General features: G+C 70.4%; 53 protein-coding genes and 1 pseudogene (1 of these 54 running past the window's edge). 39 read left to right on the forward strand and 15 right to left on the reverse strand.

Annotated elements, in window-relative coordinates; all coding sequences use genetic code 11:
- The 6 genes from M3U25_RS16430 to M3U25_RS16455 form a co-directional block, all read left to right on the forward strand.
- A protein-coding gene (locus tag M3U25_RS16430) for a phospholipase D family protein (protein ID WP_355502309.1) crosses the window boundary here: on the forward strand, positions 1–916 show its 3' end. Its footprint begins 1,079 nt before the window's first position; only the last 916 of its 1,995 coding nucleotides appear in the window; its start codon lies beyond the left edge, outside the window; it ends in the stop codon at positions 914–916.
- A 145-nt stretch (positions 917–1,061) separates the two neighbouring features.
- Positions 1,062–1,481, forward strand: coding sequence for a hotdog fold thioesterase (locus M3U25_RS16435; protein WP_355502154.1), 420 nt, complete (start codon positions 1,062–1,064; stop codon positions 1,479–1,481).
- Positions 1,482–1,585: 104 nt separating this feature from the next.
- Complete coding sequence (locus M3U25_RS16440; RefSeq protein ID WP_355502157.1) at positions 1,586–2,380, forward strand: lysophospholipid acyltransferase family protein; 795 nt, start codon at positions 1,586–1,588, stop codon at positions 2,378–2,380.
- 67 nt (positions 2,381–2,447) lie between these two features.
- Positions 2,448–3,440: an alpha/beta fold hydrolase gene (locus M3U25_RS16445; RefSeq protein ID WP_355502160.1), complete on the forward strand. Its 993-nt coding sequence runs from the start codon at positions 2,448–2,450 to the stop codon at positions 3,438–3,440.
- Between the two features lie 333 nt (positions 3,441–3,773).
- Positions 3,774–5,849, forward strand: a complete 2,076-nt coding sequence (locus M3U25_RS16450) for a tetratricopeptide repeat protein (protein ID WP_355502162.1) — start codon at positions 3,774–3,776, stop codon at positions 5,847–5,849.
- A gap of 20 nt (positions 5,850–5,869) precedes the next feature.
- Entirely contained in the window at positions 5,870–6,481 is a 612-nt protein-coding gene (locus tag M3U25_RS16455) for a YbhB/YbcL family Raf kinase inhibitor-like protein (protein ID WP_355502165.1), read from the forward strand.
- 361 nt (positions 6,482–6,842) lie between these two features.
- On the opposite strand, the gene M3U25_RS16460 is transcribed toward M3U25_RS16455, so the two are convergent.
- Positions 6,843–7,634: an undecaprenyl-diphosphate phosphatase gene (locus M3U25_RS16460; RefSeq protein WP_010341074.1), complete on the reverse strand. Its 792-nt coding sequence runs from the start codon at positions 7,632–7,634 to the stop codon at positions 6,843–6,845.
- 226 nt (positions 7,635–7,860) lie between these two features.
- On the opposite strand from M3U25_RS16460, the gene glnA reads away from it, so the two are divergent.
- From glnA to M3U25_RS16495, 7 genes are all read left to right on the forward strand, one after another.
- Positions 7,861–9,270, forward strand: a complete 1,410-nt coding sequence (gene glnA / locus M3U25_RS16465; protein ID WP_242159101.1) for a type I glutamate--ammonia ligase — start codon at positions 7,861–7,863, stop codon at positions 9,268–9,270.
- Positions 9,271–9,595: 325 nt separating this feature from the next.
- A complete protein-coding gene (locus tag M3U25_RS16470) occupies positions 9,596–9,934 on the forward strand; it encodes a P-II family nitrogen regulator (RefSeq protein WP_010341076.1) in 339 nt (112 codons plus the stop codon).
- 19 nt (positions 9,935–9,953) lie between these two features.
- Positions 9,954–11,393, forward strand: a complete 1,440-nt coding sequence (gene amt, locus M3U25_RS16475) for an ammonium transporter (protein ID WP_242159102.1) — start codon at positions 9,954–9,956, stop codon at positions 11,391–11,393.
- A 328-nt stretch (positions 11,394–11,721) separates the two neighbouring features.
- Entirely contained in the window at positions 11,722–12,759 is a 1,038-nt protein-coding gene (locus tag M3U25_RS16480; protein WP_355502171.1) for an ATP-binding protein, read from the forward strand.
- Positions 12,760–12,769: 10 nt separating this feature from the next.
- Positions 12,770–14,200 (forward strand): nitrogen regulation protein NR(I), encoded by a 1,431-nt coding sequence (gene ntrC, locus M3U25_RS16485; protein ID WP_355502174.1) that lies wholly within the window; start codon positions 12,770–12,772, stop codon positions 14,198–14,200.
- Between the two features lie 328 nt (positions 14,201–14,528).
- The gene (locus M3U25_RS16490; protein ID WP_355502177.1) at positions 14,529–15,104 is read left to right on the forward strand and encodes a superoxide dismutase family protein; all 576 of its coding nucleotides are present in this window, start codon (positions 14,529–14,531) and stop codon (positions 15,102–15,104) included.
- A gap of 78 nt (positions 15,105–15,182) precedes the next feature.
- Positions 15,183–15,809, forward strand: coding sequence for a superoxide dismutase family protein (locus M3U25_RS16495; RefSeq protein ID WP_242159105.1), 627 nt, complete (start codon positions 15,183–15,185; stop codon positions 15,807–15,809).
- A 164-nt stretch (positions 15,810–15,973) separates the two neighbouring features.
- Here M3U25_RS16495 and M3U25_RS16500 read toward each other — a convergent pair whose 3' ends face one another.
- On the reverse strand, positions 15,974–16,540 hold the full coding sequence (locus M3U25_RS16500; protein ID WP_355502181.1) for an NADAR family protein: 567 nt from the start codon (positions 16,538–16,540) through the stop codon (positions 15,974–15,976).
- A gap of 212 nt (positions 16,541–16,752) precedes the next feature.
- Entirely contained in the window at positions 16,753–17,640 is an 888-nt protein-coding gene (locus tag M3U25_RS16505) for a hypothetical protein (protein ID WP_355502184.1), read from the reverse strand.
- Positions 17,641–17,745: 105 nt separating this feature from the next.
- Between M3U25_RS16505 and M3U25_RS16510 the strand changes: the two genes are divergently transcribed.
- Both M3U25_RS16510 and M3U25_RS16515 read left to right on the forward strand, forming a co-directional pair.
- The gene (locus M3U25_RS16510; RefSeq protein ID WP_355502187.1) at positions 17,746–19,026 is read left to right on the forward strand and encodes an acetyl-CoA C-acetyltransferase; all 1,281 of its coding nucleotides are present in this window, start codon (positions 17,746–17,748) and stop codon (positions 19,024–19,026) included.
- Positions 19,027–19,196: 170 nt separating this feature from the next.
- Positions 19,197–19,907 (forward strand): hypothetical protein, encoded by a 711-nt coding sequence (locus tag M3U25_RS16515; RefSeq protein WP_355502190.1) that lies wholly within the window; start codon positions 19,197–19,199, stop codon positions 19,905–19,907.
- A gap of 299 nt (positions 19,908–20,206) precedes the next feature.
- Here the strand turns inward: M3U25_RS16515 and M3U25_RS16520 are convergent, their stop codons facing one another.
- The 3 genes from M3U25_RS16520 to M3U25_RS16530 form a co-directional block, all read right to left on the reverse strand.
- Positions 20,207–21,475: a heme biosynthesis HemY N-terminal domain-containing protein gene (locus tag M3U25_RS16520; protein WP_355502193.1), complete on the reverse strand. Its 1,269-nt coding sequence runs from the start codon at positions 21,473–21,475 to the stop codon at positions 20,207–20,209.
- Positions 21,472–22,452, reverse strand: coding sequence for a uroporphyrinogen-III C-methyltransferase (locus M3U25_RS16525; protein WP_355502197.1), 981 nt, complete (start codon positions 22,450–22,452; stop codon positions 21,472–21,474). The genes M3U25_RS16520 and M3U25_RS16525 overlap by 4 nt, the downstream gene beginning before the upstream one ends.
- 113 nt (positions 22,453–22,565) lie before the next feature.
- Entirely contained in the window at positions 22,566–23,348 is a 783-nt protein-coding gene (locus tag M3U25_RS16530) for a uroporphyrinogen-III synthase (protein ID WP_355502200.1), read from the reverse strand.
- A 33-nt stretch (positions 23,349–23,381) separates the two neighbouring features.
- Here M3U25_RS16530 and M3U25_RS16535 point away from each other — a divergent pair, with 33 nt between their 5' ends.
- The 5 genes from M3U25_RS16535 (at position 23,382) to M3U25_RS16555 (ending at position 26,456) form a co-directional block, all read left to right on the forward strand.
- Positions 23,382–23,852, forward strand: a complete 471-nt coding sequence (locus tag M3U25_RS16535; RefSeq protein WP_242159112.1) for a YiiD C-terminal domain-containing protein — start codon at positions 23,382–23,384, stop codon at positions 23,850–23,852.
- Positions 23,853–23,897: 45 nt separating this feature from the next.
- A complete protein-coding gene (locus M3U25_RS16540; protein WP_242159113.1) occupies positions 23,898–24,317 on the forward strand; it encodes a hypothetical protein in 420 nt (139 codons plus the stop codon).
- A gap of 53 nt (positions 24,318–24,370) precedes the next feature.
- Positions 24,371–24,805, forward strand: a complete 435-nt coding sequence (locus tag M3U25_RS16545; RefSeq protein WP_019797227.1) for a rhodanese-like domain-containing protein — start codon at positions 24,371–24,373, stop codon at positions 24,803–24,805.
- An 88-nt stretch (positions 24,806–24,893) separates the two neighbouring features.
- Complete coding sequence (gene secB, locus M3U25_RS16550; protein ID WP_160947900.1) at positions 24,894–25,412, forward strand: protein-export chaperone SecB; 519 nt, start codon at positions 24,894–24,896, stop codon at positions 25,410–25,412.
- Positions 25,413–25,430: 18 nt separating this feature from the next.
- A complete protein-coding gene (locus tag M3U25_RS16555) occupies positions 25,431–26,456 on the forward strand; it encodes an NAD(P)H-dependent glycerol-3-phosphate dehydrogenase (protein ID WP_242159114.1) in 1,026 nt (341 codons plus the stop codon).
- Between the two features lie 176 nt (positions 26,457–26,632).
- Here the strand turns inward: M3U25_RS16555 and M3U25_RS16560 are convergent, their stop codons facing one another.
- Both M3U25_RS16560 and M3U25_RS16565 read right to left on the reverse strand, forming a co-directional pair.
- The gene (locus M3U25_RS16560; RefSeq protein ID WP_010340063.1) at positions 26,633–27,205 is read right to left on the reverse strand and encodes an Ax21 family protein; all 573 of its coding nucleotides are present in this window, start codon (positions 27,203–27,205) and stop codon (positions 26,633–26,635) included.
- A 376-nt stretch (positions 27,206–27,581) separates the two neighbouring features.
- Positions 27,582–28,229, reverse strand: a complete 648-nt coding sequence (locus M3U25_RS16565) for a TetR family transcriptional regulator (protein ID WP_355502207.1) — start codon at positions 28,227–28,229, stop codon at positions 27,582–27,584.
- A 44-nt stretch (positions 28,230–28,273) separates the two neighbouring features.
- Here M3U25_RS16565 and M3U25_RS16570 point away from each other — a divergent pair, with 44 nt between their 5' ends.
- Positions 28,274–28,978 carry a DUF1349 domain-containing protein gene (locus M3U25_RS16570; RefSeq protein WP_355502210.1) on the forward strand — a complete coding sequence of 235 codons (705 nt, stop codon included), beginning with the start codon at positions 28,274–28,276 and terminating at the stop codon, positions 28,976–28,978.
- Positions 28,979–29,026: 48 nt separating this feature from the next.
- Here the strand turns inward: M3U25_RS16570 and trmL are convergent, their stop codons facing one another.
- Both trmL and M3U25_RS16580 read right to left on the reverse strand, forming a co-directional pair.
- Positions 29,027–29,506 carry a tRNA (uridine(34)/cytosine(34)/5-carboxymethylaminomethyluridine(34)-2'-O)-methyltransferase TrmL gene (gene trmL / locus M3U25_RS16575; RefSeq protein ID WP_355502212.1) on the reverse strand — a complete coding sequence of 160 codons (480 nt, stop codon included), beginning with the start codon at positions 29,504–29,506 and terminating at the stop codon, positions 29,027–29,029.
- 41 nt (positions 29,507–29,547) lie between these two features.
- Entirely contained in the window at positions 29,548–30,024 is a 477-nt protein-coding gene (locus M3U25_RS16580) for a hypothetical protein (protein ID WP_355502215.1), read from the reverse strand.
- A gap of 414 nt (positions 30,025–30,438) precedes the next feature.
- On the opposite strand from M3U25_RS16580, the gene M3U25_RS16585 reads away from it, so the two are divergent.
- The 6 genes from M3U25_RS16585 (at position 30,439) to M3U25_RS16610 (ending at position 37,894) form a co-directional block, all read left to right on the forward strand.
- Positions 30,439–33,315: a pitrilysin family protein gene (locus M3U25_RS16585; RefSeq protein WP_355502218.1), complete on the forward strand. Its 2,877-nt coding sequence runs from the start codon at positions 30,439–30,441 to the stop codon at positions 33,313–33,315.
- A gap of 125 nt (positions 33,316–33,440) precedes the next feature.
- Positions 33,441–33,758, forward strand: coding sequence for a DUF4156 domain-containing protein (locus tag M3U25_RS16590; protein WP_017907737.1), 318 nt, complete (start codon positions 33,441–33,443; stop codon positions 33,756–33,758).
- 102 nt (positions 33,759–33,860) lie between these two features.
- A complete protein-coding gene (locus M3U25_RS16595; protein ID WP_242159273.1) occupies positions 33,861–34,877 on the forward strand; it encodes a 3-oxoacyl-ACP synthase III in 1,017 nt (338 codons plus the stop codon).
- A gap of 120 nt (positions 34,878–34,997) precedes the next feature.
- Complete coding sequence (locus tag M3U25_RS16600; protein WP_355502222.1) at positions 34,998–36,170, forward strand: Fic family protein; 1,173 nt, start codon at positions 34,998–35,000, stop codon at positions 36,168–36,170.
- 88 nt (positions 36,171–36,258) lie between these two features.
- Positions 36,259–37,164, forward strand: coding sequence for an alpha/beta fold hydrolase (locus M3U25_RS16605; protein ID WP_355502225.1), 906 nt, complete (start codon positions 36,259–36,261; stop codon positions 37,162–37,164).
- Positions 37,165–37,414: 250 nt separating this feature from the next.
- Complete coding sequence (locus M3U25_RS16610; RefSeq protein WP_355502312.1) at positions 37,415–37,894, forward strand: hypothetical protein; 480 nt, start codon at positions 37,415–37,417, stop codon at positions 37,892–37,894.
- A gap of 187 nt (positions 37,895–38,081) precedes the next feature.
- Here M3U25_RS16610 and M3U25_RS16615 read toward each other — a convergent pair whose 3' ends face one another.
- Entirely contained in the window at positions 38,082–38,456 is a 375-nt protein-coding gene (locus tag M3U25_RS16615; RefSeq protein WP_043095431.1) for a YkgJ family cysteine cluster protein, read from the reverse strand.
- A gap of 146 nt (positions 38,457–38,602) precedes the next feature.
- On the opposite strand from M3U25_RS16615, the gene oleC reads away from it, so the two are divergent.
- The 8 genes from oleC to M3U25_RS16655 all read left to right on the forward strand — a co-directional run bounded on the left by oleC (position 38,603) and on the right by M3U25_RS16655 (position 46,213).
- Positions 38,603–40,264: an olefin beta-lactone synthetase gene (gene oleC / locus M3U25_RS16620; RefSeq protein WP_355502230.1), complete on the forward strand. Its 1,662-nt coding sequence runs from the start codon at positions 38,603–38,605 to the stop codon at positions 40,262–40,264.
- Positions 40,265–40,364: 100 nt separating this feature from the next.
- Positions 40,365–41,375, forward strand: a complete 1,011-nt coding sequence (gene oleD / locus M3U25_RS16625) for a 2-alkyl-3-oxoalkanoate reductase (protein ID WP_355502232.1) — start codon at positions 40,365–40,367, stop codon at positions 41,373–41,375.
- A gap of 62 nt (positions 41,376–41,437) precedes the next feature.
- On the forward strand, positions 41,438–41,596 hold the full coding sequence (locus M3U25_RS16630; RefSeq protein ID WP_003468167.1) for a DUF1328 domain-containing protein: 159 nt from the start codon (positions 41,438–41,440) through the stop codon (positions 41,594–41,596).
- Positions 41,597–41,864: 268 nt separating this feature from the next.
- Positions 41,865–42,506, forward strand: coding sequence for an SCP2 sterol-binding domain-containing protein (locus M3U25_RS16635; protein WP_160947889.1), 642 nt, complete (start codon positions 41,865–41,867; stop codon positions 42,504–42,506).
- Positions 42,503–44,161, forward strand: coding sequence for a ubiquinone biosynthesis regulatory protein kinase UbiB (gene ubiB, locus M3U25_RS16640; protein ID WP_242159124.1), 1,659 nt, complete (start codon positions 42,503–42,505; stop codon positions 44,159–44,161). The genes M3U25_RS16635 and ubiB overlap by 4 nt, the downstream gene beginning before the upstream one ends.
- On the forward strand, positions 44,146–44,763 hold the full coding sequence (locus M3U25_RS16645) for a class I SAM-dependent methyltransferase (RefSeq protein WP_355502273.1): 618 nt from the start codon (positions 44,146–44,148) through the stop codon (positions 44,761–44,763). Before ubiB ends, M3U25_RS16645 begins: the two co-directional genes overlap by 16 nt.
- 207 nt (positions 44,764–44,970) lie before the next feature.
- Positions 44,971–45,714 (forward strand): pseudouridine synthase, encoded by a 744-nt coding sequence (locus tag M3U25_RS16650; protein WP_355502276.1) that lies wholly within the window; start codon positions 44,971–44,973, stop codon positions 45,712–45,714.
- Between the two features lie 169 nt (positions 45,715–45,883).
- Positions 45,884–46,213 carry a hypothetical protein gene (locus M3U25_RS16655; RefSeq protein ID WP_242159127.1) on the forward strand — a complete coding sequence of 110 codons (330 nt, stop codon included), beginning with the start codon at positions 45,884–45,886 and terminating at the stop codon, positions 46,211–46,213.
- 184 nt (positions 46,214–46,397) lie between these two features.
- On the opposite strand, the gene M3U25_RS16660 is transcribed toward M3U25_RS16655, so the two are convergent.
- A complete protein-coding gene (locus tag M3U25_RS16660) occupies positions 46,398–46,922 on the reverse strand; it encodes a DUF2059 domain-containing protein (RefSeq protein WP_242159128.1) in 525 nt (174 codons plus the stop codon).
- Between the two features lie 162 nt (positions 46,923–47,084).
- On the opposite strand from M3U25_RS16660, the gene arfB reads away from it, so the two are divergent.
- Together arfB and M3U25_RS16670 are read left to right on the forward strand one after the other, a co-directional pair.
- Positions 47,085–47,516 carry an alternative ribosome rescue aminoacyl-tRNA hydrolase ArfB gene (arfB, locus tag M3U25_RS16665; RefSeq protein ID WP_010340085.1) on the forward strand — a complete coding sequence of 144 codons (432 nt, stop codon included), beginning with the start codon at positions 47,085–47,087 and terminating at the stop codon, positions 47,514–47,516.
- A 51-nt stretch (positions 47,517–47,567) separates the two neighbouring features.
- Positions 47,568–48,122: a lysophospholipid acyltransferase family protein gene (locus tag M3U25_RS16670; RefSeq protein ID WP_355502314.1), complete on the forward strand. Its 555-nt coding sequence runs from the start codon at positions 47,568–47,570 to the stop codon at positions 48,120–48,122.
- 363 nt (positions 48,123–48,485) lie between these two features.
- On the opposite strand, the gene M3U25_RS16675 is transcribed toward M3U25_RS16670, so the two are convergent.
- From M3U25_RS16675 to M3U25_RS16685, 3 genes are all read right to left on the reverse strand, one after another.
- Positions 48,486–51,521 (reverse strand): TonB-dependent receptor, encoded by a 3,036-nt coding sequence (locus M3U25_RS16675; RefSeq protein ID WP_355502282.1) that lies wholly within the window; start codon positions 51,519–51,521, stop codon positions 48,486–48,488.
- 113 nt (positions 51,522–51,634) lie between these two features.
- Positions 51,635–52,690: a FecR domain-containing protein gene (locus M3U25_RS16680; protein ID WP_355502286.1), complete on the reverse strand. Its 1,056-nt coding sequence runs from the start codon at positions 52,688–52,690 to the stop codon at positions 51,635–51,637.
- Positions 52,671–53,243, reverse strand: coding sequence for a sigma-70 family RNA polymerase sigma factor (locus M3U25_RS16685; RefSeq protein WP_355502289.1), 573 nt, complete (start codon positions 53,241–53,243; stop codon positions 52,671–52,673). Before M3U25_RS16685 ends, M3U25_RS16680 begins: the two co-directional genes overlap by 20 nt.
- A 310-nt stretch (positions 53,244–53,553) precedes the next feature.
- On the opposite strand from M3U25_RS16685, the pseudogene M3U25_RS16690 reads away from it, so the two are divergent.
- Both M3U25_RS16690 and M3U25_RS16695 read left to right on the forward strand, forming a co-directional pair.
- Positions 53,554–54,165: pseudogene (locus tag M3U25_RS16690) on the forward strand (cyanophycinase); the annotation flags it as partial.
- Positions 54,166–54,381: 216 nt separating this feature from the next.
- Positions 54,382–55,347, forward strand: coding sequence for an isoaspartyl peptidase/L-asparaginase (locus M3U25_RS16695; protein WP_355502317.1), 966 nt, complete (start codon positions 54,382–54,384; stop codon positions 55,345–55,347).
- The last annotated feature ends 208 nt before the right edge of the window (positions 55,348–55,555 follow it).

A 55,555-nucleotide genomic window follows, 5' to 3' on the forward strand; every position in this document is an offset into this window, starting at 1 on the left:
CCTGCGCAAGCGCACCCCGCCGCCGCGCGTGGTGGTGGCCACCAACAGTCTGGCGGCCACCGACAACCCGGTGGTGTACGCGCTGTCCTACAAGTACAAGCGCCGCAACCTGCGCGAGCTCGGCTTCGACATCTACGAGTACAAGCCATTCCCGCTGGACGCGCCGGTGGACTACGCCAACCTGCTGCCGGCACCGCTGCAGGGCGAGCTGCCGTCCGCGCCGGCCAGCGGCGAAAGCGGCGGCGATACGCGCAGCGGGCGCAACACGCTGCTGGGCGGCAGCGCCGCCGGGCGCAGTTCGCTGCTCGGCAGCGGCAGTGGTGGGCCATCCGGCGGCCGCGGCGACGGCAGCCAGGTCGAGCGTCGCGTGCTGCGCACCGAGACCCGCCCGTCCTACTTGAGCCGGCGCATCGCCAACCGGCCGTTGCCGGTGACCCGCGAGGGCGCGCGCATGGGCCTGCACGCCAAGTCGCTGGTGGTGGACCGCCGCGTCGGCGTGATCGGCACCCACAACTTCGACCCGCGCAGCGAGACCTACAACACCGAAGGCGCGGTGATCGTCGACGATCCGGCGTTCGCGCAGGCGCTGGCGGCCAGCATCGGCCGCGACATCGAGCCGGAGAATTCCTGGGTGGTGGCGCCGCGGGTCAAGCCGCCGGTGCTGTCGGGCCTGAACTACAGCATGGGCAAGGTCTCCGAGGCGCTGCCGGTGCTGGACTTCTGGCCATGGCGCTACGCCACCGACTACGATTTCCAGCCCGGCCCCGACTGCCCGGCGCCGCTGACCCGGCGCGATCCCGGCTTCCACCGCTGCTACAAGGCGGTCGGCGATTTCCCCGAGGTCAACGTCGGCCCCAAGTGGCTGCTGGTGCGCATGTTGACCGCGTTCGGCTCGGGGCTGGTGCCGATTCTTTGAGTCGCCGGGAGTGGGGATTCGGGATTGGGGATTCGTAAAAGCAGATCCCCCGCGACCGGATGCCCCGTGCAGGCGCGATAATGTCAGTGCAGGGGATGCCGCTGTTGCCCATCCCCACTCCCGAATCCCCAATCCCGGCCTCCCAATGTCCTTTCGCGCACCTGCCGATCTTGCCGCCCTCAACGCCGATTGCCGCGACACCCTGATCGCGCACCTGGGCATCGTCTTTACCGAGGCCGGGCCGGACTGGCTGCGGGCGACGATGCCGGTGGACGCGCGCACGCGGCAGCCGTACGGGCTGCTGCACGGCGGTGCGTCGGTGGTGCTGGCCGAGAGCCTGGGCAGCACCGCCGGCAACCTGTGCGTGGAGCCGGGGCGCATCTGCGTGGGCCTGGAGATCAACGCCAACCACCTGCGCGCCGCGCGCAGCGGCGTGGTCACCGGCACCGCGCGGCCGCTGCACGTGGGCCGCAGCACCCAGGTGTGGGAAATCCACATCGAGGACGCGGCAGGCAAGCCGGTGTGCGTGTCGCGGTTGACCCTGGCGGTGGTCAATCGCGGCTGAGCCCGGTCGATGGCTGAACCCCGCCGTGGCGCGCGCTGCCGCGGCGGCGTCTTCGGGCTGACACAATTCTCCGCTAGGCCCTCGCTTCCGGTACCCTTATCCGAATGAGCGAGTTCTCCCCACCCGCCATGCGCCAATACGGTGGGGCGCTGCGCTGGGTTCGTTACGGCTACCGCGTGCCGCTGCTGGCGTTGCATGTGCTGTTGTCGCTGCCGTTCCTGCTGGTGTGCATGGCGCTGTCGCCCGGCCGTGCCGGCACCGAGTCCTTCGGCGACCGCATGGTCTGCTGGTGGTCGACCTGGTTGCTGCGCATCTTCGGCCTGCGCGTGCGCCGCATCGGCGCGCCGCTGCCCAATCCGGTGCTGTTCGTCGCCAACCACGTCAGCTGGATCGACATCGTGATGCTGCACAGTCAGCGCATGATGGGCTTCGTCGCCAAGCGCGAGATCGCCGGCTGGCCGCTGGTCGGCTGGCTGGCCGCACGCGGGCAGACCATCTTCCACCAGCGCGGCAGCACCGAGTCGCTGGGCGGGGTGCTGCAGGCGATGCTGGAGCGGCTGCGCTCCGGGTGCTCGGTCGGCGTGTTCCCGGAAGGGCGCACCCGCGGTGGCCAGGACGTCGGGCCGTTCCACGCGCGCATCTTCCAGGCCGCGGTCGAGGCCGAGGTGGCGGTGCAGCCGGTGGCCCTGCGCTACGGCGCCGGCGGCTCCGCGCAGCAGATCGTCGCCTTCGGCCCGCACGAGAGTTTCTTCGCCAACTTCCTGCGCCTGCTCGGCGAGCCGGGGCGGGTGGCCGAGGTGCATTTCCTGGAGCCGATCCGGCTGCAGGACGTGGAGGGGCGTCGGCGCATCGCCGAGACCTCGCGCGCGCGCATCGTCACGGCGATGGCACAACCCTGAACACCGGGACACCGATCCTGACGCGCTTGACCGATTACTCCAATCGGCGGGTGCAAGCTGGCGGCCCATGAACGCGACCGATTACTCCCCCCCACGCTGGCTGCGCAACCCGCACGTCCAATCGGTACTGGGTTCCAGCCTGCTGCGCGTGCGCCGTGGCGAACAGCTGCTCGCCGCCAGCGGCGCCACCACCACCTCGCACATCCTCGACGGCGGCGATGGCGTGCGCCTGCAGGGCTGGCTCAGCGTGCCGGCCGGCGCCCCGCCGCGCGGCACCGTGCTGCTGCTGCACGGCTGGGAAGGCAGCGCCGACTCCAGCTACATGCGCCTGACCGCGGCGAAGATGCTGGCGCTGGGCTACCAGGTGTTCCGGCTGAACTTCCGTGACCACGGCGGCACCCATCATCTCAACGTGGATCTGTTCCACTCCGAGCGCCTGGACGAAGTGGTCAACGCCGCCTGCGACCTGTGGCAGCGCTTCCCCGCGCCGACCCTGCTGGCGGCCGGCTATTCGCTGGGCGGCAACTTCGCCCTGCGCCTGGCCCTGCGCGCGCCGGCCGCGGGCCTGCCGCTGCGCCACGTCGCCGCGGTGTGCCCGTTGCTGGACCCGGCCACCACCATGCAGCGGATCGAGAACGGCCCGCAGTTCTACGACTGGTACTTCCGCCGAAAGTGGCGCGAGTCGCTGTTGCGCAAGCGCGAACTATTCCCCGACCGCCACGGCTACGACGACGCCACCCTGGCGCTGGACATGCGCGGGCTGATGGCCTGGCTGGCCGAGCGCCATGCCGGCTTCGCCAGCCTGGACGCCTACTTCGACAGCTACTGCATCGCCGGCGAGCGCCTGCTCGGGCTGAGCGTGCCGGCCGACATCCTGATGGCCGAGGACGACCCGGTGATCCCGCTGGACGACTTCCGCAACTGGCGCCTGCCCGAGGTGGCCCGGCTGGAGATCGCGCACTGGGGCGGCCATTGCGGCTTCATCGAGAATGCGCGCGGCGACGGCTTCGCCGAACGCTGGGTGGCCGAACGGCTGACCGAGGGGTTGGTGGAAGCCTAGCCGGCCAGCGGGCGACCTCGCCCGCGCCGGCGTGCGACAGGTGCTCGGCAGGGTGGGCGCACCCGCGCCCCCGCGAGCGCGACACGTGTCGACGCGCCTTCCGTCGTTCCTGCATCACCGTCGTCACCGCGTCGCGCGCCTCGGCACACCGGCTCGTCTGCGCAGCCGGGCATGCGCGGCGCGCCTTGCCGACCACATCGCTTCCGCCCCGCGCAGGATCGGCACAGCGGCTTCCAGCGGGGCCCGCCGCGCCCGCCGCGTGGCCGCTGACGCCCGCGCAGGGCAGGCCGACGCTCCCGCTACAATGCCGGTTTGCCCCAACGCCGGACCCACATGCACCAGCCCATTCTCGACGCCCTGCGCCGCCAGGACACCGCCGACGCGCTGCGTCTCGCCCAGACCTGGGCCGCCGAGGCGGCCGACGACCCGCAGGCCTTCCGCTGGCTGGCGCTGGCGCAACAGCAGCACGGCGACACCGCCGCCGCCCTGGACAGCATCGGCCGCGCGATCGCGCTGGCGCCGGAAGACGCCAGCCTGCACCTGCTGCACGCCGGCATGTTGGTCAGCGCCAACGACCTGGCCCAGGCCGAGGATGCGTTGGCGCAGACCGCGGCGCTGGATCCCAACGAATTCCTCGCCTACGTGATGCGCGCGCACCTGGCGCTGGGCCGCGGCGACCTGGACGAAGTGGAGCGGCTGAGCCGCACCGCCGCGCGCCTGCGGCCGGAGCATCCGCAGTTGCTCGGCGTGGACGGCATGCTGGCGCTGCGCCGCGGCGACGCCGACCGCGCGCTGGCGCTGCTGGCGCGCGCCAGCAATGCCCTGCCGGACGACCCTCGCCTGCTCTACGCGCTGGGTTTCGCCTACCTGGACAAGCAGCACTTCGCCTTCGCCGAGACCGCGTTCCGCCGCGTCGCCGCGCTGACCCCGGGCACCGGCGCGGCGATGATGGCGCTGGTCGCGCAGCTGGCCTACCGCCAGGGCCGCCTGGACGACGCCATCACCGCGCTGGAAACGGTGCTGGCCGATCCGGCCGGCGACACCGCCAACATGCGCCGGCTGGCCGGCGAGTACGCCCTGCAGGCCGATCGTCCGGCCGAGGCGCTGGACCACCTGCGCCGCACCCTGGCGGTGGCCCCGGCCGACCGCCGCACCCTGCACGCGGCGCTGATCGCCTGGCAGCGCCTGGGCACGATCGACGACGCCCGCGCCACCCTGGAAGCGGCGCTGGCCACCACCACCGACGCCCACGACCTGTGGCTGGCGCGGCTGGCGCTGGAGCCGGTGGGCGGCCCCGAGGCGCGCGCGCTGATCGCGCGCTGGCAGGCGGCGATGCCGGCGCACGTGCCGGCGCTGGAAGCGCAGCTGCGCGTGCACGACATGGCCGGCGAGCGCGACCAGGGCGAGGCCGTGGCGCAGCGCATCGTGGCGCTGGAACCGGGCCGGCTCAGCGGCGAGGAACGCCTGGTCGAGGCGCTGCTGGAGCGCGGCGAGCACGATGCCGCCATCGCCCACGTGCGCGGCCTGATGCAGCGCATGCCCGAACACGACCGCACCGTGGTGCGGCCGTGGCTGGCGGCGGTGCAGGATGCGGCCGGGCGCCCGGAAGACGCGTTGGCGACCTGGGTGGCCTTCCAGCAGGAACAGTTGCCGCACCGCCTGCCGCTGCCGCCGCTGGGCCAGGCCCCGGCGCAGTGGCCGCCGCTGGGCACGGTCGACCCGCAGAACCAGGCGCGCCCGCTGTTCGTCTGGGGTCCCCCGGGCAGCGGCGTGGAGCGGGTGATTGCGGTGATCGACGCGGCCAGCCCGGTGCTGCGCGGTGACCGCTTCGGCCCGCAGCCGCCGACCGACGGGCTGCAGCGCTTCCGCAGCGTCGAGGAACTGGACAGCGGCGCCCTGGACGGTGCGGCGCTGGTCGCCGAGTGGCGTGCGCAGCTGCCGTCGCGCGGCGTCGGCGACGGCAACATCGTCGACTGGCTGCTGTGGTGGGACAACGCGCTGCTGCGCGCGCTGCGCCCGCACCTGCCGGAAGGGCGGTTGCTGGTGGTGCTGCGCGACCCGCGCGACATGTTGCTGGACTGGCTGGCCAACGGCGCCCCGGCGCCGCTGGGCCTGGCCTCGCCGGAGACCGGCGCGCAGTGGCTGGCCGCGGTACTGGCGCAGGTCGCCGACCTGCACGAGCAGGACCTGTATCCGCACCACCTGGTGCGCCTGGACGGGACCGAGCACGATCCGGCTGGCGTGGCGGCGGCGCTGGAGCAGGCGTTCGGCATGCCGTTCCCGACTATCGCCACGGTCGGCCCGCCGCGCCTGGCCGCCGGCCACTGGCGCGCCTACGCCGCCCCGCTGTCCGCCGCCTTCGCGCTGCTGACGCCGGTGGCGGTCCGCCTTGGCTACCCTGAAACCTGATCCCCCAAGGAGATTCACGCATGCGTCTTCGCAGTGACAGCATCCAGCCGGGTCAGCCCATCGCCGCGACCTACGCGATGGGCCAGGCCGACGGCTTCGGCGGCAACCGCAACCCCCACCTGGCCTGGGACGCGGTGCCGGCCGGTACTCAATCCTTCGTGCTGTTGTGCGTCGATCCGGACGTGCCGACCGTGGCCGAGATGGTCGGCCGCGACGACGTGCAGATCCCGGTCGAACAACCGCGCACCGAATTCGTGCATTGGGTGGCGGTGGACCTGCCGGCCGACCTGCGCGAGATCGCCGAGGGCAGCGCCAGCGACGGCGTGGTGCCCAAGGGCAAGCGGCAACCGCCCGGCCTGGCGGGCGCGCGGCAGGGATTGAACAGCTACACCGACTGGTTTGCCGGCGACGCGGCGATGGGCGGCGACTACCACGGCTACGACGGCCCGTATCCGCCGGCCAACGACCTGCGCGTGCACCGCTATTTCTTCCGCCTGTTCGCCCTGGACGTGGCGCGGCTGGACGTCCCGGCACGCTTCACCGCCGCCGACGCCCTGCGCGCAATGCAAGGCCACGTGCTGGCCGAAGCCAGCCTGCATGGCACCTACAGCCTCAATCCAGCGGCGAAGTGAGCCATAAAGCCCCTCTCCCACCGGGAGAGGGGTTGGGGTGAGGGTCCGGCGCGCGCAGCGCCTCGCCAAACTGTCATTGCGCGGCTTCGCCCGTACCCTCATCCGCCCCTGCGGGGCACCTTCTCCCGGCGGGGAGAAGGGAGAAGCCAAAGCCCCTCTCCCACCGGGAGAGGGGTTGGGGTGAGGGTCCGGGGCGCGCAGCGCCTCGCAAACTGTCATTGCGCGGCTTCGCCCGCACCCTCATCCGCCCCTGCGGGGCACCTTCTCCTGGCGGGAGAAGGGAGAAGCTAGAGCCCCTCTCCCACCGGGAGAGGGGTGGGGGTGAGGGTCGGCGCGCGCAGCGCCTAGCGGACTCGACCCCTCACGCCGCCGGCAGCCACAGCAGCAGCGCCGCGCCCAGCACGATGCGGTACACCGCGAAGGCGGTGAAACGGTGCGACTTGATGTAGCCCAGCAGCCACTTCACCACCACGAAGCCGGTGACCATCGAGGCGACGAAGGCCAGCGCCACGTCGCCCCAGTTCTCGCTGCCCAGGCCGCCGTCCTTGTACAGCTCCAGGAACGAGTAGGCGCTGGCCGCGAACATGGTCGGGATGCCGACCAGGAAGGCGAACTCGGCCGCGGCCGAGCGCTTGCTCAGGCCCAGCAGCATCGCCAGGAAAATCGTCGCCGCCGACCGCGAGGTGCCGGGGAACACGCCCGCCACCACCTGCGCCAGGCCGACCGCGATGGCCACCGTCCAGGTCACCGTCTCGCGTTCCGGCAGGCGCGCGGCGAAGTACTCGGCCACCAGCATCCACACGCCGCCGATCACCAGCGCCCAGGCCACCGGCTGCACGCTGTCGGGCAACTGCCAGCCGGCCTTGCGCACCACCAGGCCGACCACCGCGGTCACCAGGAAGGCGGCGCCCAGCTTGAACGCATAGTCGCGGTTGGCGCGGTCGCCCAGGCCGGTGGCCAGGTCCCACAGGCGCTGCCGGAACACGAGGGTGGTGGCCAGGATCGCGCCGGCCTGGATCACGATGTTGAAGAAGTCCGAACGGTGGCCGAGCCAGCGCTCGGCGATCAACAGGTGCCCGGTGCTGGAGATGGGCAGGAATTCGGTCAGGCCTTCGATGATGCCCAGCAGCAGGGCCGACAACAGATCGCTCATGGAGGAGAGGGTCGCGTTTTGGGGGAGGGGGAAGCTGGGCAAGGATAGAGCATCCGCCTTGTGCACAGATTTGGTGCGTTCATCTGCAAATGCACCACTTAAGTGCAGTGCATTTGCATCGTTTGCGTGCACGCTTCAGCAGAATCAAGGGCTTGTGAGTGCCACACGCTTGGCATGGCGATTGCTGATACTCGCCCACGCCCTTCACAACCCGAGGTTGCATCGAATGTCTGCGGAAACTATTGAGAAGCTGGTCAAGGACAACAAGATCGAGTTCGTCGACCTGCGCTTCGTCGACATGCGCGGCGTGCAGCAGCACGTCACCTTCCCGGTCAGCATCATCGAGCCGGCGCTGTTCGAGGAAGGCAAGATGTTCGACGGCAGCTCGATCGCCGGCTGGAAGGGCATTAACGAGTCGGACATGGTCCTGCTGCCGGACGCCGACACCGCCTTCGTCGATCCGTTCATGGCCGATCCGACCCTGGTGCTGACCTGCGACATCCTCGACCCGGCCACCATGCAGAGCTACGGCCGCGACCCGCGCGGCGTGGCCAAGCGCGCCGAGGCCTACCTCAAGTCCAGCGGCATCGCCGACCAGGCGTTCTTCGGCCCGGAGCCGGAATTCTTCATCTTCGACGGCGTGCGCTTCGGCAACGAGATGGGCCACACCTTCTTCAAGATCGATTCGGAAGAAGCGGCCTGGAGCAGCGGCAGCAAGTTCGAAGGCGGCAACAGCGGCTACCGTCCGGCGGTCAAGGGCGGCTACTTCCCGGTGCCGCCGACCGACTCGCTGCAGGACCTGCGCGCCGAGATGTGCAAGACCCTGGAGCAGGTCGGCATCGAAGTCGAAGTGCACCACCACGAAGTGGCCACCGCCGGCCAGTGCGAGATCGGCACCAAGTTCAACTCGCTGGTGAAGAAGGCCGACGAGCTGATGATGCTGAAGTACATCATCAAGAACGTCGCCTACCGCAACGGCAAGACCGCGACCTTCATGCCCAAGCCGATCGTCGGCGACAACGGCTCGGGCATGCACGTGCACCAGTCGCTGGCCAAGGGCGGCACCAACCTGTTCTCCGGCGACGGCTACGGCGGCCTGTCGCAGATGGCGCTGTGGTACATCGGCGGCATCTTCAAGCACGCCAAGGCGATCAACGCCTTCACCAACTCCGGCACCAACAGCTACAAGCGCCTGGTCCCGGGCTTCGAGGCGCCGGTGATGCTGGCCTACTCGGCGCGCAACCGTTCGGCCTCGTGCCGCATTCCGTGGGTGTCCAACCCGAAGGCGCGCCGCATCGAGATCCGTTTCCCGGATCCGCTGCAGTCCGGCTACCTGACCTTCGCCGCGCTGATGATGGCCGGCCTGGACGGCATCAAGAACCAGATCGACCCGGGCGCGCCCAGCGACAAGGATCTGTACGACCTGCCGCCGGAAGAGGAGAAGCAGATCCCGCAGGTGTGTTCCAGCCTCGACCAGGCGCTGGAAGCGCTGGATGCCGACCGCGAGTTCCTCAAGGCCGGCGGCGTGTTCACCGACGACTTCATCGACGGCTACATCGCGCTGAAGATGCAGGAAGTGACCAAGTTCCGCGCAGCCACGCACCCGCTGGAATACCAGCTGTACTACGCCAACTGAGTTCCACGCGCGGCGATGGCGAAGGCTTCCCCTCCCTCCTTCGCCATCGCCGCCACCTGCCCGGCTGGGGAGCCGCGCAGGTGGTCCGCGCCGCAGGTCGCGTCATCGATTGTCCAGGGGATGTACCGCGCAACAGAGCGCTTGCGTGCCGTGGGCCACGTTCCCTCCCACGTCGCCGTCGCCGCCGCACCTCGGGTGCGGTGGGCCACGGCGTGATCCACGGAACGCATCGCGCAGCAGTACCCGCACCGTTCGCGGCGCGGGCGATGGGTCCAGTGCCGGTCGGCCTTCGGCGGCCGGTTCCTTCCACCAACGGGGTATGCGCATGAAACTGATCACCGCCATCATCCGGCCATTCAAGCTCGACGAGGTCCGCGAGGCCTTGTCGCAGGCTGGGGTGTCCGGCATCACCGTCACCGAGGTCAAGGGCTTCGGTCGGCAGAAGGGCCACACCGAGTTGTATCGCGGTGCCGAATACGTCGTCGACTTCCTGCCCAAGATCAAGATCGAGACCGTGGTGACCGACGAACGTCTGGACGCCGTGGTCGAGGCGATCCAGGGCGCGGCCGGCACCGGCAAGATCGGCGACGGCAAGATCTTCGTCACCGCCATCGAGCAGGTCGTCCGCATCCGTACCGGCGAAATCGGCGCCGATGCGCTCTAACCCCACCTTGGAGCCCTTCATGAAGACAGGTCTGTTTGCCGGGTGGAAGGCCCGGTTCTACGCGGTATGCATGCTGATGCTGGTCAGCGCGATGGCGGTCGGCGTGCCCGGCAATGCCTTCGCCCAGGCCGAGGTCACCCCGGCGCCGACGCCGGACGTGGTCACCGAACAACTGACGCCGCCGCCCGCACCGGCGGCCGCGCCGGCCGCGGCCACGCCCGCGCCGGTGGTGGACAAGGGCGACGTCGCCTGGATGCTCACCTCCACGCTGCTGGTGCTGCTGATGGTGGTGCCCGGCCTGGCACTGTTCTACGGCGGCATGGTGCGCGCCAAGAACGTGCTGTCGGTGCTGATCCAGGTCGGCGTGGTGTTCTCGCTGATCGCGGTGCTGTGGGTGGTGTACGGCTACAGCCTGGCCTTCGCCGACGGCGGCCCGTTCATCGGCACGCTGCACAAGGCGCTGCTGGCCGGGGTCGACACCACCACGCTGGCCGACACCTTCTCCAAGGGCTTCAAGCTGCCGGAGTACGTGTTCGTCGCCTTCCAGCTGACCTTCGCCGGCATCACCGGCGCGCTGATCGTCGGCGCCTTCGCCGAGCGGGTGAAGTTCGCCGCGGTGCTGCTGTTCGTGGTCATCTGGTTCACCTTCGGCTACCTGCCGCTGGCGCACATGGTGTGGTCGGCCCCGGGCTTCCTGTTCGGCAAGGGCGCGCTGGACTTCGCCGGCGGCACCGTGGTCCACATCAACGCCGGCGTGGCCGGCCTGGTCGGTTCCTACTTCGTCGGCAAGCGCCTGGGCTTCGGCCACACCGCGCTGAAACCGCACAACGTGACCCTGACCTTCGTCGGCGCCTCGCTGCTGTGGGTGGGCTGGTTCGGCTTCAACGCCGGCTCGGCGCTGGAAGCCAATGCCACCGCGGCGCTGGCCTTCCTCAACACCCTGCTGGCCACCGCCGCGGCGGTGCTGGCCTGGTCGCTGACCGAGAAGGTGGTCAAGGGCAAGTCCTCGGCGCTGGGCGTGGCCTCGGGCATGGTCGCCGGCCTGGTCGGCATCACCCCGGCTGCCGGCACCGTGGGGCCGTTCGGCGCCATCGCGATCGGCGTGGCCGCCGGCGTGATCTGCGTGTGGGGCGTGACCGGGCTGAAGAAGCTGCTCAATGCCGACGACACCCTGGACGTGTTCGGCGTGCACGGCGTCGGCGGCATCGTCGGTGCGATCCTCACCGGCGTGTTCACCGACAAGGCGCTGGGCGGCATGGGCTACGCCGAGGGCGTGACCATGGGCCACCAGGTGCTGGTGCAGGCCGAAGGCGTGCTGATCACCGTCGGCTGGATCGGCGTGGTCTCGGTGGTCGGCTTCCTGATCGCCAAGCTGGTGGTCGGCCTGCGCGTGCCGGAAGACGCCGAGCGCGAGGGTCTGGACATCACCTCGCATGGCGAATCCGCCTACGAGTCCTGAGGTTCGCCGGCCCGCGGCGGCGGTCGCGGGCCTTGTCGCAGCGCGTGTGGCCGGTGCTGGTGGCCGGCCCTCGCGACCGCGGCCTTCGCCGGCGCTTCCTGGGGGGAAGCGCCGGCCATTCTCAAAAGATCGAGGTATTCCGCGTGGCCATTCGCCTCGCCACACCCCCGGCTTTCCGCAAGAGTCCTGGCTGCGTCGTGATGCAAGGCCGGGGAGTAGTGCCCACCGGTCCGCAGGCGGGCGCCCGCCGCGCCGCCCGCAAGGGCAGGGGCCGCGCCATACGCCGCTCGCCCGTGCCGCCTGCCTGGCTTTGCACTACATTGGTGCAATGGCCATGAACACCACGCCGCCCCCTCTTTCCGCCCTCGGCACCCCGGTGGTCTGGGCCGATGCCGACGGCCGCCTGCGTGGCGCCAACCCCGCCTTCGCGCGCTGGCTCGGGGTCAGCGTGCGGCGCCTGCTCGACCAGCCGCTGGCCTCGCTGGAAGTGCAGGGCGATGCGCTGGCGCGGTTCCTGCGCAACGACGAGCGCGACGTGCTGCGCCTGCACCGCATGGCCCTGGCCGTGCCCGGCGAGCCCCCGCGCTTCGCCGAGGGCTGGCTGTCGCGGCTGGACGACGGCGGCTGGCTGCTGGAAGCGCATCCGGTCGACGAATTCCCCACGCTGGACCCGGCGCAGGCCCTGCCGAACGCGCTCAGCGCGGCGCTGAAGGGCCTGGCCCATGAATTGCGCAATCCGCTGGCCGGGCTCAAGGGCGCGGCCCAGCTGCTGGCGCGCCGCGCCCAGCACCGCGACGAGGACGAGCGCGAACTGATCGAACTGATCGGCGCGGAGATCGAGCGCCTCAACAGCCTGCTCGACCAGTTGCTGTCGCCGGCGCCGGCGCGCCCGCACGCCATGCTCAACATCCACGCGGTGCTGGAGCGGGTGTTGCGCCTGGCCGAGAACGAAGGCGGCTGGTCGGTGCGCCTGCAGCGCGACTACGACCCCAGCATCCCCGAATTCCTCGGCGATGCCGACCGCCTCACCCAGGCGGTGTGGAACCTGGTGCGCAACGCGATCCAGGCCGGCGCCGCGCAGGTCACCCTGCGCACCCGCGTCGAGCACGGCCAGCGCGTCGGCGACCGCGTGCACGTGCGCGGCCTGCGCCTGGAGATCGTCGACGACGGCCGTGGCGTGCCCGAGGAACTGGCCGAGCACCTGTTCCTGCCGCTGGTCAGCGGTCGCGCCGAGGGCAGCGGCCTGGGCCTGGCGCTGGCCCAGCAGGTGGCGCGCGAGCATGCCGGCTCGCTGACCTACCGCTCCCGCCCCGGCCACACCGTGTTCACCCTGCTGCTGCCGCAGCGCGCAGCGGACACCGATTAGGAGCACTGCGATGACCGATTCCCTGCAAGGAATGCAACGTATCTGGGTGGTCGACGATGACCGTTCGGTGCGCTTCGTGCTGTCCACCGCGCTGCGCGACGCCGGCTACAGCGTGGACGGCTTCGACAGTGCCGCCGCCGCGCTGCAGGCACTGGCGCAGCGGCCCATGCCCGACCTGCTGTTCACCGACGTGCGCATGCCCGGCGACGACGGCCTGGTGCTGCTGGACAAGCTCAAGGCCGCGCATCCGCAACTGCCGGTGATCGTGATGTCGGCCTACACCGACGTGGCCAGCACCGCCGGCGCTTTCCGCGGCGGCGCCCACGAGTTCCTGTCCAAGCCGTTCGACCTGGACGACGCGGTGGCGTTGGCCGCGCGCGCGCTGCCCGATGCCGGCAGCGCCATCGCCGCGACGCCGGCAGTGGCGTCGGCCGGGCAGGGCAGTACCGAACTGATCGGCGACACCCCGGCGATGCGCGCGCTGTTCCGCGCCATCGGCCGGCTGGCGCAGGCGCCGCTGTCGGTGCTGATCAACGGCGAGACCGGCACCGGCAAGGAACTGGTCGCGCACGCGCTGCACACCGAGTCGCCGCGCGCGCGCAAACCGTTCGTCGCGCTCAACACCGCCGCCATCCCGGCCGAACTGCTGGAGAGCGAACTGTTCGGCCACGAGGCCGGCGCGTTCACCGGCGCCCAGCGCCGCCACATCGGCCGCTTCGAACAGGCCGACGGCGGCACCCTGTTCCTCGACGAGATCGGCGACATGCCGCTGCCGCTGCAGACCCGGCTGCTGCGCGTGCTGGCCGAGAACGAATTCTTCCGCGTCGGCGGGCGCGAACTGATCCGGGTCGACGTGCGGGTGATCGCCGCCACCCACCAGGACCTGGAAGCGCTGGTCGAACAGGGCCGCTTCCGCGCCGACCTGCTGCACCGGCTGGACGTGGTGCGGCTGCAGTTGCCGCCGCTGCGCGAGCGCCGCGCCGACGTGCCGCAACTGGCCGAGAACTTCCTGGCGATGGCCGCGCGCAAGCTCGACACCCCGCCCAAGCGGCTGGCGCCGGCGGCGCTGGACGCACTGCGCGCCTATCCGTGGCCGGGCAACGTGCGCGAGCTGGAGAACGTGTGCTGGCGCCTGGCGGCGCTGGCGCCGGCGGAGATCATCGACGCCGGCGACGTCGAGGCCGCCCTGCTGCGCGGCGGCCGCCGCGAGCGCAGCGGCGACGGCGGCGAGTGGGACGCGCAGCTGTCGGCCTGGGCGCAGCAGCGCCTGTCCGACGGCGCCGAAGGCCTGCACGCCGAGGCCCGCGAGCGCTTCGACAAGGCACTGCTGGAAGTGGCGCTGCGCTTCACCCAGGGCCGCCGCGCCGAGGCCGCCGCCCGCCTGGGCGTGGGCCGCAACACCGTCACCCGCAAGCTGGGGCCCGGGCGCCGGCGGCGCTGAAGTTCGTGATTCGGGATGGCCAGCCTGCGGCTGTCGAGAGCCGGGATTGGGGATTCGCAAAAGCGTAGCGCTATGAGATTGGGCGCAATGCCCTGTGATGTCATGCCCTTTCACACATCCATGCAGCGGGCGACATCTGCCCGCGCATGGGAAATCGCCGCTCCAAATCCCCAATCCCGACTCCCGAATCCCGGCTCTCGACAGCCGCAGGCTGGTCATCCCGACTCCCGACTCCCAAATCCCGGCCGGTTAGACTGCGCGCCGTGCGCCTTCATGAGGTCTGCACGGCTGCCCCTCTAGTTTCGCCCTGCCACAGGAGTCGATGTCGATGCGTTATGGATTGCCCCTCGCCGCGAGCGCCTTGTTGATGCTGGCCGCGTGCAGCAGCGCGCCGCCCAAGGCCCCGCCGCCGCCGCCCAAGGCCCCGCCGTTGCCGAGCGCCAGCACCGTGCAGCAGGCGCAGGCCGTATTGGCACCGGCCTCCGGCAGCCTGGTCAGCGGCAAGCTGTCGCTGGTCGCCGCGCCCGGCGGCGTGCGCATCACCGGCACGCTCGGCGGCCTGCAGCCCAACCGCAGCTTCGCCTTCCATGTACACGAGCGCGGCGACTGCAGCGCGGCCGACGCCAGCAGCGCCGGCGGCCACTTCAACCCGCTCGGTGCCCCGCACGGCCGCGCCGGCAACGGCCCGCACCACGCCGGCGACATGGACAACCTCAACGCCAATGCCGACGGCACCGCGCAGATCGACGTGCTGCTGCACGGCGTGGTGCTCGGCGGCGGCGCGGCCAACGACATCGTCGGCCGCGCGCTGGTGGCGCATGCCGATCCGGACGACTACCGCAGCCAACCGGCCGGCAATGCCGGCGCGCGCGTGGCCTGCGGCGTGATCCGCCCGCTGCGCTGACCCCGCATCGCTACTTCCGCCCGGGTCCGCCTGGGAGGTCCGTCCGCATTCCGCGGCTCTGCAACGAAGGAGAACCCCATGCGTCGTACCCTTCCCAGTCTGCTGTTCCTGGCCACCACCCTGGCGCTGAGCGCCTGCAAGCGCGAGGAACCGGCGGCCACGCCGGCGCCGACCCCGGAACCTGCCGCCGCTCCCGCGGCCAGCGCGCCACCGGCCGCCGCCAATGCCACCGGCAGCGCCAGCGCCTCGCTCAGCCCGACCCAGGGCAACGAAGTGGCCGGCGAGGTCAAGTTCACCACCGTCGACGGCGCCGTGCACGTCACCGGCACCATCACCGGGCTCAAGCCCAACAGCGAGCACGGCTTCCACATCCATGAGTTCGGCGACTGCAGCGCGCCCGACGGCAGCAGCGCCGGCGGCCATTTCAACCCGGCCAAGACCGAGCACGGCCAGGTCGGCAGCGATCCGCACCACGGCGGCGACATGCCCAACCTCAAGGCCGATGCCGAGGGCAAGGCGACCATCGATGCGGCGGTGTCCAACAACGTCAACATCGGCAAGGGCGACGGCTTCGACATCCTCAACCACGCGGTGATCGTCCACGCCGACCCGGACGACTACAAGAGCCAGCCCACCGGCAACGCCGGCGGCCGTCTGGCGTGCGGCGTGATCAAGGGCGACGCGGCGGCCGCGCCGGCGCAGTAAGCGCCCGCCGTATGACGTTCTCATGGCGGCGTCCGCGTTGCGGGCGCCGCCATGTCTTCCGCTCCATGGATGTGGACGTGCCTGATCGGCGCTGATATCCGGCGAACGGCTCCAGTCGCGCCGGGTCGCGGCTGGATGCCGCAGAGCGGCGGCGTGCGTCGGGGTCAGCGATGCTGTGATTCCGCCAGTTGCCGACGGACCTGCATCAGGGCGAAGCCCAGCAGATTCTCGCCCTGCCACGTCGTGGGATCGGCGGCGCGCGGGTCGTCCGCCGCCAGGCCGATGCCCCAGATCCGGTCGACCGGACTGGCTTCGACCAGCACCCTGTCGTCGGTCCCGAGCAGGAAGGTTTTCAGCGCCGCGTGCTGGCCGAACTTGCCCAGGTTGCCCGCGATGACCAACTGCATGCGGGCGTCGCGCCAGGTGGATTCATCGAAACCCTGGATCTCCCGCCCGATCGCCTTGACCTCGCCCGGGTGCGCTGCGGCCAGAATGCGGACGCAGGCGGCGTGATCGCCAAATAGCCGCGCCTTGCCGGCCATCATGTAATGCTCGGCGGTGGGGTAAGTCACCGAATCGAGCACGAAGGGCGCCTCGAACCATTGGCTGAAGCAACTGCGGTCGATGGCGCCGGGCTGTTTCGGCGTATGCCCCCAGAAGTGGACGAACTTGAGGTGTTCGCCCGCTTGCTGACGTGCGCACAGCGCTTCCACGGTCAACACGGTGTGCATGGATGTCCCCGCTGGAAATCAAGTTCGTCTGCACTGCTGCAATCCCGCGGTGCCAGGGCAGCGCCGCGGATGCTGCGACATGCCGTTGCGGCCGCCTGTTGCCGCGTCACCCGGCATCGCATTCTCTCTGCAACGCGCGTGCGCCCGGAGGCCATCGCTGGCGCGCTTGCTCCGGTCGGGCGGTGACCAGCCAGTGGAGGTGCCGACGCGGCTCAGGCCGCCAGCAACGCCTGCTTGGCGTCCTGCCCGCTTTCGCAGTGCACGTACAGCACCGGCAGGCCGTGGGCCTCCAGCACCGCGGCCAGTTGCCGCTGCCGGGCCAGGTACTGCTCGTAGACCCGCTGCAGGCGCTCGCAGTCCTGGCGGTCGTAGGCGTAGTGCGCGCACCAGCTGGCCGGGTCGAACAGGGCCATGCGCACCTCGCCGTCGCGGTAACGCAGCAGTGGCTCGGGCGGGGATTGCAGCCATTCCTCCTGGTCCGGCGCCAGCAGTGCCGTCTCGATCAGCGGCCACAGCGGCGCCAGGCCCTGGTTGTCGTACTGCATCGACATCATCGCCGCCAGGTCGTTGCCGGTCAGGTAGCGGGCGTGTTCGATCTCCGCGCCGAAGCCCTGCTGCGCCAGCAGCGCGGTGTCGGCCTGGGCCATGCCCTGCGCCAGCAGCACTTCTTCCAGCGCCGCAGCTACCGCCTGCACGGTGTCGTCGGGGCCGCTGAGCAGGAACGGCACGATCCGCAGCGCGCCGCCGCGCAGGCCGCTATCGGCCTGGAACGGCAGCGGCACGCTGCCGTCCGCATCGGTGCCGAAGGCCAGCAGCCGCGGGCCGTCATTGCGGCCGGGCGCGCGGGCCGCGAGTTCCTCCAGGCGCCGGTGCAGCGGCCAGCCCGGGCGCAGCGCTTCGGCCGGGTCGAAATGCGCGCCGGCCAGGCTCAGCTCCAGCTCGCGCACCGCCGGTACCAGCTGCGCCAGGTCGCGGCCGACCTTCTCGGCCAGCTCGGCGGCCTGCGTGTGCGGCAGCGCCGGATGCACCGGTTCGCGCCCGGAGGACAGTTCCAGGGCGATCACCCCGCGGGCGTGGCTGTTGGCGAAGGCTTGGGTCATGGGATTGGCGGTTGGCCCGTCGCGGGCGCATAGCTACACTCGCTTCATTATGCCTGCGCTAACGTGCAGGCCATGTCCCCGACTCCCCTCGCGCGAGGTAATCCCATGCCAGCAGCCCGTCCCGTCGCCATTCTCGGCGGCGTCCGCATTCCGTTTTGCCGGCAGAACACGGCGTATGCGGATGTCGGGAACCTCGGCATGTCGGTGCGCACGCTGGGCGCGCTGGTCGAGCGTTACGGGCTGCACGGGCAGCAGCTGGGCGAAGTGGCCATGGGCGCGGTGATCAAGCATTCCAGCGACTGGAACCTGGGCCGCGAGGCCGCGCTGTCCTCCGGGCTGTCGCCGCTGACCCCGGGCATCACCCTGCAGCGCGCCTGCGGCACCAGCCTGGACAGCATCATCACCGTGGCCAACAAGATCGCGCTGGGGCAGATCGAGTCGGGCATCGGCGGCGGCTCGGACACCACCTCCGAGGTGCCGATCGTCTACGGCAAGAAGCTGCGCGCCCGGCTGCTGGCGGCCAACCGCGCCAAGAGCGCCGGCGACAAGCTGCGCGCGCTGACCCGCGGCTTCAAGTTCGCCGAACTCAAGCCCGAATTCCCCGGCGTGGCCGAGCCGCGCACCGGCAAGAGCATGGGCGACCACTGCGAGGACATGGCCAAGCAGTGGAACATCTCGCGCGATTCGCAGGACGCCTGGGCGGTGTCCTCGCACAAGAAGCTGGCCGCCGCCTACGAGCGCGGCTTCTTCGCCGACCTGATCGCGCCGTTCCGCGGCGTGGAGCGCGACAACATCCTGCGCGCGGACACCTCGCTGGAGAAGCTGGCCACGCTGAAGCCGGCGTTCGACAAGGTCAGCGGCCGCGGCACCCTGACCGCGGCCAACTCGACCCCGCTGACCGACGGCGCCGCCGCCGTGCTGCTGGCCTCGGAGGAATGGGCGCAGGCGCATGGCCACGTGCCGATGGCCTACCTGCGCGATGCGCAGGTGTCGGCGGTGGATTTCGTGCACGGCGAAGGCCTGCTGATGGCACCGACCATCGCGGTGCCGGAGATGCTCAAGCGCCACGGCCTGCGCCTGCAGGACTTCGATATCTACGAGATCCACGAGGCCTTCGCCGCGCAGGTGCTGTGCACGCTGCGCGCCTGGGAGAGCGAGGACTACTGCCGCACCCGCTTGGGCCTGGACGCGCCGCTGGGGCAGATCGATCCGGCCAAGATCAATCCACTGGGCTCGTCGCTGGCCACCGGCCATCCGTTCGCCGCCACCGGCGCGCGCATCGTCGCCACCGTCGCCAAGCAGCTGGTCGAACGCGGCGGCGGCCGCGCGCTGATCTCGATCTGCACCGCCGGCGGCATGGGCGTGGTGGCGATCGTCGAACGCTGAGCGTGTCCGCGGGCGGCGCGCGGGCATGCGCCCACGCGCCGGCCTCGGCCGCAGTCCCACTGCTTGCGCCGTCTGATCGAAGGCGCTCGTGGCGCCCGTCTGCCGCGCTACCATGCCTGCCGATTCGCCCCGCACCACGCGGGCGACACGGCGCGCAGGGGGCGCAGGCCATGACCGAGCAGGGCAGTTTCAATCCGTACCAGGCGCCCAGCGTCGCCACCGCGTCCGGCCTGCCGCCGCCACTGCCTGGCGAGACGCTCTGGCGCGACGGCAACGAGGTGCTGTGCCTGCGCGACGCGCCGTTCCCGCCGCATTGCGTGAAGTGCGGAGCGGCACTGCGTGCCGACGAACTGAAGAAGCGCACGTTCTACTGGCACGCCCCGGGCTGGTACCTGCTGATCCTGGTGAGCATCCTGATCTATGCGATCGCGGCACTGGTCGCGCGCAAGCGCAGCAGCCACGTGCTCGGGATGTGCGCGACGCATCGCCGCCGGCGCAACCGCTTCATCCTGCTGAGCGCCGGTGCCTTCCTGGTGGGTCCGCTGCTGGGTTTGGCCGTCGGAGGCGAGGGCGGGTTCTGGTTGGGAGGCGCCGTGTTTCTGGTCATGCTGATCTGGGGCATGTTCGGTGCGCGCATCCTGGTGCCGCGGCGCATGGACGAGCGCCATGCGCGCTACAAGGGCCTGGCGCCAGAGTTCCTGTCGCGCCTGCCGGCGCTGAGCGGGTGGACAGGTCAGTGGTACCGTCGGATCGGTGAGCGCCGCGCGGCTGGCACGGCCACACGACGATCATCGCTGAATCCCGCCGGGCTTTCGGGATCTCGCCGGCCGCGCAGCGGTCCCGGCGCGATGCGCGCGTGCTCTTGCGTCGGTGATGCCTGAGACGCGCTTCGCCGCGGATCAGCGCCAGGTAACCTTGTCTCGTGGGCAGGCTCTGAGCGTCTCCCTGACAACGACAGGAAGCATCCTGTAGGAGCGGCTTCAGCCGCGACCGGGGGTTCCTGGGAATGCCCGGTCGCGGCTGAAGCCGCTCCTACGGGGCAAACGGCATTCTGCGCAACGTGGCAAAAGCCGGCGATCGGCGCTGCCGGTTAGCCACGTGGGGCAGTCGCGATCGCGCGTCGCGGCCGAGCCCAAACAGGGGCCACCAAGCCGCGCCTACTCCCGCGTTCGTCCCGGACTCAGTCCTCCAGTCTTGGAAACCCATGCGCGTCGCGGCGCTCGGTGCCATCCGGATCCGGCGCGATCGGGGTGACCGGGGCGACCGGTTCGGGCAGCGGCTGCGCCGGTTCGCCACGCCGCACGCGCAGCGCATTGGCGTAGCAGCGCTGCGCCGCGAGCATGTCGCCAGCGTCGGCATGGCCGTCGCCGAACACTTCCCAGGCCTCGGCACCGGCGCCGAGCGCCAGCGCGCGATGCAGGAATTCCTCGGCCTGCGGCCACTGCTGCTGGTGCCGGGCCAGGCGCGCCAGGGTTAGCAGCAGCGCCGGGCTGTCCGGGTGCGCCTGCAGCCAGCGCTGTGCACTGGCGCGACGCGAATCGTACTTCTCCACCGGCAGGCGTCCGTACAGCGCGGCCAGGCCTTCGTCCCAGCGCGTGTCCAGCGCCTGCTCCAGGCTGCGCAGCGCCGCATCGTCCCAGCGCAGCGCCGCCGCGCGCACCGCATAGGCGGCCACGACGGCCGGCTCGCTGCGCAGCGACTTGGGCAGGCTTTCCCAGCGCTCGGCCAGGGCATTGGCATCGCCGGCCTGGTCCAGCGAGGCCGCGGCCAGGCGTGTCTCCAGCGTGGCGATCGCCTCCAGCGGCAAGGCCTGCTGCTGGCGGATCGCGCCGAGCTGGCCGTAAGCCTCGCCGGCGCGGCCGATGCGGGCCAGCGCCTCGGTGCGCAGCAACAGCCCGCGCGGCGGCAGCGGCTGCGCCGCGGCCACGTCCAGCGCGTTGATCGCATCGACCGGGCGCTGCTGCTCCAGGTGCAGTTCGGCCTGCAGCAGCGCGTGCGCGGCAGCATCGCGTTCGGCCAGGCGCCGCAGGTGGCGCTCGGTCGATTCGCGGTCGCCGCGCGCATCGGCCGCGCGCACCGCGGCGATCAGCGCGATGGCGCTGACCTCGGGATCTTCGGCGGCGGCGTTGAGTTGCTTCTCGGCCCGCGTCCACTGGCCGGCGTGGGCGGCAGCCAGGCCGTCGAGCAGGCGCGCGCGCGACTGCTTGCGGCGGCGCCGGCCCCAGGCGCGGAACGGGAAACTGAGCACGTTCCACACCAGCCACAGCGCCAGGAACGCGATCACCAGCAGCAGCGAGGCCTGCGGCAGCGAGGCGATGTAGTCGGTGCCGCCGACGCGCACGATCACCTCGCCCAGTTGGCGGACCTGGTCCTGCCCCAGCCATTGCGCACCGATCACGCCCAGCGCGATGACGATCAACAGCACGATCAGGGAACGAAGCGATTTCATGACGGGCTCCTTGCGTCGCGCATCGCGCGCAACTGCTGCAGGGTGGTTCCGAGTTCGGGAATGGTCGGGCGCAGATCGGCGTTGGCCAGGGTGCGCAGCGCGGCGCGGCGTTCGCGCAACTGCGGCGATTCCGGCCACAGCCGCGACAGCCAGCGCCCGGCGCCGGCCAGTGCGCTGCGATAGCCGCGCGTGTCGCCGCGCTCCAGCGCCGCGCGCGCCAGGGTCAGGTCGAGCTGCAGCGCATCGTGGGCGGCCACGCGCTCCGATCCGGCGGCCAGCACGCCGCCCTGCGAGGGACGGATCTTCACCAGCGGCGCCAGCAGGCGCTGCCACAGCGGCTGTTGCGCGTTCTCCGGCAATTGCGTCGGCAGGGCGGCGAGGCTGGCGGAAAACGCATCCAGTTGCGCCGCCAGGCGCGCCTGCGGGCCGTCGCCCAGCGCATCCAGGGCGGTGCGTTCCTGCAGCAGCGCCTGGCGCAGGTTGAGGAACTGCGGATCGTCGATGCCGTCCAGCACGCCGCTGGCCAGGGCGTAGGCGCGGCGCGCGCCGACCGCGTCGCCAGCCAGCAGCAAGCGCTGCTGGCCCTGGTTGAGCAGCAGCTCGACCTCGTCCAGGCGCAGCGCCTGCGCGCCGTGGCGGTTGGAATCGGCGAGCTTGGCGACATTGGCTTCCAGCAGCGCGCTGCGCTGGCTCAGGCCGAGCATTTCGTCGCGCAGCACGCGGTTGGTGCTGGCCGCGTCCTGCAGCCGCTGCGCGGTGGCGCGCTGGTCGCGACGCAGGCTGTCCTGGGCCTGCTGCAACGCTTGCAACTGCTGCTGCAGGTCCGATTGCTGGGCCAGCTCGCGCGCGCTGTGCGCCTGCCACCAGTCCCAGCCACGCCAGCCGGCGAACGCCAACGCGGCCAGCGTGGCGAGTACCAGCAGCAACCAGATCCAGCGTGTGGAACGGCGAGGCGTGATCGGGATTTCGTCGGTCATCGGCAGCGTCCTGGGGGGCCGTCGCCCGTCGCGAGCAAGGCGGCGGGTGGCGCGGCACCGCCGGAGCATGGCGTGAGCGGCACTGCGGCCGCAACCCGGGCGCTGGCCCGCGTTCAGCGAGGTGGCGAGCGCGTCACGATCGCGACCGCGGTGGCCACCAGTTGTTGCGGCATTGGTCCGGCCGCCTGCACCACCTCGGTAAATCCCAGGTCTCTCGCCAGCGCCGCCAGACGCGCGCTGGCGGCGACGACGGGGCGCATGCGCCAGGCCTGTGCCAATTCGTCGGGCAACTGCGCCAGCAGCTGGTGCAGCGCCTCGCCGCTGCTCAAGGCCAGCACCCCGGGCGGCGCTGCACGCAGGCGGGCGAGGTCGGCCGGGCGCAACGGCACCGGTTCGCGGACATACACGTCGGCGCGCAGCAGCGGGGTGCCGCGTGCCTGCAGGTGCGCGGCGATCAGGCCGCGGCCACCGGGCGCGGTGACCAGGCCCACCGGCAGGTCCGGTGCGGCCAGTTCCGGCAGCGCCAGCAGGCCGTCGCTGTCCATCCGCGCCGGCGTCGCCACCTCGGCGATGCCGTGCTCGCGCAATGCGTGGGCTGTGCCCGCGCCCACCGCCAGCCAGCACTGCCCAGGGCGTGCCGCCAGTGGCTGCAGCGCCGCCGCCGCGCGCACCGCCGCCGGGCTGCTGACGATGACCCGCGGTGCGGCCAATGCCGCGGCCAGGGCCGCACGCGTGGCGGGATCGGCACGCGACCGCAGCCGCCACGGCGACACCGCCAGCACGCGCCCGCCGCAGCGCGCCGCGGCCCGCCGCAGCGGTGCGTGCTCGCCCTGCGGGCGCAGCGAGATCAGGGTCCAGGCCGGGGCGGCGGTTGCATGCGCGCTCATGCCAGGCATTATGCAAGCCCCCACCGGCAGCACAATCGCACCATGGCAGCGGATCTTTCCTTCGAGGCGTTCCTGCAGCAGCTGCAACGCCAGTTCCAGGCCATGCCGCCGGTGGCGGCGCTGCAGGTCGCCGTGCACGCCTATGCCGACCGGCGCCTGCATGTGGTCGCGCCGCTGGCGGCCAACATCAACGACAAGGGCAATGCCTTCGGCGGCAGCCTGGGATCGGTGATGACCCTGGCCGGCTGGGGGCTGGTCAACTGCGAGCTGCACCGCGCCGGGCTGCAGGCCGATGTCTACGTCGCCGACAGTCAGGTGCGCTACCTGGCGCCGCTCTACGCCGATCTGCACGCCCAGGCCAATGCCGACACGGAAGGCGACTGGGACGTGTTCGTGCACACCTTCCGTCAGCGCGGCCGCGCCCGCATCGGCATCCAGGCCCAGGTCGGCGCGCCCGGTGCGGCGGCGGCAGCGACCCTGGGCGGTCGCTTCGTGGCCATCGCCAAAGGGTAGGATGCGCGGATCGCGCGCCCCGCGCGCCGCCACCTGGACGCCGCCATGCCTTCGATGTTCCGCGCGCTCGCGCTGCTGTTGCTGCTGGGCTGGACCGGCGCGGCCGTGGCCGGCAGCCGCGCGCAACAGCGCAAGCTCGACGACCTGCAGACCGCCTACGCCGCCGCGGTGCGCTGGAGCGAGTTCGAAACCGCCTGGCAGGCGGTGGATCCGGCCTACCGCCAGGCGCACCCGCTGACCGATCTGCAGCTGGAGCGCTACCGGCAGATCCAGGTCTCCTCCTACAAGGTCGGCGGCGGCGCGGTCGGCGAGGGCGAGGCGCTGCGCGAGATCGAGCTGGGCGTGATCAACCGCAATACCCAGGCTGAGCGCATCGTCCGCTACCGCGAGCGCTGGCGCTGGGATCCCGAGGCCAAGACCTGGTGGCTGCAGGACGGCCTGCCGGACCTGTGGAACGGCCAGTAGCGCGGTCGCCGAGCTGTGCGACAATCGGCGCCCGCTTCCCGCCCCCGAGTCCCGTGAACTTCGAAGAACTGCTGGCCTTCGCCGGCCGCAACCCGATGCTGGCCCTGGCCCTGGTGGGCCTCACCATCGCCCTGATCGTCACCGAAGTGGCGCGCCTGTTCCGTGGCTACAAGAGCCTGCGGCCGGCCGAGCTGACCCGCCTGATCAACGCCGGCAATGCGGTGCTGGTCGACCTGTCGGCCTCGGCCGATTTCGAGAAGGGCCACATCGCCGGCAGCCGCAACGCCACCGCCAGCCAGTTCGGCCCCGAGCACAAGCTGGTGGCCAACGCCAAGGCGCAGCCGGTGGTGCTGGTCTGCCGTACCGGCACCACCGCCGACGGCGCCGCCAAGCAGTTGAAGAAGGCCGGCTTCGAGCAGGTCTACGTGCTGGAGGGCGGCATCGCCGCCTGGCAGCAGGCCGAGCTGCCGCTGGTCAAGGGCCGCTGAGACACCGCGCCCGGCCGGCCCCCGAGGGGCGCGGCCGGCGTGTGATAATCCCGTTTCTTTCTGTTACCGAATCCACCGGAGTCAAGCAATGTCCGACGTCACCAACAACGGCGCCGCGGCGCCGGCCGAAGCCGCGGCCGGTCCCGCTTTCACCATCGAGAAGATCTACGTCAAGGACGTGTCCTTCGAGTCCCCCAACGCGCCGTCGGTGTTCAACGACAACGCGCAGCCGGAACTGCAGCTCAACCTCAACCAGCGCGTGCAGCAGCTCAACGAGCAGGCCTTCGAAGTGGTGCTGGCCGTGACCCTGACCTGCACCGCCGGCGGCAAGACCGCCTACGTGGCCGAAGTGCAGCAGGCCGGCGTGTTCGGCCTGGTCGGCCTGGACCCGCAGGCGGTGGACGTGCTGCTCGGCACCCAGTGCCCGAGCATCCTGTTCCCGTACGTGCGTTCGCTGGTCAGCGACCTGATCCAGGCTGGCGGCTTCCCGCCGTTCTTCCTGCAGCCGATCAACTTCGAGGCCCTGTACGCCGAGACCCTGCGCCAGCGCGCGCAGCAGGGCGAGGGCCAGTCGCTGGCCGATTCGGAGCCGGCCGGCAACGCCTGAGCGCGTCCGCCGTTGCGCATGCGCGATAACGCCAAGAAGAAGATCGCCGTTCTCGGCGCCGGCTCCTGGGGCACGGCGCTGGCGTCACTGACCGCACGGCACGGGTATCCGACCGTGCTGTGGGGGCGCGATGCCGTGGTCGCCGAGGCCATCGGGCAGCGTCACGAAAACCCGCGCTACCTGCCGGGGATCGCGCTGCCGGAGGGCCTGCAGGCCACCACCGACCTGGCCGCGGCCATCGACGGTGCCGACTGGATCCTGGTGGTGGTGCCGTCGCATGCGTTCACCGACACCCTGCGCCAGCTGGCGCCGCTGCGCCCGGCGCAGGCCGGCGTGGCCTGGGCGACCAAGGGCTTCGAGCCCGGGTCGGGGCGTTTCCTGCACGAAGTGGCACAGGAGATCCTGGGCGAGGACGTCCCGCTGGCGGTGGTGACCGGCCCGTCCTTCGCCAAGGAAGTGGCCCTGGACCTGCCCACCGCGGTGACCGTGCACGGCGATGCCGCCTTCGCGCAGCAGGTCGCCGACGCGATGCACGGCCCGACCTTCCGCGCCTACACCGGCGACGACATGGTCGGCGCCGAACTGGGCGGGGCGATGAAGAACGTGCTGGCGGTGGCCACCGGCGTGGCCGACGGCATGGAGCTGGGCCTCAACGCCCGCGCCGGCCTGATCACCCGTGGCCTCAACGAGATGCTGCGGCTGGCCGCGGCGATCGGCGCCAAGCCGGAAACCCTGATGGGCCTGGCCGGGCTGGGCGACCTGGTGCTGACCTGTACCGGCGACCTGTCGCGCAACCGCCGGCTGGGCCTGGCGCTGGGCCGTGGGCAGCCATTGCAGGAGGCGGTCCGCGCGATCGGCCAGGTGGTCGAGTCGGTGCAGACCGCCGACGAGGTGATGCGCCAGGCCGAGCGCCACGGCATCGACCTGCCGATCTCCAACGCGGTGCGCGCGGTCCTGCACGGCGAACTGACCCCGGCGGTCGGCCTGCAGCAGTTGCTGGCGCGCGAGCAGAAGCCCGAGTACCCGACCACCCTGTTCAGTTGATCCGGCCAGCTGCCGGAAACGCGAACGCCCGGCCTGGCCGGGCGTTTTCGTTTCCGACGCCGGCGCGCCATTGGTATCCGGCGCGGCCAGGCAAAAAAAAGCCCGGTCGTTGGACCGGGCCTTCCGAGCCGCGCGCGGCGGGAGAGAGAGACGACGCGCGCGGCGCTAGGCAACGCTTACCAGCTGAAGCGCGGGCCGACGAACCATTCCTTGTCGCCGTGGCGGTCCATCTTCAGGTCGGCGCTCAGGCCCCAGTTCTGGTTCAGCTTGGCCTGGGCGCCCAGACGGCCGTAGAACTGGCCTTCCGGATTGATGCCGTCCTTCTTCGCGTAGTCTTCGTAGCCGCCCAGTGCATAGACTTCCAGGTACGGGTTGAACGCGGTGCGGATACCCGCTTCGGCGCTCCAGCCGTTGAACTTGGTGCCGTATTCCGGGTCGAAACGGTTGTAGGCCACGCGGGTCACCAGGTCGGTGCTGGTCGCGATCTCGTGGTTGTAACCGGCGCCGATGCGCCACTGGTCAACGCGCACGTCGCCGAAATCGGTCTTCTGGCGGTTGAAGTCGCCGAACACGCTGAAGTTCGGGTGGAACGCGTAGGAACCCTTGACAGCCCAGCCGTCGGCATCGCCGCCGCTGGCGTCGGTCTTGACGTAGCCGCCCTCGACATAGTTGTAGGAAAGGCCTTCGGCAGCCGAAGCGGCGAACGGCAGGGTGGCCAGGAGGCCGAGAGCAAGCAGAGAGGTCTTCATAATCGGGTACCTTCGTTATTAGGTTTTGTCGGCGCTGAGGCGTGGGGCCGTTCGCTGCCGATATGTAAATTATCCGTTAGCGACCCGAACTCGCCCTGAATCCCGAACTGACTAGTACATAAATAAAACGCCCTGTTCAGGAACGGCGGCGCGCTGCCGGGATGCAGTTCACACCGCTCTGCGAGCGCTGCCGGCAGGCAGTTGATGATCCTCATCCACAGCGTGGTTCTGCACGTGGTCCAGGTGCGCCGGATCAGCGCGGCCTGGCTGGGGCACGCCACGGTGCGGCAAGATCCGGCCCTGAAGGCCCGGGGTCACCGGAGCTGTGCCTCGCGTTGTCGGGGGAGCGCGGATGCCCTCGTGCCTCCGTCGTCCTCTACAACGCGGCGAGTTTCTCGATCGCATCGCGTACGCGCTGCCTGTCCATGGGCACGACCGAGCGGTGGATCGTCGCGCCTTCGATGAAGGCGTCGATGGCGGCGGACGCCACGGTGGAAAAATGCGTTTCCAGCGCCGCCCGGCTCCTGGCCATCCACTGCTGCATGATCGCGGTCATCTCCGGATGCCGGCGGGCGAAGGCATACAGCTCGTAGCTCAGCAGCAGCACCCGCGGCGAGGCCGTTGCCTCGGCGAAGATGATGTTCACCACCGCGTCCAAGGCCTGCGCGTGGCTCTGCGCGGCGCGGATTTCGGCGGCGAAGTCGGTGGATACCTCCTGGGAAAACCGGGTGAACGCGGCCACCAGCAACGCGTGCATGGAGCTGAAGTAGTAGGTGGTGGCGCTGAGCGGAACGCCGGCTTCCTCGGCGACCTTGCGGAAGGTGGTGCCCGCGACGCCGTGGTCCAGGACCACCCGCAGGGCGGCCTGCTCGATCGCGTCCTTCCGGTGCGGATCCTGCCGCCAGGTCCTGCCGCTCATGCCTGCCCAACGCTGTTTTCGACGAGCGCCGATGATCGCAGTTCGCGGTTGACACCTCAATTGGTACGGATGTACAAATTCGCCGATGAGGTCGACCAAGGCCATCGCCGCGATGGCGCCTCCGAAACAGCGACGCGAGGAGCAGGGCGATGGCCAATACCGGGGAGCGGGACGTGGATACCGGTCGCCGCGCGACCCTGGGCGGGCTCGCCGCCGGCGGAGTCGTGCTGGCCACCGGGGCGCCTGCCGTCGGCGCGCGCGCTGCGCCAGCGTCCGGTTGGGAGGCCGGCACCTGGCTCAACGCGCCCAAGGTCCATCGGCTCCTGCGCGGCGGCGTGCTCGAGGTCGTCACCGACAAGGGCGGCGATTTCTGGCGCGAAACCCACTACGGGTTCACCCGTGACAGCGGACATTTCCTCGGCATCGCCGCGCCCGCGCGCTTCACTTGCCAGGTGCGCATCCGTGGGAACTTCGAACAGCTCTACGATCAGGCCGGCCTCATGGTCCGGATCGACGCGCGCCGTTGGGTCAAGGCCGGCATCGAACTGAGCGACGGCCGGACGATGCTCAGCAGCGTGTTGACCGATGGCCGCTCGGACTGGGCCACCGGCCCGTACGAAGCCGACGCCTCGGATTTCTGGATGCGTGCCACCGTGGACAAGGGCGTGTTGCGCCTGCAGGTCTCGCGCGACGGCAAGTACTGGCCGCTGGTGCGGCTGTGCCCGTTTCCGGTGGCGTCCTCCTACCTCGTGGGCCCGATGACGTGCACGCCGGAACGCGAGGGATTGAAGGTCCGCTTCTCCGATTGGAGCCTGGGGCCGGTGCTCGGCAAGGACCTGCACGACCTGTCCTGACCCGCGCTAACGCCCTCGCGTTCGCGTCTCGGCGCGCGCCGCTGGTGCTCAGTCGGCGCCGGGGAATCCCAGTTGCCGCCAGGCCTCGAACACGACCACCGCCACCGCGTTGGACAGGTTGAGGCTGCGGTTGTGTGGCTGCATCGGCAGGCGCAGGCGCTGCGCGTCGGACACCTGCTCCAGCACGGCGTCCGGCAGGCCGCGGGTTTCCGGGCCAAACAGGAAGGCGTCGCCGTCGGCGAAGGCGGGCGTATCGTAGCGGGTGCTGCTGCGGGTGCTGAGGGCGAACAGGCGGCGGGGGGCGATGGCCTGCAGGGCCGCTTCCAGCGATGCGTGGACCTGCAGTCGGGCGTATTCGTGGTAGTCCAGGCCGGCGCGCTTGAGCTGGCGGTCGCCGAGGTCGAAGCCCAGCGGCTCGATCAGGTGCAATTGCGCGCCGGTATTGGCGCAGAGGCGGATGACGTTGCCCGTGTTGGGTGGAATCTCGGGCTGGTACAGCAGAACGTGCAGCGTTGGGGTGGCGATCATCGGCGCAGTGTACGCGCCGGCGCGGCGGGCTTGGGGCGGGTTCAGCGCACCAGGCCGACCGCCAGGTCCTGGCCCAGCTTCTGCAGGCTCGGCTGCAGCTGCAGCATCGCGGTGTCCAGCGTCTCGCCGACCACGTCGCCGATCGCCAGCATGCTGCCCATGTCCGCGTCCGGACGCACCTGCACGGTGGCCAGGGTCACCACGTGCTGGCCGGCGGCCTGTTCCATGTCGCGTTCGGCCAGCTGCTCGGCCGACGGGCGCACCTGCACCGCGGCCAGAGTTGCGATGTGGCTGGACAGTTCGGCCTCTCGCTGGGCGATCTGCTCGGCGGAGGGACGCACCTGCACGGCGGCGAGGGTGGCGATGCCGCTGGTCTGCTCGACATTGCGCTGGGCGATCTGTTCGGCCGACGGACGCACCTGCACGGTGTCCAGGGTGGCGATCTGCGTGGCGGCGAAGGACGGGGCGGCGAACAGGGCGGCGATGGCGGCGGTCAGGAGCAGGGTGGTGGTTTTCATGGCGGGCCTCGTTGGTGTTGTTGATCAGTGGTGTGGTAGTAATGTAGTACACCTAATCAGGGGCTGCAAGAACTTTTTCGTGTTGCGTTGTTTCATTAAGCTTGCATTCACTAATGCGGCGTCGGCTTTCGCGCTTGAGGGTGTTCAAGCAGGCTGCGTGCCAACTCCAAGTATCTGTATTTGAAGAGGAATTGATCTCTCTGGAGTGTCCGCGGGCGGACACCCGGGCGCTCGCGTACGCCGGACACGGACACCGCGGCGCCCGTCGTGGCGGCCGTCGACCCGCTGGCGGCGCGGTCGCGACGCCGTCGAAGCAGGACCTCAGCGACAACGGCGGAATACGCGCCGTGCGGGACGCCCGGTACGATCGGCGTTCACCGGCTGTTTCATCGGCCCCAAGGAAGAAGGATCCGCATGACCGTCTCGACCCGCCCGCGTGGCACCCTGCTGGCCCTCGCCCTGTCCGCCGCGCTCGGCGCACTGAGCTATGCGCCGCCCTCGACGGCGGCCAGGCCCGCCGCCGCCACGTCGGTGGATATCGCCTATGCGCAATTCACCCTGCCCAACGGACTGCGGGTGGTGGTGCACACCGATCGCAAGGCGCCGATCGTGGCGGTCAACCTCTGGTACCACGTCGGTGCCAAGGACGAGCCGGCCGGGCGCACCGGGTTCGCGCATCTGTTCGAGCACCTGATGTTCCAGGGCAGCGAGAACCACCACGGCGAGTTCTTCGAGCCGTTCAAGCAGGTCGGCGTCACCGACCAGAACGGCACCACCAACAGCGACCGCACCAATTACTTCGAGAACGTGCCGACCACTGCGCTGGACATGGCGCTGTGGATGGAATCGGACCGCATGGGCCACCTGCTCGGCGCCATCGACCAGGCCGCGCTGGACGAACAGCGCGGGGTGGTCCAGAACGAGAAGCGCCAGGGCGAGAACCAGCCATACGGGCAGGCCTGGAGCCGGCTGAGCCGCGCGCTGTACCCGGCCGGCCACCCGTACCACCACACCGTCATCGGCTCGATGAACGACCTCAACGCGGCCTCGCTGGCCGACGTGAAGCAATGGTTCCGCACCTGGTACGGGCCCAACAACGCGGTGCTGGTGCTGGCCGGCGACATCGACGTGGCCACCGCCAAGGAGACGGTGGCGCGCTACTTCGGCGACATTCCTGCCGGCCCGACCATGGCCCAGCCCAAGGTCGACGTGGCCCAGCGCAGCCAGTCCACCCGCGAGACCATGACCGACAAGGTGCCGCAGACGCGGATCTACCGGGTCTGGAACGTGGCCCAGACCGGCACCGAGGATGTCGACCGCCTGCAGTTGCTGGCGCAGGTGCTGGGCGGCGCCAAGTCCTCGCGGCTGGATCGGCGCCTGGTCCACGAGGACAAGCTGGTCGACCAGATCAGTGCCTCGGTGTGGCCGTCGCAGCTCGGCTCCGGCTTCGGCATCATCGCCATGGTCAAGCAGGGCGTGGACCCGGCCAGGGTCGAGGCGGCGATCGACGAGGAAGTGCGCAGGCTGCTGGACAAGGGCCCGGACAAGGCGGAACTGGCGCGCGCCAAGACCGCGTTCCGCGCCGGCTTCATCCGTGGCGTCGAACGCATCGGCGGCTTCGGCGGCAAGGCCGACGTGCTGGCCGAGTGCGCGGTGTACACCGGCGACCCCGGCTGCTTCCGCACCTCGCTGGCGACCATCGCCTCCACCCGCCCGCGCGATCTCACCGCGGTCGGCCGCAAATGGCTGGGCAAGGGCGACTACACCTTGCTGATCCAGCCGGGCGAACGCGTGGCCCTGGCCGAGGAACCGACGGTGCAACCGGCGCCGCTGAACCCGCCGCCGGTCGATCCCCAATACCGCGTCCTGCCCAGCGTGGTCGATCGCAGCGCCGGCCCGCCCAAGACCACCCAGTTCCCGCAGCTGAAGTTCCCGGCGCTGCAGCGCGCCACGCTGAAGAACGGCAGCACGGTGATCCTGGCCGAGCGCCACGACGTGCCGGTGGTGCAGTTCAGCTACGAGTTCCGCGGCGGCTACAGCGCCGACCAGGGGCGCAAGCCGGGCACGGCCAGTTTCGCCATGGGCATGCTCGACGAGGGTGCCGGCGAGCGCGATGCGCTGGCGTTCGCCGATGCGGCCGATGCCCTGGGCGCGTCGCTGTCCGCCGGCGCTTCGCTGGACGGCAGCAATGCCTATCTGTCGGCGCTGAAGGAGAACCTGGCGCCGTCGCTGGCGCTGTATGCGGACATGCTGCGGCGGCCGCGTTTTGCGCCGAACGAGATCGAGCGGATCCGCGCCAGTTGGATCGCCGGCATCCGCCAGGAGAAGGCGCAGCCCAACGGCGTGGCGATGCGGGTACTGCCGCCGCTGCTGTACGGCGCCGGCCATCCGTATGCGATCCCGTTCAGCGGCACCGGCACCGAGGCGGCGATCGCGGCGCTGCAGCGCGAGGACCTGGTCGACTTCCACCGCGACTGGGTACGCCCGGAGAACGCCACCCTGATCGTGGTCGGCGACACCACCCTGGGCGAGATCGTGCCGCTGCTCGACGCGCAGTTCGGCGACTGGAAGGGCGAGGGCCAGGCGCCGTCGGTGCCGGCCGCGGCCAGCGTGGCGCGGCCGGCCAAGCCGCGCGTGTACCTGATCGACCAGCCCGGCGCGGTGCAGGCCAACCTGTTCGCCTCGGAACTGGTGCCGCCGACCACCGATGCGGCGTCGGTCCGCTTCGACATGGCCAACGGCGTGATCGGCGGCGATTTCACCTCGCGCCTGAACATGAATCTGCGCGAGAACAAGCATTGGTCCTACGGCGCGCGCAGCGGCGCGGCCAGCGCGCTCGGCCAGCGGCCGTGGACCGCCTCGGCGCCGGTGCAGATCGACAAGACCGCGCCCGCGTTGCAGGAAATGGCCAAGGAGATCAGCGCCTTCGCCAACGGCAAGGCGCCGCCGACGGCGGAGGAGGTGGCGCGCATCCGCAACATCCAGACCCTGAGCCTGCCCGGCGCCTACGAGACCGCCAGTTCGGTGATGGGCGCGATCGGTGGCATCGTCCGCTATGGCCGTCCCGACGACTACGTGTTCAAGCGCAAGGCGGAGATCGAGGCGATGACCCCGGCGCAGGTGCGCGAGGCGGCGTCGATGCTCGATCCGAACAGCCTGACCTGGGTGGTGGTGGGCGACCTGAAGCAGATCGAGGCGCCGGTGCGCGCGCTGAAGTTGGGCGAGGTCACGGTGATCGATGCCGATGGCGTGCCGCAGGGCGGTGCAGCGGCGGCCCCCGCGCCGCGCTGATCGGGCGACGCGCGTCGGCACTCGCCGGCGCGCGCTGTGGCAGGGCGGGCGACCGCGCCGGCCGTGTCATGGCGGATTCAGCGTTTTGCGGCACAATCCGGATTCACCTGCCACCGGGCCCCTCCATGCGTCTACCGATCGCCTTCGTCCTGCTCGCCACGCTCGCCGGCTGCACCTGGGTGCCGATGGCGCCGGAAGGCAAAGGGGTGCGGGTGCTGCCGCCCGGGCAGGCCGCCAGCGGTTGCGAGAAGCGCGGCGAGGTGGTGGTGTCGGTGAAGAGCAGCGTCGGCTTCTACCAGCGCAACCCGCTGCGGGTCCGCGAAGAGCTGGAGACCCTGGCCCGCAACGAGGCGCCCGGCGTGGGCGCCAACACCGTGCAGGCGATGGGCGACCCGGTCGACGGCGACCAGCGCTTCACCGCCTACCAGTGCGGCGGTCGCTGAACCGCTCAGACCATACGCTTTCCGGGGATTTGTTAAAGATGCGGTAAAACGGTGTAACCGCTAGAATTGGCGCCCCCTCGCCTGACCCTGGCGTACACCTCGATGCTCTTCACCAACGTCTCGATCGCGGGACTGGCGCATATCGACGCGCCGCACACGCTGACCTCCAAGCAGATCAACGCGCGCCTGCAGCCTACCTTGGACCGGCTGCGGATCCGTGCCGACGTGCTCGGCGACATCGCCGGCGTCCACGCGCGGCGCATGTGGGACCAGGACCTGCAGGCTTCCGACGTGGCGACGCTGGCGGCGCGCAAGGCGATGAGCGATGCGGGCATCGAGGCTGGACAGGTCGGGCTGCTGGTCAACACCTCGGTCAGCCGCGATTACCTGGAGCCGTCCACCGCCAGCATCGTCGCCGGCAACCTGGGCGTGAGCGAGCAGTGCATGACCTTCGACGTCGCCAATGCCTGCCTGGCCTTCATCAACGGCATGGACATCGCGGCGCGGATGATCGAGCGTGGCGAGATCGACTACGCGATGGTGGTCGATGGCGAGACCGCCAACCTGGTGTACGAGAAGACCCTGGAGCGGATGGCCTCGCAGGACCTGACCGCTGACGCCTTCCGCGACGAGATGGCGACCCTGACCCTGGGTTGCGGTGCCGTGGCGATGGTGATGGCGCGTACCGACCTGGCACCGGATGCGCCGCGCTACCGCGGTGGCGTGACCCGCTCGGCCACGCAGTGGAACTCCCTGTGCCGGGGCAACATGGACCGCATGGTCACCGACACCCGCATGCTGCTGATCGAAGGCCTCAAGCTGGGCCAGAAGACCTTCGCCGCTGCCCGGCAGGCGCTGGGTTGGGCCGTGGACGAACTGGACCAGTTCGTCATCCACCAGGTCAGCCTTCCGCACACCAAGGCCTTCATGAAGAGCTTCGGGATCGACCAGAAGAAGGTCATGACCATCTTCGGCGAATACGGCAACATCGGCCCGGCCAGCGTGCCGATCGTGCTCAGCAAGCTGCGCGAGCTGGGCCGCCTGAAGAAGGGCGACCGGATCGCGCTGATGGGCATCGGCTCGGGCCTGAACTGCTCGATGGCCGAGGTGGTTTGGTAAGCGACAGGGCGCAGGGCAGGCGCGCGGATTTTCCTTGCGCGCCTCAAGTTGGGTGTTTAGAAAGAAATTTGTTAGATTTCTTTCCTAAGAGCCTTCCCCAGCCACGGCAAGGATTGCCCGATGTCGCTTCGACGCTGTACCGGACACTACGTCCCCGGATCGCTGGCCGGCAGCCGTTATCAGGCATTCGTTCCTGACCCGCTGCCGCCCGAGCCGCCGCTGCAGTTGGCGGCGCCGCCGCTGATCGCGCGCAAGGAACAGGCTGACCAGGCGTTGGGTCGCCTGGATGGCATCACCCTGATGCTGCCGGACCCGGAGCTGTTCCTCTACCACTACGTGCGCAAGGAAGCGGTGCTGTCCTCGCAGATCGAGGGCACGCAGTCGTCGCTGTCCGACCTGCTGCTGTTCGAGCTGGACGAGGCGCCGGGTGTTCCCCAGGACGACGTGGAGGAGGTCTCCAATTACGTCGCCGCGTTGAACCACGGGTTGCGACGCTTGCGCCAGGACGACTTCCCGCTGTCGCTGCGCCTGATCCGCGAGATGCACGCCCTGCTGCTGCAAGGTGGGCGTGGTGCCGGCAAACGTCCGGGCGAGTTCCGTTCGGGCCAGGTCTGGATCGGCGGTGCCTCGCCGGCGTTGGCGCATTTCGTGCCGCCGCCGCCGGAGGCACTGGATGCGGCGCTGACTGCCTTCGAGCGTTTCCTGCACGCGCCGGACCGCGATGTCTCGCCGCTGGTCAAGGCGGCTCTGGCGCATGTGCAGTTCGAAACCATCCACCCCTTCAGCGACGGCAACGGCAGGTTGGGCCGGCTGCTGATCGCGTTGATCCTGTGCAACGAAGGTGTGCTGCGCGCACCCAGCCTGTATCTGAGCCTGTTCTTCAAGCGTCATCGCGCGCGCTATTACGAGCGCCTCAATGCGGTGCGCACCGAGGGCGACTGGGAAGGTTGGCTGGATTTTTTTCTCGAGGGCGTGGCGGACACGGCGCAACAGGCGGTCACCACCGCGCAGCGCCTGCTGGCCCTGCTGGCGGCCGACCGTGCCCGTATCGCCGGGTTGGGAACGCGCGCCGGCAACGTCGGCCTGGTGTTCGAGCAGTTCGCCCGTCGCGTGTTGCTCGGCGTGCCGCAGGTCCAGCCGCATTTGCCGCTCAGCGCACCGACGATCCGTGCCGCCATCCGCACCCTGCAGGATCTGGATATCGTCAACGAACTCACCGGACAGCAGCGGCACCGCGTGTTCGCCTATCAGGCCTATCTGGACATCCTCAGCGAGGGTGCGCAGCCACTATGAGCCCTCCGGTGCCGCACGCCGACGGCGATGCGCCACGCGCCGCGGCGCCGCCGTTCTCATTCCTCTCCACATCGCATCGGTCCCCCGCATGAACTACCCCGGTTACCCCTTCACCCCGCAGCGCTTCCAGGTTCGCCCGGGGCTGCACATGTCCTATCTCGACGAGGGCCCGCGCGATGGCGAGGTGGTGGTGATGCTGCACGGCAATCCGTCGTGGAGCTATCTGTGGCGCACGCTGGTGAGCGGATTGTCGGATCGCTACCGCTGCATCGTGCCCGACCACATCGGCATGGGCCTGTCGGACAAGCCGGACGATGCGCCGGGCGCGCGGCCGGGCTACGACTACACCCTGCAATCGCGCGTGGACGACCTCGACGCGCTGCTGCGGCACCTGCGCATCGACGGGCCGGTGGCGCTGGCGGTGCACGACTGGGGCGGCATGATCGGCTTCGGCTGGGCGCTGTCGCACCATGCGCAGGTGCGGCGCCTGGTCATCACCAATACCGCGGCGTTCCCGCTGCCGGCGGCCAAGCCGATGCCGTGGCAGATCGCGATGGGCCGGCATTGGCGCATGGGCGAATGGTTCATCCGCACCTTCAATGCGTTCTCCTCGGGCGCGTCGTGGCTGGGCGTGTCGCGGCGCATGCCCGCCGACGTGCGTCGCGCCTACGTGGCGCCGTACGACAGCTGGGCCAACCGCATCTCCACCATCCGCTTCATGCAGGACATCCCGCTGTCGCCGGCGGACAAGGCCTGGTCGCTGCTGGCGCGGGCCGAGCAGGCGTTGCCCTCGTTCGCCGATCGACCGGCCTTCATCGGCTGGGGCCTGCGCGACATCTGCTTCGACCATCATTTCTTGGAGGGCTTCCGCTGCGCGCTGCCGCAGGCCGAGGTGATGGCCTTCGAGGACGCCAACCACTACGTGCTGGAAGACAAGCACGAGGTGCTGGTGCCGGCGATCCGCCGCTTCCTGGACGCGCATCCGCTGGCGTGAGCACGCTACGCGGCGGGTGCCGGCGTGCAGCCGTGCGCCGCAGTGGCGTGCAGCAGATGCGGAGAGCATTGCCGCGACATGCGCCGCGATGACGGCGCCGCTGCGCCGTGGATCGTCTACACGGGCGCATGCAAACTGCTACCGGTTGCCGTGCTGCAACATGTGCGGCTGTGTACAGTCGCCGCCGACGTGCACGTTGCGCCGAAGCGGACGATGCACGCAATCCGACCGGAGACCGAGAGTGAAAGCGATGGCAATGGCGATGCTGCTGATGGCGATGAGCGTGCCGGGCGTGCATGCGGAGGACCTGACGACGTCCGCTGACGGCAAGACGCTGACGGTGGGATTCGGCCAACCCACCTGGAAGCAGGTGCTGCACTATCGCAAGCTGTACGACAAGAAGCCGTTCCCCGATGCGGAGATCTATTACTACAGCAACGGCATGTACAAGATCATTTCGCAGGGCGAGAACCACTACGGCGTGTACGTGCTGCAGGGCAGTTTCGACGAGCAGACCTATACGATCCGCTTCATCTCGTTGCCGTCCGAGGACTGGGGCAACAAGACCGCCTTCCACCAATTGACCTTCATCCGCGGCGAGGACAAGAACGTCTTCATCCAGAATGCGATCGTCGACACCGGCGAGGCCATCGCCCAGCAGAACGGCACCTACACCCTGGAAAAGAACACGGTGACCAATCCGGTACCGACTGCCTGGAAACATCGCTGAGCCGAGGCGGCGCGCGGGTGCCGCGTGCGTCGCGCCGCTCGCCGGATGCTGCCAGGGGCTCGTCGTCTCGTAGGAGCGGCTTCCGCCGCGACCTGACTTTCCGGGTAACGCCGCTCGCCGCCGATCCCACAGACGGGGACAAGAGCCGCTTCTACGGCCTCCCCGCCTTCCTGGCGGCTGCCGCCGCTCAGGCGTCCGGCAGATTGCGTTCGACCACGCCGTCCCAGTCGGCCGGGGTCAGCAGCGGCAGGCCGTGCGCCAGCCGCGATTTGTCGCACTGCGCGCTGCGTTCGCCGAATTCCAGCGAGGCCGGCACCGCCGCGCACACCGATGGCCGCCGCTCGTGAATGCTGCAGCGGCTGTAGCGGCCGATGTCCGCGTCCAGGGCGATGCAGCGCGGCTGCGCCTGCGAGGTGCCGCGCATCACCCGCTCATGGGTGCGCAACGGCTCGGTGAGCTCGAACGGGACCCTGCCGCCCAGCGCGGGATCGGCTTCGCTCCAGTGGAAACTGACGCGGAAGTAGGCGCAGCAGGCGCCGCAGGTGAGGCAGGGATGGGACATGGCAGCCGGGCCTTGCGCGGCGAACAGCGGTGGGGGGCGCGGCATTCTGACCGAACCGGCGCGCGCTGCAAGCACTGCGGCATTCAGCCGTGGCCGTCACGGGCGCGCTGTCGGCTGCGGCCCGGCGCATCGGCGATAATCGGCGCATGACCACGACCTGCAACATCGCGGCCACGCTGCCGCGGCTGGCGCGCGAGCGCCCGGACCAGATCGCCATGCGCTGCCCCGGCCGGCCCGGCCCCGGCGGCATGGCGGCCTACGACGTGACCCTGAGCTATGCGCAGCTGGATGCGCGCAGCGATGCCATCGCTGCCGGCCTGGGCGCTTACGGCATCGGCCGCGGCACCCGCACGGTGGTGATGGTGCGGCCGTCGCCCGAGTTCTTCCTGCTGATGTTCGCGCTGTTCAAGGCCGGCGCGGTGCCGGTGCTGGTGGACCCCGGCATCGACCGGCGCGCGCTCAAGCAATGCCTGGACGAGGCGCAGCCGGAGGCCTTCATCGGCATTCCGCTGGCGCAGCTGGCGCGGCGCCTGCTCGGCTGGGCGCGCTCGGCGAAACGGATCGTCACCGTCGGCCGGCGCTGGGCCTGGGGCGGCACCACGCTGGCGCGGATCGAGCGCGCCGGCCAGGGCGCCGGCAGCCAGCTGGCCGACACGGCCGCCGACGACGTCGCCGCGATCCTGTTCACCAGCGGCTCCACCGGCGTGCCCAAGGGCGTGGTCTACCGGCACCGGCATTTCGTCGGCCAGATCGAGCTGATGCGCAATGCCTTCGACATGCAACCCGGCGGGATCGACCTGCCGACCTTCCCGCCCTTCGCGCTGTTCGACCCGGCGCTGGGACTGACCTCGGTGATCCCGGACATGGACCCGACGCGTCCGGCCAAGGTCGATCCGCGCAAGCTGCACGATGCGATGCAGCGCTTCGGCGTGACCCAACTGTTCGGGTCGCCCGCGTTGATGCGGGTGCTGGCCGACTACGGCAAGCCGTTGATCAACGTGCGCTGCGCCACCTCGGCCGGCGCGCCGGTGCCGCCGGACGTGGTGGCGCGGATCCGCAGCCTGCTGCCGGAGGATGGACGGTTCTGGACGCCCTACGGCGCCACCGAGTGCCTGCCGGTGGCGGTGATCGAGGGTCGCGAGCTGCAGGACACGCGCGCGGCCACCGAGAACGGCGCCGGCACCTGCATCGGCACCGTGGTGCCGCCCAACGAGGTGCGCATCATCGCCATCGACGATGCCGCCATTCCCGAGTGGAGCGGCGTGCGCGAAGTTCCGGTGGGCACGGTCGGCGAGATCACCGTGGCCGGCCCGACCGCCACCGACACCTATTTCAACCGCGACGCGGCCACGCGCCTGGCCAAGATCCGCGAGCGCCTGGACGACGGCAGCGAGCGCGTCGTGCACCGCATGGGCGACGTCGGCTATTTCGATGCGCAGGGCCGTCTGTGGTTCTGCGGGCGCAAGACCCAGCGCGTGGAAACCGCGCAGGGGCCGCTGTACACCGAACAGGTGGAGCCGATCTTCAACGCGCTGCCGGGCATCGGCCGCACCGCCCTGGTCGGCATCGGCGAGCCGGGGCGGCAGCGTCCGGTGCTGTGCTACGAGCTCGAAGTGAACGCCATGCTGTCGAGCGGCCCGGAACTGCAGGCGCTGCAGCAGCAACTGCGCGACACCGCCGCCGCGCATGCGCACACGGCCGGCATCGTCGACTTCCTGAGCCACCCGGGGTTCCCGGTGGACATCCGCCACAACGCCAAGATCGGGCGCGAAAAGCTGGCGCTGTGGGCGGCGGAACAGCGTAAATGAGTGCACGCGGCAGCTGGCCTGGCGTGCCTGTGCTGCTGGGCGACGTTGGCGTGAAGCAAGGCCGGCCCCAGAATGGCCGCCCTGACAATGGAGTGTGGCGATGAAGATCGTGGTGACCGGTGGCGGTGGATTCCTGGGCCAGGCGCTGTGCCGCGGGCTGGTCGCGCGCGGGCACCAGGTGGTCAGCTTCAACCGCGGCCACTACCCGGAACTGCAGGCGCTGGGCGTGGCCCAGGTGCGTGGCGACCTGGCCGACGCGCAGGCGCTGCAGCATGCGCTGGCCGGCGCCGATGCGGTGTTCCACAACGCCGCCAAGGCCGGCGCCTGGGGCAGCTACGACAGCTACTACCAGCCCAACGTGGTCGGCACCGAGAACGTGCTGGCGGCCTGCCGTGCGCATGGCGTGGGGCGCCTGGTCTACACCTCCACGCCGAGCGTGACCCACCGCGCCACCCATCCGGTCGAAGGCCTGGGCGCGGACCAGGTGCCCTACGGCGAGGAGTTCCAGGCGCCGTACGCGGCGACCAAGGCGATCGCCGAGCGCATGGTGCTGGCCGCCAACGACGCGCAACTGGCCGTGGTGGCGCTGCGTCCGCGGCTGATCTGGGGGCCGGGCGACAACCAGATCCTGCCCAAGCTGGTCGCACGCGCGCAGGCGGGGCGCGTGCGCCTGGTCGGCGGCGGCGACAACAAGGTCGATTCCACCTACATCGACAACGCCGCGCAGGCGCATTTCGACGCCTTCGAGCACCTGGCGGTGGGGGCGCCCTGCGCCGGCAAGGCCTACTTCATTTCCAACGGCGAGCCATTGCCGATGCGCGAACTGCTCAACAAGCTGCTCGTCGCGGTCGGTGCACCGACCGTGACCAAGACGCTCTCGTTCAAGGCCGCCTACCGCATCGGCGCCACCTGCGAGACGCTGTGGCCGCTGCTGCGCCTGCGCGGCGAGCCGCCGCTGACGCGCTTTCTGGCCGAGCAGCTGTGCACCCCGCACTGGTACAGCATGGAACCGGCGCGGCGCGACTTCGGCTACGTGCCGCAGGTGACGATCGAGCAGGGCCTGCAGCGGCTGGCGTCCTCATGGCGCCACGACACGTCCGTCACCCGCTGACGACCGCTGTTTGCCGAAGATGATGCCGCGCCGATTCGGCACGACAACTTCTGGATATTGCCATGCTGCATTACGCCATCATCTTCTTCGTGATCGCCATCATCGCCGCCGTGCTCGGCTTCAGCGGCATCGCCGGTGCGGCGACCAACATCGCCTGGATCCTGTTCGTGGTGTTCCTGATCCTGGCGGTGATCTCGATGTTCCGCCGCGGCAAGGTGTAGTCCTTCCGCGACGATCGCACGTCGATTTCTTGCCCGCGGCGCCCTGCGTCGCGGGCAAGTCGTTTCCGGGGATAGGTGCTGCGGCGTGCCGGCCCGGCCGGCGTGGCCGCCGTAGAGCGCATCGGCGCGCCGACGACGCAGTTGCCGGCATTCCTGAGCAGGTACGTGGGCGGTGCGCAGGCGCAGTAGCGGCGAGCGGTGGCACGGGCGGGGCATCTGTCTCGCCCTGCGCACGGCCTTGCGACGTGTCTGCCGCTAGAATGCGGGCATGTCTGGATCCCCCTTCGATGCTCTCAAGCCCCTGGCCGGCCGCGCGCTGGAAGCGGCGCTCAATCGCGCGCTGGCGCTGGACCCGGAAACCGGCGATGCCCTGCGCGACCTCGATGGCCAGCGCGTGGCGCTGACCCTGGAGGCGCCCGCGCTGGCCCTGCAGATCCGCGTCGACGGCACGCAGCTGCGGGTCGGACCGGTGGATCCGGCGCAGGAGCCGGAACTGGCGGTGCGCAGCACGCTCGGCGGCCTGCTCGCGCAATTGCCGTTCCTGGCGCAGGCGCGGCGCACCGGCGGCCCCGGCGGGCGGGTGCGGGTCTCCGGCGACGCCGAACTGGCGCGGCGCCTGCAGCACCTGGCCACGCGCTTCGATCCGGACTGGCAGCGGCCATTCGTGCAGGTGTTCGGCGAGGTGCTCGGCGTGCAGGTGGCCAACACCGCGCGTTCGGCCCTGCAGCAGGCCCGGCGCAGCGCGCAGGACCTGGCGCAGAGCGCGGCCGAGTACGTCACCGAGGAGTCGCGCGACGTGGTCGCGCGCGCCGAGCTGGAGGCCTTCTACGACGACGTCGACGTGCTGCGCGACGACATCGAACGCCTGGCCGCGCGGGTGGCGCGGTTGCAGCCGGAGCGTGGCGCATGAAGGCGATGTTCCGCGCCAGCCGCATCGGCCGGGTGATCCTGCGCTACCGCCTGGACGACCTGCTCGACGGCACCCCGGCCGAACGCTGGTTGCGCCTGGCCAAGCCGTTCGTGCCGCGCGCCAGCCCCGACATCGCCGCGCAGTCGCGCGGGGCGCGCCTGCGCTTGGCGCTGCAGGACCTGGGGCCGATCTTCGTCAAGTTCGGGCAGATCCTGTCCACCCGCCGCGACCTGATGCCGCCGGACGTGGCCGAGGAGCTGACCCTGCTGCAGGACCGGGTGCGCCCGTTCGACGGCGAGGCCGCGCGGCGCATCGTCGAGCAGGCGCTGGGGCGGCCGATCGCGGTGGCCTTCGCCAGCTTCGATACCGAACCGCTGGCCTCGGCCTCGATCGCGCAGGTGCATGCGGCGACGCTGCACGACGGCCGCGAAGTGGTGGTCAAGGTGCTGCGCCCGGACATCGAGCGGCAGATCGACGCCGACATCGCCTTGCTGAAATCGGCCGCCGCCCTGGTCGAACGCACCCATCCGCGTGCCGACAAGATCCGCCCGCGCGAGGTGGTGGCCGAGATCGAGACCACCCTGGCCGCGGAACTGGACCTGCAGCGCGAAGGCGCCAACGCCAGCGTGCTGCGCCGCTTCTGGCTGCACTCGGACGATCTGTACGTGCCGGAGGTGATCTGGACCCACACCGCCGAGCGCGCACTGACCCTGGAGCGGGTGCGCGGCATTCCCTCCGACGACATCGCCTCGCTGGACGCTGCCGGCATCGACCGCCGCGCACTGGCGGCCAAGGGCGTGCGGGTGTTCTACACCCAGGTGTTCCGCGACAACTTCTTCCATGCCGACGCGCACGCCGGCAACATCTGGGTCGACAGCGATCCGGCGCGCCGCGACAACCCGCGCTTCATCGCGCTGGACTTCGGCATCATGGGCCAGCTCTCGCAGGAAGATCAGTACTACCTGGCCGAGAACTTCATGGCCATCTTCAACAAGGACTACCGGCGCATGGCCGAGCTGCACGTGGAGGCCGGCTGGATGCCGGCGAGCGTGCGCATCGATGAACTGGAGGCGGCGGCGCGCTCGGTGTGCGAGCCGTACTTCACCCGGCCGCTGTCGCAGATCTCGCTGGCCGAGGTGCTGATCAAGCTGTTCCGCGTGGCCCAGCGCTACCAGCTGACCCTGCAGCCGCAGCTGATCCTGCTGCAGAAGACCCTGCTCAACATCGAAGGCGTCGGCCGCCAGCTCGACCCGGAGCTGGACATCTGGGCGGTGGCGCGGCCGGTGCTCGAACGCATCCTGATCGAGCGCTACAGCCCGCAGCGGGCGCTGCACGAACTGCGCAAGCGCCTGCCGGAGATCATGACCCACGCGCCGGACATGCCGCGGCTGATCCACGGCTGGCTGCGCCAGCAGGTCGAGGGCCGGCACGAGCTGTCGATGCGCTCGCGCGACCTGTTCGAACTCAACCTGCTGGTGCGGCGCATGCAGCGGCGGGTGGTCGCGGCGATCGCGGGCGTCGGCCTGCTCACCGTGGCCACGCTGCTGTACGCGCTCGACGCCGGCGGCCCGCAGTTGGGCGGGGTGTCGCTGTGGGCGTGGATCAGCGGCGGTGCCGGCGTGGCGGCCTTGCTGTCGGCATGGTGGCGGCGTTGACCGCGGCCACGCTCGACCGCACGCAACTGCAGGCGGTGCGGACCGAACTCGGCGCCGAGGGGCCGCGCCACGACGCCGGCCAGTCCGAGCGCGCGCAGCGCCTGCTCAATATCACCCCGGACACCGGCGAACTGCTGGCGGTGCTGGTGCGCGCCACGGGGGCGCGGCGGGTGCTGGAGATCGGCACCTCCAACGGCTATTCCACCCTGTGGCTGGCCGAGGCCGTGGCGGCGCTTGGCGGCGGCGTGGTCACGCTCGAATACGCCGCGCACAAGATCGCGCTGGCGCAGCGCAGTTTCGCCCGCGCCGGCGTGGAGGGCTGCGTCGAACTGGTCCACGCCGATGCCGGCGCCTGGCTGGCCGATGCGGCGTCGGCCGCGTTCGACCTGGTATTCCTGGACGCCGAGCGCACGCTGTACTGCGACTGGTGGCCGCAACTGCGCCGGGTGCTGCGGCCAGGCGGATTGCTGGTGGTGGACAACGCGCTGTCGCACGCGGCGGAGATGGCGCCGTTCGCGGCGCTGCTGCAGGCCGATGCGGTCTTCACCTGCACCACGCTGCCGGTCGGCAACGGCGAACTGTTGGCGGTCAAGGACGCGTAGGCATCGCCGCCGCGGGGCGCGGTTTCCGGTGCGCAGGGGCGACCGCCGCCGCGGCGCAGCGGCATGCCGCGCAGGCGCGCGATCGCGATCGAGCATCCGCCGCGATGCGGACGTGTCCGTGGCGTCGCGCGCCGACGCATCGCGCGCCTGGACGCCAGGCACGCCACGCGCATTGTGGCGCGCCGGTGCGGCACGGATAATCCGCAGGTGAATACCGCCGAACCTCCTTTGCAGATCCTGTACCAGGACGCGCTGCTGGCCGTGGTCGACAAGCCTGCCGGGCTGATGGTCCACGACAGCAAGCTCGCCCGCGGCGAGGACGATTTCCTCGCCGACCGCCTGCGTGCGCAGCTGGGCCGGCCGATCTTCCTGGTGCACCGGCTGGACCGCGCCACCAGCGGTTGCCTGCTGCTCGCCTTCGACCGCGACACCGCCAGTGCGCTGGGCAAGGCGCTGATGGGCGGCGAAGTGGACAAGGATTATCTGGCGATCTGCCGCGGCTGGCCGGCCGAGGAGCACTTCGACGTCGACCACGACCTCGACGGCGGCCCCGGCAAGCCGCTGAAGAAGCCGGCGCAGACCCGCTTCGCGCGCCTGGCCTGCGGCGAACTGCCGGTGCCGTCGGGCGAGTTCGCAACGTCGCGCTATGCGCTGCTGCGCTGCAGCCCGGTGACCGGGCGCTTCCGGCAGATCCGCCGCCACCTCAAACATCTGTCGCATCACCTGATCGGCGACACCAGCCACGGCGACGGCCGCCACAACCGCATCTTCCGCATGCAGGGCGTGCACCGCATGCTGCTGCACGCCGAGCGCCTGGCGTTTCCGCACCCGGATGGGCATCGCATCGCGGTGACGGCGCCGCTGGATGCGGCGTTCGTGCGGGCGTTCGGGTTGTTCGGCTGGGATCCTGCGCCGTGGCAGGTGGATGCGGGACGTGGTGTGCCGGGATAGCACCGCGCCCATCACGAGGCTGTTGCTGCAACAAAGTGCGCCGCCACTGCAGTGAGCTGTTGGAGGCTGATCTTTCGTACGCAGTGCCGATGCTCCCGCGGCGGAATGGCGGCGCAGCCTGGTTTGGTCTATCTTGCCTCACTGAATTCAGTAGTTTTCAAGGGGATGTATGTGGAATAAGGTTCGTTTATCTCTCGCTGTCTCGATTATTTTCATGCTGCCATTTTCTGCATCGGCAGGAGATGCTTCGGGAAAAGTGGCGACGATCATGGCGCACTCTCAGGATGTCGTATTCTTTTCCCTTGATGGGCCTTACACGAATGCGCCCGCATGCTCCAGCACGTCGTTGGCGTTGTCACTGGCAACCCAATCGGGAAGAGCCCAGTACGCACTGCTGCTAAGCGCCTCTGCACAAGGCAAGGTGGTGTACGTGCATGGAACAGGCGATTGTGCGGTATGGGGCGATCGCGAAACGGCCGCGTATATCTGGATGAACTGACCTGCTGCGTTATCCGCCGGGTATTGCGGGCCGCGAAGTAGCGATTGTGCTGATCGCACAATCATGGAAATTGGCACGCATGCCTGAGTAATGAATCGTAGGAGCGGCTTCAGCCGCGACCGGTTTCATCGGGAATGCCCGGTCGCGGCTGAAGCCGTTCCTACGACTGCAAGGCCGGTTTTAGTTATTTCGCCGGCGGCGTGTTGACCGTCTGCTCCAGGTCCTTCTGCAGGTCGGTGAACAGCGGGGTCATCTTCTGCTGGATCGCGCCCATCAGGTTCTGCATCAGCTGCGGGGTCTTGTCGAGCAGGCTCTGGCCGGCCGGGCTCTCGTAGAACTCGGCCATCGCCAGCACGTCCTGCTTGGAGAAGGTCTGCTTGTACAGGTTGACGTAGAGCGGGCGCATCTCCTGCCAGGACAGCGCCTTGCGCACGGTGGCCTGGGTGCGCTCCTGGATCTGCTGCAGCTTCTGCTGCTGGGTGGCGTCGAGCGGGTGCTGCGCGGTGAGCTGGGCGAACTGCTGGCGCTGCATTGCCTCGATCTGCGGCAGCATGGTGTCGAGCATGTTCTGCGCGCGCGAGGCCGACAGCAGACGGTTGACGTCGGCATCGGTGGGCGGTTCGGCCAGCGCCGGGGCGGCGGCCAGGGCCAGCAGCACGACCAGCAGCAAGCGCTGCGGCCAACGGAAGAAGCGCGGAGTCGGGGACATGGAGCATCCTGCAGGACGATGACCGGCGGCCAGAATACGGCAATCGCCGCGGCCCTGCCGACGCCCGCCGGGGCGCCGCGGGCCAGCGACCGCCGGCTGCGCCGTTCAGTCTTCCCCGGCCCGGAAATCAGGCAGTCCGGCGGATGCCCTACAATCCGCGCCATGGGTAATGGGGCCATCCACATCTCGAGCAGCCTGACGATTCCGGAGGACGAAATCGTCGAGCGCTTCGTGCGCGCCAGCGGCGCCGGCGGGCAGAACGTCAACAAGGTCGCCACCGCGGTCGAGTTGCGCTTCGACCTGGCCGGCTCGCCGTCGTTGCCGGAGCCGCTGCGCGCGCGGCTGCTGGCGCGGCGCGATCGGCGCATCACCGCCGAGGGCGTGCTGGTGATCGATGCGCAGCGCTTCCGTACCCAGGACCGCAACCGCGACGATGCGCGCCAGCGCCTGGCCGAGTTCATCGCCGCCGGGCTGTCGGTGCCGAAGCGGCGCATCGCCACCAAACCCTCGCACGGCGCCAAGTTGCGACGCCTGGACGCCAAGCGCGAGCGCAGCCAGATCAAACGCGGCCGGTCGCCCGGCCGCTGGGAGTGACTTTTGACCGAACGCGATTACCGCCTGCCCGCAGCGCCGCCGAACATGCCGATGGTCAAGCCCAGCCGCTTCATGCGCTGGCTCGGCCGCACCGCCTTGCGGGTGACCGGTTGGCGGGTCGTGGGCGAGTTCCCCAACGTCCCGAAGCTGGTGATGATCGTGGCGCCGCATTCGTCCAATTGGGACGGGTTCCTGGGCTTCGCGGTCAAGTTCGCGGTCGGCTTCGAGGTGCGCGTGCTGGGCAAGACCCAGCTGTTCTGGTGGCCGCTGGGGCCGCTGCTGCGCAAGCTCGGCGGCATCCCGCTGGATCGCACCTCGCCGCGCGGGGTGGTGGAACAGGCGGTGGCGTTGATCCGCGGCGCCGAGCGCATGTGGTACGTGATCACCCCCGAGGGCACGCGCAAGCGCGTGGAGAAGTGGAAGACCGGTTTCTGGAAGATCGCCCACGGCGCGCAGGTCCCGATTTTTCCGGTGTACTTCGACTACCCCAGCCGTACCGTCGGCCTCGGCGAGCCGGTGTACACCAGCGAGGACATGCAGGCCGACATCGCCGCGATCCGCGAATGGTACCGGCCGTGGCGCGGCAAGCATCGCGATACGTTATGAGCGACAGCGGCGGCTGACGGCGACGCGCATCCGCCGCCTTGCCCAACGGTACCAACCGATGTCGTGGGAGCGGCTTCAGCCGCGACCGGGACATCGGGAACGCCCTGGTCGCGGCTGAAGCCGCTCCTACGGTGCATGGGTCGGATGTCGTTGTGGGAGGGACTTCAGTCCCGACGCAGGAACGTACCAGGTGGCTTTGAGCTTCATTCGTCGCGGCTGAAGCCGCTCCCACAAATGCGGCGCATCGTCGGAGGGCTGCACTGTGGGAGAGACTTCAGTCCCGACGACGGACGGTATCTGCCGACCATTCGCTTTCGCTCGTCGCGACTGAAGTCGCTCCCACATGCAGGCTTCGACCCTGCGCTACAACGCGCTGCCGCCAAACTTCTGCGTGTACTGCAGGTACACGCTGCGGCCCACGGTGTCGAACCAGGACACGTCGTAGTACGGATACGCCGTGTAGGTGCGGTCGTGCGGCGGCATCGTATCGAACAGGTTGGTCACCGTCAGCGACAGCTGCGCGTGGTCGGTGAAGCGGTACTGCAGCGAGGCGTTGTAGCGGTAGGTGGCACCGATCCACGGGCTGTCGCCGCTCTCCGGGTCGTAGACCTGGTCGTAGGAATCGGAACTCGGCAGCCGCCCCAGGCGTTCGCCGTGCAGCGTCGCGGTCCAGGCGTTGCGCTCCCACGACACGCTGGCGCTGGCCTTGGTGCGCGGGATGTCGTAGCCGCTGTTGACCGCGAACTCGTCCACCATCGCTTCGCCGGCATACACCTGGATATCGTGGCGGCGCACCCAGGTGTAGTTGCCGCTCAGGCGGAAGGTGCCGATGCCGGTGTCGAGACGGTACTGCGCGCTCAGGTCGACGCCGTTGGTGCGTTCGCGGGCGATGTTGATCGGGTTGACGTAGACCCCGTACAGGCGGCCGTCGGCGCTGCGGGTGACCCGCGCCAGCGCCTGCCGGCAGGTGGTGGAGGTCGCCTGCAGCACGCCAAGGCGGCAGTCGGCCTCGTCGCGCAGCACCTGGTCCACGCGCAGGTCCTGCACCTGGTCGCGCATGTCGATGTCGAAGTAGTCCAGCGACAGGTCCAGGTCGGCGATTGGCGACCACACCAGGCCGGCGGTCCACGAGGTGCTGTTCTCCGGGTCCAGCGCGCGGTTGCCGCTGCGGCCGCGGATCACCGCTTCCTCGTTGTAGCTGCAGTCCTGGATCGCCACGCCCGGCTCCTCGCTGGCGCAGCGGTAGTAGTCCACGCCGGTGGTCTCGTCATTGCCGGGGCCGGCGTACACGTAGTGCAGGTCCGGCGCGCGGAACGCGGTGCCGTAGGAGCCGCGCACCAGCAGCGACTCCACCGGCCGCCACTCCAGCCCGCCGCTGTAGGTGAACTTGCCCAGCGAGCGGCCGGCGAAGCGGTACTGGTCGTAGCGCCCGGCCAGGCTCAGCGACACCGTCGACAGCACCGGCAGGCGCAGCTCGCTGGCCAGCGCCCAGCGATTGCGGCTGCCGTGGCCGTCGGAATCCTTCCAGCTGTAATAGTAGTACTGCGTGGCCAGCGGGTCCGGGCGCAGGGTGTAGCCCTGGTTACCGAACTCGGCGGTCGCGGACAGGCCGGCATCGCCGCCGGGCAGCGCGAACAGCGCGGTGTTGGTGGCGGTGAAGGCGAGGGTGTCGGTGCGCGAGCGCGGCTGGTACACCGTGCGCTGGGCGATGCTGTCGTACTCGGCGCGGCGCAATGGCGTGTACAGGCGCTGCGGGTCGGCATCGAAGATCGGCAGCCCCGAGTCGTCGTCCACGCCCAGCTGCGGGCCGAGGAACAGCGCGTTGGCGCGCGCGGCGACGATCTGCGGCCAGCTGATGGTGGCCTGGTACTGCGAGTGGCTGAGGCTCGCTTCGTAGTCCCAGTCTGCGCCCAGGTGGCCCTTGAACCCGGTGGTGACGCTGAAGGTCTTCTGCCGGGTGCGGATGGTGCCGGCATCGAGGCCGCCCATTTCCTCCGGGCTGAACTGGCGGCCCCAGGCTTCCACCTGGCCGGTGGCCTGGTTGTAGAAATAGCCTTCCTCGTTGCCGTCCGGGGCCATGTAGCCCCACTGGGTCACGTCGCGGAACAGCGACAGCTCGTGGTAGCCCAGCTGCACGTCGGCGAACCACTCGCTGCCGTTGTCGAAGGCGTAGCGCAGCGAGGCGTAGCCATTGAGGCCGCGTCGCCGGTTGGTGATGGTGCCGTAGCCGATCGAGGCGCTGCTGCCGCAGAACGCGCCGTAGCCCGGGCGGGTGGCGTAGCCGGTGCTGCCGCCGTTGAGCGCGGACACCGCCGCGCAGGTGTCCGCGCCCGGATCGAGATAGTTGTCGTCGTAATCGGTGCGCAGGAAGGTGCGCCGCGGCACCTGCGAGCGCGCGGTGGGGCCGTCCAGGGTGCTGTCCTGGCGGCTGCGCTGGTAGGCCCACAGCGGTGTCTGCGACACCAGCTCGGCACCGAACACCGCATCGAAGTTGCCGCGCGACCAGCCGCTGCTGAGGCTGAGGTTGAAGCTCTCGCCGCCGCCGCGGGTGGTGTCGCCGAAACGGTAGTCCAACGTGGTGCCGTCGGTGTGTTGCTTGAGGATGAAGTTGACCACGCCGGAGATCGCGTCCGAGCCGTAGATCGCCGAGGCGCTGCCGGTCAGGATCTCGATGCGGTCGATCATGCCCAGCGGGATGTTGGAGATGTCGGTGAAGTTGCTGCGGCCCTTGAACGGCATCGGGAAGTCGGCGATGCGGCGGCCGTTGACCAGCACCAGGGTGTGGTTGGGGCCGAGTCCGCGCAGGTCCACCTGCTGCGCGCCGGGCGAGAAGTCCGCGCCGCTGGCCGACTGCGGGCTCTGCGTCTCGCCGCCGTTCTGGGTCATCGCGCGCAGCACGTCCGGCACCGAGGTGAAGCCGTTGGCCTTGATCTGCTCGGCGCTGATCACGCTGATCGGTGCCGGGCCTTCCACCTGCGTGCGCGGGATGCGCGAACCGGTGACGCGCAGGGTGTCCAGTTGCGCCACCGGGGCGTCGGGTACCGCCGCCGGCGTCGGCGTGGCGACACGGGCTGCTGGCGTGCGCGCCGGAGCCGGCGCCTGACGCCGCACCAGCCACGCGCCGGAGGCGTCGCGCTCGGCGACGAAGCCGCTGCCGCGCAGTACCTGCTGCAGCGCCTGCGCGGTATCCAGGCGGCCGTGCGCACCGCCACTGCGTGCCTCGCCCAGTTGGTCGGCCCGATAGAGCAATTGCACGCCGGATTGCCGCGCCAAGGCATCCAGCGCCGCACGCAGCGGGCCGGCGGGGATGTCCACCGTGCCGGTGGCGGCCACGGCAGCGGGTTGCGCCTGCGCCGCGCAGGCGCTCGCACAGGCCATGCTCAGCAGCAGGGCACGCATCGGATACCGCATCGAGTTTTCTCCCCCAAACGGGCGCGGAGCGCGCCTTCGTAGCTCCAGGACGAACGAGACCGGCAAATCCCCCCGCCCTCGCGCACACCGGCGCGGGCGGCTTACCGGCTGTGCAACAGCACCGTGTCGCCGCGGCGCTCGGCGCGGATCGGGAAGCCCTGTTCGAGCAGGCGCACGAAGGCGTCGACGTTGGACCAGCGCACGTTGCCGCCGACCCGCAGCGCCGCGGCGCCGGCATCGGCGACCTGCAGCTTGACCGTGTTGTAGCGGTTGAACTCGGCCACCGCCGCCTGCAGCGGGGTGTCGTCGAAACTCAGGTAGCCGCTGCGCCAGTCCAGCGCGCGCTCGGCCTCGGCCAGCGCCACCCGACGCACCAGCACCCCGTGCGGGCCGGCCTGGGCGATACTGCCGGCAGGCAGCAGCAACGGCGGCGCGTGCGGTGCATTGGCCGACTCCAGCCGCACCATGCCTTCGGTGACCACCACGCGCAGCGCGTCGGCGTCGCGGCGCACCGCGAAGCGCGTGCCCACCGCCACCACCTGGCGCGCGCCGCTGGCGACCACGAACGGCCGGCCCGGGTCCTTGCTCACCGCGAAGAACGCCTCGCCGCGCTGCAGGTCGATATGCCGCTGCGCGCGCGACAGCGCCACGGCGATGCGGCTGTCGCTGCTCAGCGTGGCCTGCGAGCCGTCGGCCAGGGCCACCGGCCGCAACTGCCCGGTGACGCTGGCGTAGGCGGTCGGCACCGGTTCGACGGCATGGCGCCAGACCAGGGACAGCACCGCGGCACCGAGCAGCGTCGCCGCCAGCGCGGCCGGCCAGCGCCGCCGCGGGCGCACGGGCGAACGCGGGGCGAAGCGCAGGTCGCGCAGATCGGGGGTGGCCGCCGCTGCGGCGGCCGGCGCCGCCGTGCTACGGCCGCCCAGGCCCTGCCAGCGCCCGCGTTCGGGCACCTGCCCATCGCGCTGGCCTGCGCCCAGCGCCTGCAGGCGCCCGCTCTCCTGCCAGGCGGCCTGCAGGCGCAGGAACGCCACCCGGTGCGCGGTGGCCGCGGCCAGCCAGGCATCCAGGCGCGCCTGCCGTGCGTCGGTCCAGTCGTCGCGGTCGCGCCGCGCCAGCCAGGCCGCCGCACGCGCCTCAATCCACCTGCTGTCCATCGCGTGCGCGCGCCTGCAAAGGCTTCGCCGGCGCCGCCGCGCCCTCGTCGCCATGGAAATGATCGGCCAGCAGGCGCATGCCGCGGGCCACCTGCTTCTCCACGCTCTTCTCGCTGATTCCCAGGCGCACGGCCACCTCCTTCTGCGGCAGTTCCTCGACCCGCCGCAGCCAGACCACGCTGCGGCAGCGGTCCGGCAACCGGTCGAAGGCCGCCGCCAGCCGACCCAGCACCTGCCGTCCGCCGCACCAGCGTTCCGGCGACAGCTCATCTACCAGGACGTGCATCGACTCCAGATCCCCCACCGCCTCGATCGACACCACCCGGTTGCGGCGCAGGCGGTCGGTCATCAGATGCCGCGCGGTGGCGAACAGGAACGCTTTGGGCAGGCTCGGCCGGGACTTGCCCGCAGCCTCGTACACGCGCACATAGATCTCCTGGCGCAGGTCGTGCCATTCCTCGCGATGCGGCCAGCAGCGCCGCAGGTAGCCGCTGAGCGCCTGCTCGTGGACCAGGATTTCTTGGACGAACCAATCGTCGAGGGAAGCGGACATGGATCCCACATTAGCCGATCGCCGGCAGCTGCGGGCAAGTGCCGCGCAGGCGAACGTGGGAGGGTGGCGCGGCGGGGGGGAAACCGTGCCGCCGTTCGTCCCCTCTCAGCAGCGAGCCGCACGCTCGCCTGCCCGTCCCGTTCCCGAGGAGATCCGCATGACCCGTTCCGTCGGCCTGTTCCGGCCCTGGCTCTCGCTGCTGCTGGGCCTGTGCCTGGCCACGCCCGCCGTCGCGCGCGAGTACCGCCAGTACCTGGTCGGCGACCCGGCCGCGCCCACGCCCGGCCCGGTGTCGCCCGGCCTGCTGCTGATGGGCGGCGGCGACCGCAACTATGACGCGCTGCGCTGGTTCCTGGCCAAGGCCGGGCACGGCCACGTGGTGGTGCTGCGCGCCTCGCAGGCGGGCGAGGTGGGCGAGGAGTTCTATCGCAAGGTCGGCGGCGTGGCCTCGGTGGAGACCTTCGTGTTCAGCGGCCGCGGCGCCTCCAGCGATCCGGCGCTGCTGCGCGCGCTGGCCCGCGCCGATGGCATCTTCATCGCCGGCGGCGACCAGTCGCGCTACGTGCGCTATTGGAAGAACACGCCGGTGGCCGACGCGCTGGACGCGCACGTGCGCGCCGGCAAGCCGCTGGGCGGCACCAGCGCCGGCCTGGCGATGCTCGGCGAGTACCTGTACGGGGCGATGGACGGCGGCAGCCTCACCAGCCCGGCGGCGCTGGCCGACCCGCTGGGGCCGGCGGTGACCCTCGAGACCGACTTCCTGCACCTGGACCTGCTCAAGCGGGTCATCACCGACACCCACTTCCGCGAGCGCGACCGCCTCGGCCGCCTGTTCGCGTTCCGCGCCAAGGCCGCCATGTTGGCGCCGAAGGGGGAACCGCTGATCGGCCTGGGCGTGGACGAGAGCGCCGCGCTGGCGGTGGAGGGCGACGGCACCGCGCGCGTCTATGCCACCGATCCGCAGGCCGTGGCCACCGTGATCGCCGGGCCGCTGACGCCGCCGACCCCGGCCGGGCAGCCGCTGCAGGCCGCGCGCATCGAGACCGTGGGCGTCGGCCCCGGCTCCACCCTGCACCTGCCCGACGGCCGCGTCGAGGCGCCAGTGTTCCACCGCTACTACGCCGTGCAGGACGGACGCATGCGCGAGATTCCCGCCACCACCCTGGTGATCCATGGCGGTGCCGGCGTCGAGCGTGCCAGCAGCAGCGCCGCCGACCTGGCCGAGGCGCGCGCGGCGATGGAGCAGGCGCTGCGCACCGGGCAGGCCTTGCTGGCGCAGGGCAAGCCGGCGGTGGATGCGGTGGCCGCGGCGATCGCCGTGCTGGAGGACTCGCCGCAGTTCAACGCGGGCAAGGGCGCGGTGTTCACCCACGACGGCCGCAACGAACTGGACGCGGCGATCATGGACGGCCGCACCGGCAAGGCCGGCGCGGTGGCCGGCGTGCACCGGGTCAGGAACCCGATCGCACTGGCGCGCGCGGTGATGGAGCAGTCCGAGCACGTGATGCTGGTCGGCGACGGCGCCGAGGTCTTCGCAAAGCAGCACGGCATCGCCCTGGTCGATCCGTCGTACTTCCGCACCGAGAAGCGCTGGCGGCAACTGCAGCAGGCGCTGAAGGAAGAGGCCAACAAACAGGCGCATGCCGACCTGGAGACCGCCAAGCACTTCGGCACGGTCGGCGCGCTGGCGCTGGACCTGCAGGGCAACCTGGCTGCCGGCACCTCCACCGGCGGCATGACCAACAAGCGCTACGGCCGCGTCGGCGACTCGCCGATCATCGGCGCCGGCACCTTCGCCGACAGCCGCTGCGCGGTGTCCGGCACCGGCTGGGGCGAGTTCTACATCCGCGCGGTGGCCGCCTACGACATCTGCGCCCGGGTGAAGTACGCCGGGCAGAGCCTGGCCCAGGCCGCCGACGCGGTGATCGACCAGCAGATCCCCAAGGCCGGCGGCGACGGCGGCGCCATCGCGCTGGGCGCCGACGGCAGCGTGGCCTTCCCGTTCAACACCGAGGGCATGTACCGCGGCTGGATCGGCGCCGACGGCGTGCCGCACGTGGCCATCTTCAAGGACGAGGCGCTGCCGCTGCCTGGCGGGCAGTAAGGGGTGCTCCCGGGCCGGCGGTGCCGCCGGCCCGGGCGCGTGCGTGGTCCATCCGGCCCGGTGCGTACCGCCGCGGCAGCGGCGCCCGCGTGCCTGCGCCCGGCGATCTGTACGCCGGCTGGCTGCCGCGCCAGGCCGAGCCAATGGCACATGCCGCTGCCATCCAAACCCGGTAACGTGCACGGCTGTCTTGGCCCCAGGTCCTCTC

This window comes from Xanthomonas sp. PPL134 (assembly GCF_040595915.1).
In the GTDB taxonomy this organism is placed as follows: Bacteria; Pseudomonadota; Gammaproteobacteria; order Xanthomonadales; family Xanthomonadaceae; genus Xanthomonas_A; species Xanthomonas_A indica.

Coding starts and splice junctions, on each gene's coding strand:
- M3U25_RS16435 (WP_355502154.1), top strand. CDS start 1,062: ATGTCCTTTCGCGCACCTGCCGATCTTGCCGCCCTCAACGCCGATTGC.
- M3U25_RS16440 (WP_355502157.1), top strand. CDS start 1,586: ATGAGCGAGTTCTCCCCACCCGCCATGCGCCAATACGGTGGGGCGCTG.
- M3U25_RS16445 (WP_355502160.1), top strand. CDS start 2,448: ATGAACGCGACCGATTACTCCCCCCCACGCTGGCTGCGCAACCCGCAC.
- M3U25_RS16450 (WP_355502162.1), top strand. CDS start 3,774: ATGCACCAGCCCATTCTCGACGCCCTGCGCCGCCAGGACACCGCCGAC.
- M3U25_RS16455 (WP_355502165.1), top strand. CDS start 5,870: ATGCGTCTTCGCAGTGACAGCATCCAGCCGGGTCAGCCCATCGCCGCG.
- M3U25_RS16460 (WP_010341074.1), bottom strand. CDS start 7,634: ATGAGCGATCTGTTGTCGGCCCTGCTGCTGGGCATCATCGAAGGCCTG.
- glnA (WP_242159101.1), top strand. CDS start 7,861: ATGTCTGCGGAAACTATTGAGAAGCTGGTCAAGGACAACAAGATCGAG.
- M3U25_RS16470 (WP_010341076.1), top strand. CDS start 9,596: ATGAAACTGATCACCGCCATCATCCGGCCATTCAAGCTCGACGAGGTC.
- amt (WP_242159102.1), top strand. CDS start 9,954: ATGAAGACAGGTCTGTTTGCCGGGTGGAAGGCCCGGTTCTACGCGGTA.
- M3U25_RS16480 (WP_355502171.1), top strand. CDS start 11,722: ATGGCCATGAACACCACGCCGCCCCCTCTTTCCGCCCTCGGCACCCCG.
- ntrC (WP_355502174.1), top strand. CDS start 12,770: ATGACCGATTCCCTGCAAGGAATGCAACGTATCTGGGTGGTCGACGAT.
- M3U25_RS16490 (WP_355502177.1), top strand. CDS start 14,529: ATGCGTTATGGATTGCCCCTCGCCGCGAGCGCCTTGTTGATGCTGGCC.
- M3U25_RS16495 (WP_242159105.1), top strand. CDS start 15,183: ATGCGTCGTACCCTTCCCAGTCTGCTGTTCCTGGCCACCACCCTGGCG.
- M3U25_RS16500 (WP_355502181.1), bottom strand. CDS start 16,540: ATGCACACCGTGTTGACCGTGGAAGCGCTGTGCGCACGTCAGCAAGCG.
- M3U25_RS16505 (WP_355502184.1), bottom strand. CDS start 17,640: ATGACCCAAGCCTTCGCCAACAGCCACGCCCGCGGGGTGATCGCCCTG.
- M3U25_RS16510 (WP_355502187.1), top strand. CDS start 17,746: ATGCCAGCAGCCCGTCCCGTCGCCATTCTCGGCGGCGTCCGCATTCCG.
- M3U25_RS16515 (WP_355502190.1), top strand. CDS start 19,197: ATGACCGAGCAGGGCAGTTTCAATCCGTACCAGGCGCCCAGCGTCGCC.
- M3U25_RS16520 (WP_355502193.1), bottom strand. CDS start 21,475: ATGAAATCGCTTCGTTCCCTGATCGTGCTGTTGATCGTCATCGCGCTG.
- M3U25_RS16525 (WP_355502197.1), bottom strand. CDS start 22,452: ATGACCGACGAAATCCCGATCACGCCTCGCCGTTCCACACGCTGGATC.
- M3U25_RS16530 (WP_355502200.1), bottom strand. CDS start 23,348: ATGCCTGGCATGAGCGCGCATGCAACCGCCGCCCCGGCCTGGACCCTG.
- M3U25_RS16535 (WP_242159112.1), top strand. CDS start 23,382: ATGGCAGCGGATCTTTCCTTCGAGGCGTTCCTGCAGCAGCTGCAACGC.
- M3U25_RS16540 (WP_242159113.1), top strand. CDS start 23,898: ATGCCTTCGATGTTCCGCGCGCTCGCGCTGCTGTTGCTGCTGGGCTGG.
- secB (WP_160947900.1), top strand. CDS start 24,894: ATGTCCGACGTCACCAACAACGGCGCCGCGGCGCCGGCCGAAGCCGCG.
- M3U25_RS16555 (WP_242159114.1), top strand. CDS start 25,431: ATGCGCGATAACGCCAAGAAGAAGATCGCCGTTCTCGGCGCCGGCTCC.
- M3U25_RS16560 (WP_010340063.1), bottom strand. CDS start 27,205: ATGAAGACCTCTCTGCTTGCTCTCGGCCTCCTGGCCACCCTGCCGTTC.
- M3U25_RS16565 (WP_355502207.1), bottom strand. CDS start 28,229: ATGGCCTTGGTCGACCTCATCGGCGAATTTGTACATCCGTACCAATTG.
- M3U25_RS16570 (WP_355502210.1), top strand. CDS start 28,274: ATGGCCAATACCGGGGAGCGGGACGTGGATACCGGTCGCCGCGCGACC.
- trmL (WP_355502212.1), bottom strand. CDS start 29,506: ATGATCGCCACCCCAACGCTGCACGTTCTGCTGTACCAGCCCGAGATT.
- M3U25_RS16580 (WP_355502215.1), bottom strand. CDS start 30,024: ATGAAAACCACCACCCTGCTCCTGACCGCCGCCATCGCCGCCCTGTTC.
- M3U25_RS16585 (WP_355502218.1), top strand. CDS start 30,439: ATGACCGTCTCGACCCGCCCGCGTGGCACCCTGCTGGCCCTCGCCCTG.
- M3U25_RS16590 (WP_017907737.1), top strand. CDS start 33,441: ATGCGTCTACCGATCGCCTTCGTCCTGCTCGCCACGCTCGCCGGCTGC.
- M3U25_RS16595 (WP_242159273.1), top strand. CDS start 33,861: ATGCTCTTCACCAACGTCTCGATCGCGGGACTGGCGCATATCGACGCG.
- M3U25_RS16600 (WP_355502222.1), top strand. CDS start 34,998: ATGTCGCTTCGACGCTGTACCGGACACTACGTCCCCGGATCGCTGGCC.
- M3U25_RS16605 (WP_355502225.1), top strand. CDS start 36,259: ATGAACTACCCCGGTTACCCCTTCACCCCGCAGCGCTTCCAGGTTCGC.
- M3U25_RS16610 (WP_355502312.1), top strand. CDS start 37,415: ATGGCAATGGCGATGCTGCTGATGGCGATGAGCGTGCCGGGCGTGCAT.
- M3U25_RS16615 (WP_043095431.1), bottom strand. CDS start 38,456: ATGTCCCATCCCTGCCTCACCTGCGGCGCCTGCTGCGCCTACTTCCGC.
- oleC (WP_355502230.1), top strand. CDS start 38,603: ATGACCACGACCTGCAACATCGCGGCCACGCTGCCGCGGCTGGCGCGC.
- oleD (WP_355502232.1), top strand. CDS start 40,365: ATGAAGATCGTGGTGACCGGTGGCGGTGGATTCCTGGGCCAGGCGCTG.
- M3U25_RS16630 (WP_003468167.1), top strand. CDS start 41,438: ATGCTGCATTACGCCATCATCTTCTTCGTGATCGCCATCATCGCCGCC.
- M3U25_RS16635 (WP_160947889.1), top strand. CDS start 41,865: ATGTCTGGATCCCCCTTCGATGCTCTCAAGCCCCTGGCCGGCCGCGCG.
- ubiB (WP_242159124.1), top strand. CDS start 42,503: ATGAAGGCGATGTTCCGCGCCAGCCGCATCGGCCGGGTGATCCTGCGC.
- M3U25_RS16645 (WP_355502273.1), top strand. CDS start 44,146: ATGGTGGCGGCGTTGACCGCGGCCACGCTCGACCGCACGCAACTGCAG.
- M3U25_RS16655 (WP_242159127.1), top strand. CDS start 45,884: ATGTGGAATAAGGTTCGTTTATCTCTCGCTGTCTCGATTATTTTCATG.
- M3U25_RS16660 (WP_242159128.1), bottom strand. CDS start 46,922: ATGTCCCCGACTCCGCGCTTCTTCCGTTGGCCGCAGCGCTTGCTGCTG.
- arfB (WP_010340085.1), top strand. CDS start 47,085: ATGGGTAATGGGGCCATCCACATCTCGAGCAGCCTGACGATTCCGGAG.
- M3U25_RS16670 (WP_355502314.1), top strand. CDS start 47,568: ATGGTCAAGCCCAGCCGCTTCATGCGCTGGCTCGGCCGCACCGCCTTG.
- M3U25_RS16675 (WP_355502282.1), bottom strand. CDS start 51,521: ATGCGTGCCCTGCTGCTGAGCATGGCCTGTGCGAGCGCCTGCGCGGCG.
- M3U25_RS16680 (WP_355502286.1), bottom strand. CDS start 52,690: ATGGACAGCAGGTGGATTGAGGCGCGTGCGGCGGCCTGGCTGGCGCGG.
- M3U25_RS16685 (WP_355502289.1), bottom strand. CDS start 53,243: ATGTCCGCTTCCCTCGACGATTGGTTCGTCCAAGAAATCCTGGTCCAC.
- M3U25_RS16695 (WP_355502317.1), top strand. CDS start 54,382: ATGCGCGAGATTCCCGCCACCACCCTGGTGATCCATGGCGGTGCCGGC.